Raw genomic sequence first — 48,937 nt, forward strand, 5'->3', positions numbered from 1 at the left:
AGTCTTCACGACGGGGGCGGGAGTCTTGGCTACAGGCGCGGGCGCTGTGGGAGCAGGGGCGGAAGTCTTGGCTTCGGCCTTCGGAGCGGAGGGAGCCTGGGCAGTGTCGGGGGTGGCTGCCTGGCGCTGGGCATCTACGGTGGCTGTCTGGCGCGTCACCGCTGTCTGGGGCTGCGGGGTGGCTGCGGGTGCCGGGGCAGCAGGCTGCTGCTTGCGATACTCGTCGGGTACTATCTGCGGCAACGCCCTCGGGGTGTTGTCGTCAGCCTTATAAGGTACGGTAATCTTGTCTGCAAATCGCATCTTGTACTGCAAGAAGGCGTTGAAGATGCCTTGGGTGTAGAGGTTGAGCGCTGCATCGGAGTTGAGGAAACGCTCTTCGTCGGGGGTGGATATGAAGCCGAGTTCCAGGAGGCAGCTGGGCATTGACGAGAGACGCAGCACGGCCAGATTGTTCTGGTGGGCGCCGGCATTGATACGTCCGGTGGCGCGGCCCACCTCTCGCTGCATGAGTTTGGCAAGCTCCACACTGCGCTCGCGGTTCTTGTCGGCGATAAACTCAAACATGATGTCGCTCTCGGCAGAGTTCTGGTCTATGCCTTTATACACCTGCTTGTAGTCTTTCTCCATCAGGATTACGGAGTTCTCTCGCTTGGCGACATCGAGGTTTTCCATGATGCCCTTGTTGCCGGTGCTGGCTCCACGGCCCAACGTCCAGGTCTGGAAACCACGTGCCGAGCGGCTGCCTTCGACGGCGTTGATATGGAATGACATGAAGAGGTCGGCCTTGTTGCGGTTGGCGATTTCGGCACGGTCTATCAACTTGATAAACACATCACGCTTACGGGTATAGATGACTCGCACATCGGGGCAACGCTCCTCGACCATTCGGCCGAAGGCGAGGGCATAACGCAGGGTAAGCGTCTTCTCATTGGTTACGGCTCCGGGTGCGCCAAAGTCGTGACCGCCGTGGCCGGCGTCAATGACCAGGGTAAATCGGCGCCCGTCGGCCATCATCGGGATGGTAAGGAGCGCCAGCAAGAGAGCCAAGACTGTTCGCTTAATCATATCTACATGAATAACAATGCAAAATTAACAAATATTCATCATAAAACCGCCAGCGGCTGTCAAGTTTTATCATTTATTAAGTGTCTTCGGCGCCGTTACCATAAACCCGACGGAGCCATTAGTTTACAGACATGGCCAAACGCAGCCCGAGATGGCCATATTTTTCCTCTGGGGGCATCCCACCACGAGGGCGATGATATACTTTCAACTCGTCATACTTATCATCATCCCAGACCGAGCCACCTCTCAGGCAACGGTTATCTTTGGATGTACTCCTATCCGGTCCTTGGGGATTGGTAGTGGGACTATGGCGATAATAATCATCGTTATGCTTGTCCTGGCACCATTCATTCACATTTCCAGTCATATCATAAAGACCCAGTTCGTTGGGCTTTTTGGTTCCCACCTCTTTCTTGTCACCCAATGAACTCCAAGAATACCGCTTGGCATTACCTGCATGCCATCCTATTTCATCAAGATTGTAGCTTCCGCTATATCTATAACCACGACTGCGCTTGCCGCCACGTGCAGCATACTCCCATTCGGCCTCTGTAGGCAGACGGAAGTGGCGTCCGGTCAATTCGCTTAGCTTCTCTACGAAGTCCTGACAGTCATACCAGTTCACTTGTTCAACCGGATAGTTGTCTCCCGACGGATACTTTGACGGATTACTGCCCATCACAGCGGTCCAAAGCGCCTCGGTGACCTCATACTTGCAGATATAAAACGAGCTGAGGGTAACTTTATGCGGCACTTCGATGCAGTACTCGTTATCCCAATCTCCATTGGGGTCGCCCATCATATACGTACCGCCCTCTACCAGCACCATATCGGCCATGAGTTTCTTGAGGTGGGAGCGCAGAGGCTCTGCCAGCGAGTTGATGGGGTCTACCTTCTTCGGATGGGCAGGCTTGGGCCTTACGGCACTTCTGCCGCGACTCTGGGGTTTCCTTACTGTTGGCTTGGGTTTGGTTGCAGCCGGTCTGCGGATAATTCCCTGCGCAGAGACTGTCACTGCGACCAGACACGACATGAGTATAATGACAATCGATTTCATAGATAAAAATTTTTAGTTTGACTTATATGAGAGTGGAAATGAAAGATGGCGTAGGCGCACCGTAGTCCATGACCGCCCGAGCCACCCCCGCCACAGAGGCTCTGCTCCCGGCGCTAAGCATGGTCATCACGCATGCAGATACAGATGACTCGCACATCGGGGCAACGCTCCTCGACCATTCGGCCGAAGGCGAGGGCATAACGCAGGGTAAGCGTCTTCTCGTTACCATAAAACCCGACGGAGCCATTAGTTTACAGACATGGCCAAACGCAGTCCGAGATGGCCATATTTTTCCTCTGGGGGCATCCCAGTATTGCGTGTATATACTTTCAACTCGTCATACTTCTCCTCATCACAGAACGAGCCACCTCTAAAGCAACGGTTATCTTTGTATGTACTCCTATCCGGTCCCTGGGGATTAATGGATGGACTATGATGATAATATTCGGTATCTAATTTGTCCTGGCACCATTCACATACATTTCCAGTCATGTCATAAAGGCCCAGTTCATTGGGCTTTTTGGTTCCTACTTCCCTCTTGTAGTAATGTGCATTACCTACATGCCATCCTATTTCATCAAGAGCGTAGCTACCGCTATATCTATAACCACGACTGCGCTTGCCGCCACGTGCAGCATACTCCCATTCGGCCTCTGTAGGCAGACGGAAGTGGCGTCCGGTCAATTCGCTTAGCTTCTCTACGAAGTCCTGACAGTCATACCAGTTCACTTGTTCAACCGGATAGTTGTCTCCCGACGGATACTTTGACGGATTACTGCCCATCACAGCGGTCCAAAGCGCCTCGGTGACCTCATACTTGCAGATATAAAACGAGCTGAGGGTAACTTTATGCGGCACTTCGATGCAGTACTCGTTATCCCAATCTCCATTGGGGTCGCCCATCATATACGTACCGCCCTCTACCAGCACCATATCGGCCATGAGTTTCTTGAGGTGGGAGCGCAGAGGCTCTGCCAGCGAGTTGATGGGGTCTGCCTTCTTCGGATGGGCAGGCTTGGGCCTTACGGCACTACTGCCGCGACTCTGGGGTTTCCTTACTGTTGGCTTGGGTTTAGTTGCTGTTGGCTTGGGTTTAGTTGCCGCCGGTCTGCGGATAATTCCCTGCGCAGAGACTGTCACTGCGACCAGACACGACATGAGCATAATGATAATCGATTTCATAGATAAAAGTATTAGTTTGACTTACATGAGAGTGGAAATAACAGATGGCGTAGGCGCGCCGTGGCCCATGACCGCCCGGGGCATCCCCGCCATAGAGGCTCCGCTCTCGGCGCTAAGCATGGTCATTGTCAAAGTGGAGCTCGACACCGGCACCACCCATATTGGTACCCATAGGCGGGTTGAGCTTGGTGAGTCTGATGTCAATGCTCTTGACAAAGGCGAAGCGACGGAAGATGCGGTCGGCAATGCGGTAAGCCACGCGCTCGAGCAGATTGCTGGGCACCTGCATCTCCTGTTCGAGCACACGGTAGACATCGGCATAGTTGACAGTGTCGAGCACATTGTCGCTGAGCATGGCTTGGTCGACAGGATATTGCAGGCGCACGTCCATAAGATAGTCGTTGCCCACAATACGCTCCTGCGCCTCCACACCGTGATAGGCGTGAAAGCGCAGGTCTTGCAGATAAATATAACTGGAGTTGAGTTTCATCTTAGTGATTGCTATTATTATATATAAGGCATCAACCGCAACGGCTGGCACCACAGTTGGTGCAGATGAGGCAGCCCTCCTGGTAGACAAGGGTTTCCTGACCACAGGCGGGGCACATCTGTCCCTTGGCCTGGGTGCCATCGGCGATATACTTCTTGAGCGCGCGCTCCACGCCGTTCTTCCAAGTGTTGATGCTCTCATCATTGAGCTGGAGCGAACCCACAAGTTTGATGACGTGGTCGATAGGCATACGGTAGCGCAGCACACCCGAGATGAGCTTGGCATAGTTCCAATACTCGGGGTTGAACTTCTGAGACAAGCCCTCGACAGTAGTCTTGTATCCACGCTTGTTTTCAAACTGGAAGTCATAGCGATGGCTGCCGTCCTCGTTGGTCTGCTTGATTATCTTGCCACGGGTGACGGTCTTGGGCAGCACGATACCTTCCTCGTCGTCCTGCAGACCAGTGAAGATTTCATAGGGATAGCCGTCGAGCAGTCCTACAAAAGCCACCCACTTCTCGCGGTTGTTCTGGAAGCGCACCACGTCGCACACGAGTTCCTTGGGGCGGGTCTCGGTGACAGCCGGACGCTGGCAGGGCGAAACCGCAGCCTCGGCCTGATGGTTCTTCTCCTTCTTCTTGTCCTTCTTGCTCACCGACATCATCACACCCGAACGGCTGCCGTCGCGATAGATGGTACAGCCCTTGCATCCGGAGCGCCAGGCTTCGACGTAGAGACGATTGACGAGAGCCTCGTCGACCTCGTTGGGCAGATTGACTGTCACGGAGATAGAGTGGTCTACCCACTTCTGGATGGCGCCCTGCATCTTGACCTTCATGAGCCAGTCCACATCATTGGCAGTAGCCTTGTAGTAAGGCGAGCGAGCCACCAGCTGGTCTATCTCTTCCTGCGAGTAACGCTTGTGGATATCCATGCCGTTGACCTCCATCCAGGTGAGGAACTTGCGGTGGTAGACGATATACTCCTCGAAGCTGTCGCCCACCTCGTCTACATAGTCCACATGCACATCGGCGTCATTGGGGTTGACCTTGCGGCGACGCTTGTAGACGGGCATGAATACGGGCTCGATACCCGATGTGGTCTGCGTCATGAGCGACGTGGTGCCTGTCGGCGCGATGGTGAGACAGGCTATATTGCGACGGCCATACTTGACCATATCGGCATAGAGCTCGGGGTCGGCCTCACGGATGCGGCCGATGAAGGGGTTGGCTTCCTCGCGGTGAGCATCGTAGATGGCAAAGGCGCCACGCTCGCGAGCCATATCGACCGAGGCACGATAGACGCCAAGGGCGAGGGTACGGTGTACCTCGACGCTGAAGTCGGTAGCCTCCTGGGTGCCGTAGCGCAGACCCATGGCAGCGAGCATATCGCCCTCGGCGGTGATGCCCACACCGATGCGACGGCCCTGACCGCTCTTGTGGCGTATCTTTTCCCAGAGATGATACTCGGCCTCCTTGACCTCATCGCTCTGGGGATCATGCTTGATTTTGTCCATTATCTGGTCTATCTTCTCCATCTCCAGGTCTACGATGTCGTCCATGATGCGTTGGGCAGCGCGGGCATGACGACGGAAGAGGTCGAAGTCGAAACGGGCTTCGGGGGTGAAGGGGTTGACCACGTAGCTGTAGAGGTTGACACACAGCAGTCGACAGCTGTCGTAGGGACAGAGAGGTATCTCGCCACAGGGATTGGTACTCACTGTGCGGAAGCCGAGGTCGGCATAGCAGTCGGGGATGCTCTCGCGGAGAATGGTATCCCAAAAGAGCACACCTGGCTCGGCGCTCTGCCATGCGTTGTGTACTATCTTCTCCCACAACTGGCGGGCATTGATGGTCTTTGTCATCATCGGCTGGTCGCTGTCGATGGGGAACTGCTGTACATAGTCGCTCCCGTCGACGGCTGCCTGCATGAAGGCGTCGTCGAGCTTCACGCTCACGTTGGCGCCAGTCACCTTGCCCTCGGTCATCTTGGCGTCGATAAACGCCTCAGAGTCCGGGTGCTTGATACTCACCGAGAGCATCAGCGCTCCACGGCGTCCGTCCTGCGCTACCTCACGTGTAGAGTTGGAGAATCGCTCCATAAAGGGCACCAGTCCGGTAGAGGTGAGGGCAGAGTTGTTGACGGGAGAGCCCTTGGGGCGCAGCTGGCTCAGGTCGTGACCCACGCCGCCGCGGCGCTTCATGAGCTGCACCTGTTCCTCATCGATGCGCATGATGGCGCCATAAGAGTCGGCATCGCCGTCGAGGCCTATCACAAAGCAGTTGCTCAGCGAGGCCACCTGATGGTTGTTGCCGATGCCCGTCATGGGGCTGCCGGCAGGCACTATGTATCTGAAATGGTCTATCACATCGAACACCTCCTGGGCGCTCATCGGATTGTCATAGTTGTTCTCTATTCGCGCGATCTCATTGGCTATTCGCCAGTGCATATCTGTGGGCGTCTGCTCATAGATGTTGCCCGCGCTGTCTTTCATGGCATACTTGTTGACCCATACTCGGGCTGCCAGCTCATCGCCGTCAAAATAGGCGAGCGTGGCACGGTATGCTTCGTCGTAAGAATATGTTTTCAGTTCGCTCATAACAAGTTGGATAATTATTATAATATGTCGGACTACAAAGCTACTACATTTTTTCAACATGAGCGAGCGTTTTCATGGAATTTTTCATAAAAGAAATCGATTATTTGTTTTCCGTTTTGGAAAACTTTAGATAACTTTGTCGCAGAAAAGTTTTCCAAAAAGATGACACAGTTTACTTCCAGGCGTTCCATACGCCGCTATACCCAGCAGCCCATTGACGAGGCGCTGCTCCATCGGCTGCTCAGCGATGCCGAACGTACCCAGACGATGGGCAACCTGCAACTATATTCGGTCGTAGTGACCCGCAGCGACGAGATGAAGGCGCGGCTCGCTCCCGCCCATTTCTCCCAGCCTATGGTGACCCAAGCCCCCGTGGTGCTCACCTTCTGTGCCGACTACAGGCGCACCACCCTGTGGGCAGAGCAGCGACAGGGCCATCCCGGATACGACAACCTGCTGAGTTTCATCAATGCCGCCACCGACGCACTGCTCTACTGCCAGACCTTCTGCAACATGGCAGAGGCCGAGGGGCTGGGGCTCTGCTTCCTGGGTACCACCGTCTACTGCCCCGAGGCCATCATCGACACCCTGCAGCTGCCCCCGCTGGTATTCCCCGTCGCCACCATCACTCTGGGTTGGCCCGACGAGCATCCGGCGCAGACCGACCGTCTGCCGTTGAGCGCCATCGTGCACGAGGAGACCTACGCCGACTATACGCCCGAACGCACCGACGCCGCCTATGCCGAGAAGGAAGCCACCGAGGAGAACCGCCACTTCGTGGAAATCAACAACGTGCAGACCCTCGCCCAGATATTCACCGACATCCGCTACACGCGCAAGGACAACGAGGCCATCTCTGCCACGCTCATCAAGGCGCTACGCCGACAGGGATTTCTCGACGACAGCCAGCCATAACCCAAACCCAGCACCCCACCCCACAAGACACGGGCAAGCCTCTATCCACAGAGACTTGCCCGTGTCTGCTGTTATAGGGAACAGCAGCAGGCGGCAAGGCTGCCAAGGCTGACGGCAATCCATGCATAGTCTTACGCCAAGCCATATCGGTCGCGCCCGAAGCCCATTGACTCGCGCCCGAGAGCTCTTGGCTGGCTCGTATCAGAAGGCACGAGGCCACGTAACGAAAGGCACGGACCCACGTTTCAAACGACACGAGCCCTCGTTTCAATCGATACGAGCCGCCAGAGTTACCCTCCAGCACAGACAAGTTACCCACCAGACCGCCGGAGATAATCTCTCTACTCAAGTGATGACTTTGTGGAAGAAGGAGTATACTAACGGGAATGGCGGAAGCAAATCGGGGCGCGCTGCCGAGGCCCTCCGCGCAACCAGACATACGGGATAAAATGCAGAACGCAAATGCCACGGGGGTGGGCATTTGCGTTCTGACTGTTATAGTAAGTTCTGATTCTACGTATGTCGTGGCCTTAACTGCGGCTGATCTGAAGACCCTTGTCGCTAAGCGACATATCGACGAAGCGGGCATTGGCGTTGAGACGGTTCTCACGGAGAATCTGCTTGATGCGGGCTGCAGCCTCGGGGTCTTTAGCCACCATGTAGAGGTAACCACCTCCACCGGCTCCGGGCAACTTGTAACCGAGGCAGAGGTCATCGATGAGCGAGGTGAGGCGTGCCACCTCGGCAGGGTTGGTACCGCTGTCGAGCAGCTGGTTCTGCTGCCAGGTCTTGCGGACCAACCGGCCCATCTCGTCGAAGTTTTCGCGCTGGATGGCTTCAAACATATCGATGGTATGTTGCTTCATCTCGCGGAGCAACGCCAGTTCGTCGTGCTGATTGAGGAACATGCGGCGCACAATCTCTGCCAGTATCTTCTTGGCGGTGCGGGTAATGCCCGTATAGTAGAGCAGATGACACGCGCGGTACTCGGGCTGGGTGTAGAGAGATGACGGCAACCAGCGCACTACTGGGTTCTGGTCAAAGCCCTTGCCCGTCTGCAGCAGCTTGATGCCCTGGAGCAGACCGCCAAACTGGTCTTGCCATCCGCCGCCGGTGGTAAGGAGCTGTTCGAGCACAAGGGTGCGACGGCCAATCTCGTTCTTGTCCCACATGAGACCACAGAAGTCGTTGATGGCGCCAAGTACGGTCGAAGCCAAGAGGCTGCTCGTGCCCAAGCCCGACCCTGCGGGAATAGCAGAGAGCAGCGTCACCTCGATACCACAGCCGAAGGCGGCAAGTTGCTGCGCCAACGACTGATACTGCTCAGCCGAATACTCGGGCAGGAAGCCCGCCAGCGCCAGTGCTGCTTTGGGTATGGAGAACGGACTGCCCACATGGTGGAAGTCGCGCAGCTCTTCAAAAGTGGTGATGACCTCAGAAGCGCCGAGGTCGATACTGCGTAGGATGATATGATGGTCGCGGCAGGGCTTGACATAAGTCTGCAGAGGCGGCTGACCATTGAGCTCGATGGCGAGGTTGATGACGTTGCCGCCCTCCATAAGGCAGAAGGGAGGGGTGTCAGTCCAGCCACCGGCGATGTCGATGCGCACAGGGCTGCGACCCCATACTATCTGGTCGGAGTAGACCGAGAGACGGGGATGCTGCTTCTGGGCGAGCACGGTCTGGGTGAGGCCTTCGCGCAGCAGACTGAAGGCGCGGCCCTCGCTCTCGGAGCCGTCCTTGCCATTGAGCCGCTGCAACTCGGAGCGGAACATGGCATCGTGGATGCGGGTGAGCAGAGGCTCGTCGGCAGGCAGAGGTGTGGGCTCGGCTATGTGGTTGGCGGCAAACTCATGGGCGGCATCGTCGAGGTCTACCTGATAGAACACGCTGTGGGCGTAGTTGTGGGAGAGGAACGACCAGTTCTGCGCACGGTTTTCCCTGCGCTGCTCGACGAGACGACGCAGATTGGCCTGGGCCGAAATCTCGTCGGCGCTGAGACGCCGGGCCTCGTTCCATACCACGCGGCCACCCTGCTGATAAGGCTCGTTGAGCATCCATCTCAGCACAAGGCCGGCGTCGTTGATATTGTCGACCACGGGGAAGATGCGGGCCGACTGCAGGTCGTCCTTGCCTTCGATGGCGGCGGCATCGATGCCGCGCTCTTCGGCCCAGCGGGTGAAGGGTTCACCCAAGTATTCGGTCACGCCATCGGTGATGTCGCCGCGGAACTTGTCGTTGAAGCCATAGGGGCGTATGGCGTAGCTCTCGTCGCCGATGGGCACGATGTCGACACACTGGCCGGGACGGAGTTCTATCTTCCACTGGTTGCGGGGCACACCAGTGATGATATTCTCATGGGCTATGGTCCACTGGGCGCTCACACAGCTGTTTTCAATCCAGAGGTTCTGGTTGTGTTCGGTGATTTTGATTTCCACTTCAGAGTTCTGGGTGAACATGGAGGGATGGGGCTTGAGCGAGTGGTGCATGATCTCGCGCTGGTCGTTGACGACATTCTGGATGTCAAGCATAGACGAGACTATCTCGTGCGACGTACCGAAGTGATAGAACTCTCCGCCGGGCAGAGGCAGTATGGCCACCTTGAGGTCGTTGACCTCGGGGTCGTCGATGGTGGGGTCGGTGCCGAGACAGCAGCCAAACTCTCCGTACATGTCATAGTTGGTCACCTCGCCGTCGCGCATAGAGCGGCGCATGAGCACCTTGACGGCGCGGTCGGACAACAGCCACACGCCGATGTCGGTCAGATAGAAATGCTCTTTCTGCAGCTGACCCAGTGTCTGCATCGATGGCTTCTGAAGCATACACTTGAGCTGGGTGGGAGTCTGGCGGGAAGAGACAAAGACGCCGTGGTCCTTGGCTATTTCGGGTCCGAGCCACAGGCCATAGCACACCACGTCGGCATCGGGGATGGGCTGGAGCGCCTGGGTAGCGCGGATGTAGACATCGCCGCTGACAATCATCGTGCGCAGACCCTCGGGCGCCTGGTTCATGATGCGCTGATAGAGGGGCACCTGCAGGGAGAGCAGGTCTTGAGACAGGCGCTGGCCGCGCTCCCATCTGAACACGGGAATGGGCGTGAGTATCTTGCCCGAAGGGGCGTATGAAGGCAGTCTTCGGCTCTGTCCGCCGGCATGGAGCAGCAGACGACGGTCGGCAGCGAGCCACTCGTCGAAGCTACGGCCATTGCCATGGGCTTTGTAGCACGCCTGGAGCAACCAGGTGGTGCCGCCACCCGAGCCGAGCTTGCGGCCCACGGGGTCGTTGGTGCAGAACCATTCGGTATCAGACAGACCGGTTATGTCATGGAAACATCCCACCAGATTGGGGGGCAGGGAGAGCAGTTTCTTCATATCTTATAGAGTATTAATGTGTCGTTTGATTATTCTTCTTGCGGCGCCAGGTGTCGTAGAGTCCGCCCACGATGATGAGCAGCAGCACCACATAAGCCACATAGGCTATGGTCTCAGTGGTATCGACGCTCTTGGGGAAGAAGGCGAGCTTGACCTGATGCTTGCCGGCAGGCACGCGGAGCGCGCGCAGGATGTAGTTGACGCGGCCCAGCTCGGCAGGCTGTCCGTCGATGGTGGCGGTCCATCCGGGATAGTAGACCTCGGAGAAGACGAGCACGCCGCCCTTGTCAGAGCTTACCTCGTAGGTCAGCTGGTTGGGCTCATAGGCGAGGAGCTTGGCCACAGAGTTCTTGTCTTGCGCCACAGCCTCGCCCAGCACGTCGGCAAAGCGCTTGTCGGCCACAGCCTCGTGGCGCAGGTCAATCTGGCCTATGCGCTCTATCTCCTGGTTGGCGTTGTCGGCAAAGGTGAGCCGGTCTACAAACCATGCGTTGCCGTAGGCATAAGGATTGAGCAGAGGCACGGTCTGTCCGCCCTGCAGGGGGACGATGATATACTTGGTGTTGAGCATATTGAGCACGGGGAAGAGCGAGTCGCCGTTGACGCGGGTCATGTCGCCGTCGCTGTCGGCCACTGCCTTCATGATACGCGACATCTGGGGATTGATGTAAGCCTCTATCATCTCCTGGTAGCGGCGCAGCTTGGCGGCATGATAGCCTCCGATGCTCTTGTGGTAGTAAGAGGTCTCGTTCTCGTTGAAGGTATTGGTGGCGAGATTGAGCACACGATAGTCCAGACCCTTGTCCTTGAGGATGAGCTGGTCGGTGTGGCTCATGGGCTGGGGTGCCTCGCGCACGCTCTTCTCTACAAACATGCCGTCATTGAGGTAGCGCTTGTTGACCTGCCACATGTCTACCAGGCAGAGCACTCCCACGCCGGCAATCATGTAGGCAGCCTTGAGCTTGTTGATGCGGTAGAGCAGCAGCATCACCACGCCCACGGTAACAATCCAGAACGAGCGCCAGCAGTCGGCGGTCATCACGGCCTGACGCATCTCGGTGAGATTGGCCATAAGGGCGTGACGATACTCGTCGGGTACCTGGCCGAGCGCCACACGCTCGGACGAAGAGATGAAGTCGTTGAAGAAGAAGCCGGGCATGAGGGCGAAGAGCAGAGCCACGCCGGCGGTGAGGCCGAAGCTCACGTAGACCCAGCGCATATTGCGGGTGAGCACCTGCGGGTCTTCCACGATGCGGCGCAGCGCCATCATGGCAAGCAGAGGGATGGTAAACTCGGCTATCACAAGGATAGACGCCACGGTGCGGAACTTGGCGTAGAGGGGCACGTAGTCGAGGAAGAAATCGGTAAAGGGCATGAAGTTGCGACCCCACGAGAGGAGTACACTCAGCACGGTGGCTGCGAGCAGAGCCCACTTCATGGCCCCCTTGACGATGAAGAGGCCGAGGACGAAGAGCATGAGCACAAAGGCACCCACATAGACGGGGCCGCTGGTGCCGGGCTGCTCGCCCCAGTACTGTCCTATCTGCTGGTAGATGGGGTAGAACTCAGGGTTGGCCTTCTCCATGGCGGTCTCATTGGCTGCGAGGGGCACAGAGGCGCCTCCCTTGACATTGGGGATGAGCAGCGTCCATGTCTCGTCGATGCCATAGCTCCACTGGGTGATGTAGTCGCGGTCCAGTCCACTGCTGGTCTGGTTGGCGGCGTTCTTCTTGACCAGCTCGCTCTTTCCGCGCATGCTCTCCTGGCCATACTGCCAGGTGTGGTAAAGGTTGCTCAGATTGATGCAGATGCCCAGCGCGGCGCCCACGAAGCAGACGGCGGTGGCTTTGGCAAAGCGGTCGAGGCGGTGGCTGCGGATGGCCTCAACGAGGAAGGCTATCACCATGAAGAGGATGATGAACAGATAGTAGTAGGTCATCTGCACGTGGTTGGCCTTGACCTCAAAAGCGGTGAAGATGGCTGTGAGCAGCAAGCCGCTCAGGTAGCGACCGCGATAGGCCAGCACCACGCCGGCAATCATGGGCGGAAGATAGGCCAGCGCCATCACCTTCCAGATGTGGCCCGCGGCGATGATGATGAAGAAGTACGACGAGAACGCCCAGATGATGGATCCCAGCACAGCCAGCTCCTTGCGGAAGTCGAAGGCGCGCAGCAGGATGTAGAAGCCCAAGAGGTAGGCAAAGACGTACCACACATTCTCGGGAAGCCACAGATGGTAGGCGTCCATGACCTTCTGCAGACCGTTGGTACTCGAATACGACGGCGCAGTCTGATAGGTGGGCATGCCGCTGAATGTGGCGTTGGTCCAGCGCGACACTTCGCCGGTGCGGGCGTGATATTCCGACTGCTCCTGACCAGCTCCGCGACCCGCCGACGAGTCGTGGCGGTAGAGGATGCGGCCGTCAAGGTCGGCAGGCATGAAATAGACAAACGCTATCAGCGCAAACAAAACTACTGCGGCTGCATCGAGCCAGTATTTCTTCAGTATATTCATTGTTGTTGGTATTGTTTACTCCTCGCCCGTTAAGGGCTGTAAGTATTAATGTATTATAAATCGCTGCAAAGATAATGAAAATATGAGAATAAGCCAACATAATCGGCAATTAACGTGACTTTTGTCCTTCTGCCGGCGGCCTGGCGAGCATCCGCTGCCACCGTCGGCGTGACGGCAGAGGCGACGGGCAGCGACGGCTACCTGTCGGCGAGCAGTTTGTCCATCAGCCGTGGCATGGCGTAGCCCTCGCGCTCGTCGGGGGTGGCCCAGCGATATTCCTTCAGCAGCTGCGCTATCGGCGGGAGGCCATAGGGCAGCGGCTCATGGTCTGTCAGACGGGTAGCGTCGATACGGATGAGCTGGGCATAGATGGTCTGGTGGGTGAGCACATGCTTGACCACGCGCCCGGCATCGTCGAGCGACGCGGCGTCGCCCTCTACGAGCACAGGTTCCCACAGCGATCGCCAGATGTCATCGGTGCCGCGGCGGTGGAAGAGCACCTCGTGCGCGCGCGTAATATAATAATAGGTGAAGTAGCGGTCGCGGTGCTTCACACGGCCCTCCTTGACGGGGAAGGAGGCCGTCTGCCCGAGGCGGCGAGCCTCACACATGTCGGCAAATGGGCAGCTGCCGCAAGCGGGACCTTTGGGTTTGCACTGCAGGGCGCCAAAGTCCATCATGGCCTGGTTCCAGTGGCCTGCCTCGTCGGTCGGGCAGAGCGCGTCGGCCAACTGCTGAAACTCGTGCTTGCCCTGGGTAGAGTCGATGGGGGTAGAGATGGCGAAGATGCGGGCAAGGATGCGATAGACATTGCCGTCGACGGCGGCATGGGGCAGCCCGAAAGCCATCGAGGCGATGGCGGCAGCGGTGTAGTCGCCCACTCCCTTGAGGCGACGTATCTCCTGGTAGGTATCGGGAAAGGCTCCGCGCTCCACTATCTGCCGTGCTGCGGCGTGGAGATTGCGTGCCCGCGAGTAGTAACCCAGTCCTTGCCACAGCTTGAGCACCTCGTCTTCGCTGGCGGCAGCCAGGTCTGCCACAGTAGGATAGGCGTGCATGAACCGCAGCCAGTACTTCGTGCCCTGGCTGATGCGTGTCTGCTGGAGGATAATCTCGGAAAGCCAGATGGCATAGGGGTCGCCGCATCCGCGCCAAGGGAGCTCGCGCCAGTGGCGATGAGCCCACTTGAAGAGAGCGGCCGAAAATGCTTTATTGTCCATAATCGTCACAAAATTACGCATTTTTTTCACCTTACTGGCGGCTTTCTCGCTTTTTCTACCTATCTTCGCAGCAAATAATCAGAAAACCATCAAGCGTATGACCACCACCCTCTTCTCGCGCCCGCTATGGGCCATAACCCTCATGTCGGCTCTCGTGCTGACTGGTTGCAAACCCAAGACTTCGGCTGCCGACGCCACACCGCAGGAGAAACGGGCGGCAGCGGCTCTGGCCCAGCCTGCCACGGAGCAGGAAATCAAGATGCGCTGTATCTCGATAGAGCGCGCCATAGACATAGCCGACCTCGTAGAGACGAGCGGCACAGCGGTGAAGGGACTGCGCGAGGCTGGGAAGGTGGACGAGATGATGGTCGAGATGGGCTATGTGCGCAGCGCCATCAACGAAATCTACCAGGTGGGACGCGCCACCATCTACACCCAGGGCTGCGACGCCGACGAGATGGGGAGCATGGTCAACGTAAGTAGCGACAAGGCCACGCTCGTAGCCATAGCCGGTGCCGGCCAACCCGCCACGGCTCCGCTCGTGAGTATTTCGATGACCGACGAAGAGGTGTGGAACAAGCTGCGCCACGAGATGGGGGCGCTGGGGTTCCAGGGTCCTGAAGGCGAGTTGTCCAACGGCCACGGCTACAAGATTTTCGCCGACCGCTTCTTGAGCGGCAACGGTTTTGTCATCCACTTGAGCAGAGAGCAGTGAGCCGATGACAGAAGCATGAGTAGCCCATCGTGGACGCTACGCACCCCTGGCAACTCTGTAGGAGTTGCGCTTCCCCAGCCCAGGGTTGAGGCGTGCAGCGCCTCTACCCATGACGGCGGTATTATTAGCCCATCGTGGACGCTACGCACCCCCGGCAACTCTGTAGGAATTGCTGCTTCCCCAGCCCAGGGTTGAGGCGTGCAGCGCCTCTACCCATGACGGCGGTATTATTAGCCCATTGTGGACGGTACGCACCCCCAGCAACTCTGTAGGAGTTGCGCTTCCCCAGCCCAGGGTTGAGGCGTGCAGCGCCTCTACCCTGGGTATTGATACAAAAAAGGATAGCAACACTGTAAGTGTTGCGCTTAGCCGAAGGCGTTATTCTCAATCCAATAATCTCCTCCACCAAATAGCAGCCCATTATCCTGCTGCGGGTAACGCCTACGGCTAATCGCAACTCCTTCAGAGTTGCCACATTACTTATGCAGCACCCAGGGTAGCGGACTTCGCCCGCAACCCTGGGCTATGAAATCGCAACTCCTACAGAGTTGCTGCTGCTTGTGGAGGTTCCGAGTAGGAGCCCCTCCCCTGCCCCTGTATGGAAGTCCATTCTTGCTGTGTTTAAGGTGATTGTATGACACTCATTCGCCTTGGGAACGGCTGGGATGGGGCCTCTTATTGGCTTCTTCCCCTTTGGATTTTCTGGAATGGGGCTTGCAGGCGGACGCTACGCATCCAACGACGACTCTGCCGGGCATGCAAACAAATGGAAGGCGAAGCATGAAACGGGAAATGCAAACTCGGAAATAGTGGTATCGGTGCATGAAACCGTAAAATCAAACCATGAAATGAGCGCCGAGGGCATGGGCAGGACTTTCTGCCCTACCCCGAAGATGGCGACAGCCGTGGCGCGGCATCCCGGCATGGCCAATATGGGTAGGGAGGCGGCGGTTAGGGTTATTTAACTATTATTTAGGCCCACATATAGGCTTATTGGCGTAATTTTGCAGAACAAATTAAAGACAGAGATTATGAAGATAGCAATAATCGTGGCTATGGACAAGGAGTTTGCCCAACTGGCAAAACTGCTGGACCACGCCACGACCACAGAGCATCACGGCAGAACCGTGGTGACGGGAGAGATGGGGCGCCACACGCTCATACTGCAACAGAGCGGCATAGGCAAGGTCAACGCTGCCATCTGCACGGTGGAGATGATAAACCGCTACAAGCCCGAGCTGGTAATATCGACCGGCGTGGCTGGCGGCGCCGACCCCACACTCGACGTACAGAACGTGGTGGTGGGCACCGAGTATGCCTATCACGACGTGTACTGCGGCGACGACAACGACTACGGTCAGGTGCAGGGCATGCCGACACGCTATAGTGCCGCTGCATGTGTGGCAGAAGCCATAGACCGCACCATGGCAGAGAGCGAGGTGACGCTGCGCAAGGGCCTCATCGTGAGCGGAGACTGGTTTGTGAACAGCCGCGAGAAGATGCGCGAAATCATGGGCCACTTCCCCGAAGCCCAGGCTGTGGATATGGAGAGCTGCGGCATCGCCCAGACCTGCCACATCTATGGCGTGCCCTTTGTCTCGATGCGCATCATCAGCGATGTGCCGCTGCGCGACGACAAGGCTGCCATGTACGTGGACTTCTGGGACCGTCTGGCCGACAACTCATTCGGCGTGACGCGCCGCTTCCTCGACAACATCAAATAAATCACAACAAGAGAAATATGGAGAAGATACCAAGTTTTACGATAGACCACGAGCAGCTGCTGCGTGGCATCTATGTGAGCCGCAAGGACCAGGTGGGCGGCGAGGTGGTCACCACCTTTGACATACGCATGAAGGAACCCAACCGCGAACCGGCTCTGCACGTGGGCGCCATCCACACGATAGAGCATCTGGCTGCCACCTATCTGCGCAACGATGAAGAGTGGCGCGACCGCGTCATCTACTGGGGCCCTATGGGTTGTCTTACAGGGTGCTATCTGCTGTTGAGAGGAGACCTGAAGAGCAGCGATATCGTGGAGCTGATGAAGCGCACGTTTGAGTTTGTGGCCAACTTTGAAGGCGAGATACCCGGCGCTGCACCGAGAGACTGTGGCAACTATCTGCTGCACGACCTGCCGATGGCCAAATGGGAGTCGCGCAAGTATGTGGATGAGGTGCTGACAGACATCAAGCCCGAAAACATGACTTACCCTAACAAGTAAGCCGACAGAGACCACTCCTGACGACCGCTACGCCAGCCGCGCCTTGGCCGGAGGCTGAGAGAGGGTCGGAAAAGAAATATCCGCAATGCCCAAAAGGGAGGCATTGCGGATATTATCGTATAGGGCGAGGCTGTAGAGACCTCGGGAGCGTCGGGTCAGCCCAAGTCGAGGTCTACCTCTACGGGGCAGTGGTCGCTACCCATAATCTGGGTGTGTATCTTGGCTTCTGACACATGGGGGGCGAGGCTCTCGGAGACGAGGAAGTAGTCGATGCGCCACCCGGTGTTCTTCTCACGGGCGCGGAAGCGGTAAGACCACCAGCTGTAGGTCACCTCGTCGGGGTGCAGACGGCGGAAGGTGTCGACAAAGCCACTGTCGAGCAGACGGGTCATGGCCTCGCGCTCCTCGTCGGTAAATCCGGCGTTGCGGCGGTTGGTCTTGGGATTCTTGAGGTCTATCTCCTCGTGGGCCACATTCATGTCGCCACAGACGACGACGGGCTTGTGGGCGTTGAGGCGGAGCAGATAGTCCTGGAAGTCGCGCTCCCACTGCATGCGGTAGTCCAGACGGCGCAGCTCGTCCTGTGAATTGGGCGTATAGACCGTGACGAGATAGAACTGGGGCATCTCGAGCGTGATGACGCGACCCTCGTGGTCGTGCTCGTCGATGCCTATGCCATAGGCGACGCTCAACGGCTCGTGGCGGGTGTAGATGGCTGTGCCGGAGTAGCCCTTCTTGTCGGCATAGTTCCAGTAGGAGTGGTAGCCGTCAAACTGGAGGTCGAGCTGGCCAGCCTGCATCTTGGTCTCCTGCAAGCAGAAGAAGTCGGCGTCCAACTCGCGGAAGATATCTTCAAAGCCCTTGCCCACACAGGCACGCAGGCCATTGACATTCCATGAGATAAATCGTATCATAACGTAGTGTTTGAGGGTTAGAAACGGCGGCTCTCGCCACGGAGGAGGTTCATAAACTCTTCGCGGGTCTTGGCCTGGTTGAAGGCGCCACTGAAGTCGCTCGTGGTGGTGATGGAGTTCTGCTTCTCGACGCCGCGCATCTGCATACACATGTGCTTGGCCTCGACCACGACCATCACGCCCAGCGGGTGTAGGGTCTCGTCGATGCACTCCTTAATCTGCTGGGTGAGCCGCTCCTGCACCTGCAGTCGGTGGGAGAAGATATCGACCACCCGGGCTATCTTGCTCAGTCCGGTAATGTAGCCATTGGGGATGTAGGCTACATGAGCCTTGCCGTAGAAGGGCAACATGTGGTGCTCGCACATAGAGAAAAAGTCGATATCCTTGACGATTACCATCTGGCTGTACTCCTCCTTGAAGAGGGCATCGGTCAGTACCTTCTTGGGGTCCTGCTGGTAACCTCGGGTGAGCACCTGCATGGCTTTGGCCACACGCATGGGAGTCTTCTGGAGCCCCTCGCGCTGTGGGTCTTCGCCCAGAAGGGCAAGGATATCATGATAATGGGAAGCCAGCTCGTCGAGCCCGGGCCGGTATTCTGGTTCTATTGTCATTGTAGTTGTCTGTTAGCAATCAGTATTGGACGGTGATTTTTCCCTTGACGATGGTGGCCGACTTGTAACCCATCTTCTTGAGTTGTCCGAGCATCCACGCCGCTTCCTCATAGTTGCGGTAGTTGCCCACACGGCAAATCCATCGGGGCGAATAGAAATGAACGTAGACGGGTTGGTTAGGGAATTTCATCTTTATGGCGTTGCGGACACGCTCAGCCGCGATGCGGTCTTGGCGGGTGTTACCTCCGGCGTAGGCCTGTACACGGTAACCGGTAATCTTGTAACCGTTGCGCATGACCTTCTTGCTCATATCCACGGCAGGTGTCTCTTCTTCGTTTTCGTTGTGATTGGCGGATGGGCTGTGGGGTGCATCCTTGTGGGGCTTGTCGCCGTGGGCAGCCACGGGCTTGTCGCCGGGCTTACGGGCGTCGGCAGATGTTGTGGGGTGATTGGTCTTGGTCTGAGTCTTGGCGTCGGCAGCTGGCGTCTGAACCTTGCCATTGACGAGCCTGTCTATCTCCTCACTCTGGGTCACGGTGACAATACCTTTGCCCGCCTCGGTCTTGCGGATATGTTGCATGAAATTCTGCGCGCGGGCAGAAGTCAGCGAGCCGATGATGGCGACGAGAATGATGGCAAGTAATCTACTCATTTATCTAAGGATTAAGTAAAAGGGCATCGGGCTTCCCCCGACCCGTAGGTCATGAAGCCAGATGCCCTGTAATGGTTTAGCGATTATTTCTTCCAAGCGTCGATGATGCCCTTGAAGTCAGCAGCCTTCAGAGAAGCACCACCGATAAGACCACCGTCGATGTCGGGCTTGGCGAAGAGCTCAGGAGCGTTGGAAGCCTTGCAGCTACCGCCGTAGAGGATTGATGTCTCGTCGGCAACTTCCTGACCGTACTTCTCGGCAACGATAGAACGGATGTAAGCCAGCATCTCCTGAGCCTGGTCAGAAGTAGCAGTCTTGCCGGTACCGATAGCCCAGATGGGTTCGTAAGCCAGAATGATGTTCTTCCACTCCTCAGCAGTGAGGTTGAATACAGAACCGTCGAGCTCGGCCTTTACAACCTCGTTCTGACGCTCTGCCTCGCGCTCCTCGAGAGTCTCACCGCAGCAGAAGATAACCTTCAGACCGTTGGCGAGGGCGAGCTGTACCTTCTCCTTCAGCATCTCAGCGGTCTCGCCGTAATACTCGCGACGCTCTGAGTGGCCGAGGATAACATACTGAGCTCCGGTAGACTTAACCATAGCGGCAGAAACCTCACCGGTGTATGCACCCTTCTCCTTGTCGGCACAGTTCTCAGCACCCAGACCCACTACGTTGGCGTCGAGCACCTGGGCTACGCTTGCCAAGTGGATGAAAGGAGTACAGATTACTACATCGCAGTTAGGCTTTTCCTGTACCAAAGCCTCGTTAATCTCCTTTGCGAGAGCTACGCCCTCCTGCAGGTTCAGATTCATCTTCCAGTTACCTGCTACAATTTTCTTTCTCATTTTCTTGTTGTTTTTATTGAAGTTAAAGTATCTCATTTTTGATTCCTTGTTTCTCACCCAGCGGCTCCAGGCCCACAGTCTGTCGGCAATGACGAGCAACACGAGGGGCAGCACAAACCAGGAGAGGATGGAGGCTATCTTGCGCGCCACGCTGACATCGTCCATCTGGCCTATCTCTATCTGGGCGAGCGGGCCGTTGAGTTCTTCCGACTTGGGCAGCCCGTTGTGGCTCCACTTGCGTATCACGGTGCCGTCCTTGATGAGCACCAGCCCCGGGTTGCTGCGTATGACGGTCTTCAGCGTGGTCTCGTCGCTCATGCAGAAGGGGTACTCGGCTCCGGTGATGTCGCGCCAGTGCTGTATGGCATCCTCGCCACTCGCCGTGAGGCAATAGAACGGCACTCCTTGCGCCTGACAGTACTCGTAGAGTTGGTCTATATCGCCGAAATTGGTATCATCGGCACTCTCGAGATGGGGCGAGACGAGCAGGAAGGTATATCCCTTGTCGTCGAGTATCTGCTGGGTGATGTCGTCACCGGTAGCATTGTCGGTAATGGTAAAGTCGTGGATGGGAGGCACATAGCCTTCTTCCACCAGTTCACTCTTGCGTTCTACGAATGTCCATGTGGAGTCGGGATAGTTGTCGAGGGTAAACTCGCGACGCTCCCCGTTTTTCTCCATCACAAAGGTATTCTCGTAGCGGGGCATCTTGGCGCCCTCGGGTATCTCCATACCCTCGCGGATGTTGGCTCCCACATGATAGGGGCGGAAATCGAAGCGCGGCAGCAGGTACAGGCTGTAGATGCTGGTGGCTACGATATAGATGACGGTATAGTTGACGACTATCCACTGGTTGTTCTCCGACACGAAGCGGAACATACGCTCGCGGCAGCGGCACACCACTACGGCACAGGCCGTGAGCACCACGTTCTTGAGCAGTGTCTGCACATTGGTGAGGGTGATGGCGTCGCCGAAGCAGCCACAGTCGCTCACGGGGTTGGCTATCGCTATCCACACCGTGATGAGGGTCATCACCGCCATAAACGCCAGTATCACCCGGGTGGTAAACCGACGGCGTATGGCGAAGAGGATGAAGATGCCCAACGCAAACTCGAGAGATGCCAACGCCACCGACGAACCCAGCGTGAGCCAGTCGGGCACGTAGTCGCCAATCGAAAGCGCCGTGAGATAATCGCGTATCTTGTACTGGGTACCCAGAGGGTCGATGGCCTTGACATATCCCGAGAAGATGAATGTCACTGCCAGCACCGCACGGCAGATATTGGTCGCTATGGTCTTAAGCCTGTTCACTCTCTTTCAACTTGATGGCACCAAATACGGCATAGTTGATTACATCCATATAGTTGGCGTCTATGCCTTCAGACACGAGCACCTGGCCATGCAGGTCCTCGATTTCCTTGATACGTTCTATCTTGGTGAGAATAAGGTCGGTATAGCTGCTCACACGCATAGAACGCCACGCCTCGTCGTAGTCGTGGTTCTTGCGTATCATGAGTTCCAGGACTTCAGCGGCATAGTGGTCGTAGAGACCGAGAGCCTCGGCGGGGGTGATATCCACGCTGTCGGCAAAACCTCGCGCAAGCTGGATAAGACCTATAATGCCATAATTGATAAGGGCGATAAACTCCGGACGGATGCCCTCGCCTACCAGCGACTCTTTCTTGATCTCGAGAGAGCGTATGCGCTTGGCCTTAATGTACAACTGGTCGGTAAGCGATGATGGACGCAATATGCGCCATGATGCTCCGTAGTCGTGGAGTTTCTTTTCAAAAAGCGAGCGACACTCGCTGACCGTATCCTTAAACTGGTCTTCTGTATTTACTGCCATATATATATAATAGGTAGTGCAAAGTTACTGATTTATCAAGAAACAGCAAAACTTTGCCGACACGATTTGCCGTGCCCGTATTATTTTTCCTGTTGGCGGCGGTGTATCACGCGCACCGTACCCACAAGCACATCATAGCGCACCTGCAGCGAGTCGCGGCGTATGCCAATGAAGTTGCGCTCGCGGATGGTCTTGGCAGCCTCCATCTCGGCGATGGTCGACTGGAGAGCCGAGTCGGTGCGGGCGATGTCGGCCTGGGCGATGCGCAACGACGCATCCTGCCAGATGGGGAGCACACGGCGACGGGCCTCAACCTCCTTGGGATAACGCTGGCGCAGCGAGGTGATAGAGTCAAGCACCGTCTGATACTTGCCATCGGCATAGAGCTGCTCTATCTGGGCCACAAGCGCTGCGGCATTGTCACTCTCTGTGGGGCCACACGACAGCAGCGTCACAGCAGCTACTGCCGTCAAAAAGAATACCTTTGCTTTCATACATGCAAACTTACACAATTTTTCTGAGGTGGGGAAACAAATGGCGTAAAAGTTTTCGGGCTGACTGCCAAACCAGACCTGGCTGCGCCCAGACCATTCTGCCGACCCGCACGGCCACACCTGCGCCTGCTTCACCCCACCCGGCACAGTCTGTGACCGCATACAGGACGCCCACAAGCCAGCAGGGGTGAGATTTTCAGCCATCCACTTGCGAGGACGGCTTAAAATGAGTAACTTTGCAGTAACCTATCGGCGACGCCAGGTAACGGCGCGCCTCAGCAGACATAGATTATGAGAAATTATACTGACGCTGAGCTGGCTCAGCTACTTGACAAGGATATATTCAAGACCATCGGCCGCGTAGCCGACCACCTGCACATGGAGTGCTATGTGGTGGGCGGATACGTGCGCGACCTGTTTCTGGAGCGGGCTTCCAATGACATCGACGTGGTGGTCGTGGGAAGCGGCATCCGTGTGGCCGAAGAACTCAAGGGCCAACTGGGACGAAAGGCGCATCTGTCGGTATTCCGCAACTTCGGCACCGCACAGGTGAAGTACCGCGACCTCGAGGTAGAATTTGTGGGTGCGCGCAAGGAAAGCTACAGCCACGACAGCCGCAAGCCTCATGTCGAGGACGGAACGCTGGAAGACGACCAGAACAGACGCGATTTCACCATTAACGCCCTTGCCATCTGCCTCAACCACGACCGCTTCGGCGAACTCGTAGACCCCTTCGACGGCGTGTACGATATGGAGGACGGCATCATACGCACCCCCCTCGACCCCGACATCACCTTCTCTGACGACCCGTTGCGCATGCTGCGCTGCATCAGGTTTGCCACCCAGCTCAACTTCTACATCGAAGACGAGACCTTCGACGCCCTGGGCCGCAATGCCGAGCGCATCAAGATTATCAGTGGCGAGCGTGTCATGGAGGAGCTCAACAAGATTATGGCCACGCCCACCCCGAGCAAGGGATTTGTAGACCTGCACCGCTGCGGCCTGCTCCAGATACTCATGCCCGAACTTACCAATCTCGACATTGTGGAGACACGCAACGGCAAGAAGCACAAGAACAATTTCTACCACACTCTCGAGGTTCTGGACAATGTGGCGCGCCACTCCGACAACATCTGGCTGCGCTGGGCAGCCTTGCTCCACGACATAGGCAAGACCAAGTCGAAGCGCTGGGACCCTCTGCAGGGATGGACATTCCACAACCACAACTTCATAGGCGCCAAGATGGTGCCCCCGCTCTTCCGCAGACTCAAGCTGCCTATGGACGCCAAGATGAAGTATGTCCAGAAGATGGTGGACCTGCACATGCGCCCCATCGTGATAGCCGACGAAGAGGTGACCGACAGTGCCGTGAGACGACTCATCAATGATGCCGGCGACGACATCGACGACCTGATGATACTCTGCGAGGCCGACATCACCAGCAAGAACCATGAGCGCAAGCAGCGCTTCCTCGACAACTTCGCCGCCGTGCGCGTGAAGCTCGCCGACCTCAAGGAGCGCGACTACAAGCGCTTGCTGCAGCCCGTCATCGACGGCAACGAGATTATGGAGATGTTTCATCTGCAGCCCAGCCGCGAGGTGGGAGCCCTCAAGCAGACGCTGAAAGACGCCGTGCTCGACAACCGCGTGCCCAACGAGCGCGAACCGCTCATGGCGCTACTCATGGAGAAGGCCCGCAGCATGGGCATAGTCTGACTGGGCCACAGCCCATATATAATAAGGTATAGGAAAACAACAATGCCTCCGCCTCCGTCGGAGCAGGGCTATAGAAAAGACAAGAGGAAACGGACTGCCGTTTCCTCTTGCTTGTTTATACGGGTGATGACAGATGCCGTCGGCACCTCACGCCCCTCACGCAGCCCAAGTCTGCCCGAGCCTCGCCCGAGACCGCTTAGCGCATATACCACACCCCATTGTAGCACACCATGGGCACCACAATCTCCTCGCGGGTGCTGTCGGCGAAGGTGAGCATCACAAAGGCGTTGCCCTGATGGCGCGCAGTGTCGACCAGAGCGCCTACGGCAGCGACGTCACAGATGCCGCCACGCTCCTTCTGCTGCTGGGCCACATACATACGGGCATTGGCGATGAGCTGTTCGCGATAGCTGTCGGGAATACTGTCGGGGCGGTAAGTGCCGTCGACAAAGTGGTCGTACTGGCCATGGATCAGATGGTCGTAATAGACCTTGGCGGTCTGCGCCACCACGTCGTCAGACTTGGGCTCAGGGCCACAAGCCACGAAGAGCACGGCCACTACAGCCGCGAGTGTGAATATCAGTTTGCGCACGTTGACGGTGATTGCATCTGCCCCCGACACAAGGCCGGGGGCAGACTATGGTTATTATTTCTGGCGTATGAACACGTTGATGGGACAACCGTGCATAGACCAGTTTTCGCGTATCTTGTTCTCGAGGAAGCGACGGTAAGGCTCCTTGATATACTGGGGCAGATTGGCATAGAACACAAACGAAGGGATTTGCGTGTTGGGCAACTGCGTACAGTACTTGATTTTGATATACTTGCCTTTGGTCGATGGGGGTGGCGTAGCCTCGATAATAGGCAGCATCACCTCGTTGAGTTTGGATGTTCCGACGTGGGCCTTGCGGTTCTGGTAGACCTCCTTGGCGGTCTCGAGCACGCGGAAGATGCGCTGCTTGGTGAGCGCCGAAGCGAAGATGATGGGGAAATCGACAAAGGGTGCCATGCGGTTGCGTATGGCGTTGGTGAAGGTATCGATGACCTTCTGGTCCTTGTCGGCCACGAGGTCCCACTTGTTGACCACCACCACGAGCGACTTGTTGTTCTTCTGGATGAGCTGGAAGATGTTCATATCCTGCGCCTCGATGCCTCGGGTGGCGTCAATCATCAGGATGCAGACATCGCTGTGCTCGATGGCACGGATGGAGCGCATCACGGAATAGAACTCCAGGTCCTCAGACACCTTGTTCTTGCGGCGTATACCGGCGGTATCGACGAGATAGAAGTCAAAGCCGAACTTGTCAAACCGTGTGTAGATACTGTCACGGGTGGTGCCGGCAATCTCGGTGACGATGTTGCGGTCTTCGCCGATGAAGGCATTGATGATGCTGCTCTTGCCGGCATTGGGTCGGCCTACGACGGCAAAGCGGGGGATATCGTCTTCCACATCCTCCTTGGCCTCAAGGGGCAGACGGTCGAGGATGGTGTCGAGCAGGTCGCCCGTACCGCCACCGGTGGCGGCGCTGATGCAGAAGGGATCGCCCAGACCGAGGCTGTAGAACTCGGCAGCCTCATAGTATTCGGCACTGTTGTCTACCTTGTTGGCCACAAGGATTACGGGCAGCTTGGCACGGCGCAGGATGAGCGCCACATCCTCATCCCAGTCAGTGAGACCGGTCTCGACATCTACCAGGAAGAGCACCAGGTCGGCCTCTTCGGTGGCGACGAGCACCTGCTTGCGGATAGCGTCCTCGAAGACGTCGTCAGAGTTGACTACCCATCCACCGGTATCGACTACCGAAAATTCTTTTCCATTCCATGAACATTTGCCATACTGGCGGTCACGCGTAGTACCAGCCGTGTCGCTCACTATGGCGTGCCGGCTCTGCGTGAGTCGGTTGAAGAGAGTAGATTTGCCCACATTGGGGCGACCTACGATAGCTACTAAATTTGCCATTTCTGTGTTTGTTTGTTTTGCTGAAGTTTAACATTCTCCGGCCCTCGCCCTTGGTCGGCGAGAGTACCCCCTACGTCTCATCAGGGGGGAGTGATATATTATTCGGGGTTATACCCGAAGTTGTTCAGTTCGCGCTGGGAGTTGCGCCAGTCCTTGTCGACCTTGACAAAGACCTCGAGGAAGATTTTCTTGTCGAAGAACTTCTCCAGGGCCTTGCGCGCCTCGCTGCTTACCTTCTTGAGCGCCACGCCCTGATGCCCGATTACGATGCCTTTCTGTGAGTCGCGCTCCACATAGATGACGGCATTGATATGTATATTGGTGTCGGTCTCCTTGAATCGCTCCACTGCGACCTCTACTGAGTAGGGTATCTCCTTGTCATAATACAGGAGAATCTTCTCGCGGATGATTTCGGAGACAAAGAAGCGGGCGGGCTTGTCGGTGAGCTGGTCTTTGCCGAAATAGGCGGGCGACTCGGGCAGCAGTTCTTTGATGCGCTTCATCAGCGGGGCGGTGCCAAACTTGTTTTTGGCCGACACGGGCAGTATCTCTGCATTGGGCAGCAGCGCGTGCCAGCGCTCCACGATGTCGCCGAGGGTTTTCTGGTCGCTCTGGTCTATCTTGTTGATGAGCAGCAGCACGGGTATGGTCATCTTGGCCACCTTGGCGAGGAAGTCGGCGTTCTTCTCGGGATTTTCCACCACGTCGGTGACATAGAGCAGCACGTCGGCATCGGCAAGGGCCGACTCCGAGAAGGCCAGCATCATCTCCTGCATCTTGTAGTTGGGCTTGAGCACTCCGGGAGTGTCAGAGAAGACTATCTGGCAGTCGTCGTCGTTGACGATGCCCATGATGCGGTGACGGGTGGTCTGGGCCTTGAAGGTGGCGATGCTGATGCGCTCGCCTACGAGCTGGTTCATCAGCGTAGATTTACCCACGTTGGGGTTGCCTACGATATTTACAAATCCTGCTTTGTGCATAGTTACATCCAAAATAGGCTGCAAAATTAACCATAAATCCTGAGATAGAGGCACTGAGAGGCAAAAAAGTAGTCTGCAAGGGGTCAAAAAAGTGCTTGCCGACGCCTTTGCCCCATCCCTCTGCGCGTCGGGCTCACCCATAGGCGGGCAGAGAAATATCGCCGCCCACGACAAAATAGTCGGGGAGATGCTTGGCAGAGAGGGAGAAAAAAGATAACTTTGCTTGCAGACAACAGAGTGATTATGCAACCTAAGATATGTTTTGTCACCACAGGCGACATACGCGTCAACGCCACCGCCAAGCGCGCGCTGGGCATGGCGCGTCCGCTCGATGGACTGGGATGGAAGGTGGCGGTAGTCCTGGAAGACACCGCCGAGAACCGCCACCGCGCGGCATTGGAGTGTGGTGACGCCACAGAACTGGTGTTCTTCCGCCAGCACTCGGCGACAGACGAGATAAGGACCAAGAGCGCCATCGTAGCCCGTCTGCATCCCGACGTGCTCTACATCAGTGCGCCAGTGGTGCGCAACATGGTAGCCGCACCGCGTGGCTGCCGACGGGTGGTGGAGCACTCGGAGCTGGCGTCTCATAATACCGACGTTCACGGACTGATGTGGCTCAAGGTGATGGCGATGGAGCTGTGGTCGATAGTCCAGGCCGACGCGCTGGTCTGCGCCAGCCGCTATCTGATGGACATCTTCGGGCGCCGGGCGCACCGCATGCTGTGCCGCACGCCCATGCTCTACCTGCCCTACGCCTACAACACCACCGTGTGCCACCCCATGGTTATAGACCGCGACACGGTGGCCGACGGGCGCTATGCCGGGCGATGGATATGCTGCTACATGGGCAGCCTCACCGACAACTATGGCGCGCTGACCATGACCGACGCCATAGACCGTCTGCGCAGCAGCCACCCCGAGGTGCTGCTCATCCTCATGGGTCGCGGCGACGCCGAGGACGAGGTGCGCAGGAGAATACGGGAGCGGGGCATGGAGCGCCATATCATGCTCACGGGATACGTGAGCGAAGAGGAGATAGACTTCTACTTCTCGCTCGCCGACGCCTTCATCTCGCCGATGCACGACACGCCTCAAGACTGGGCGCGGTGTCCCAGCAAGCTCTATATGTATCTGCCCTACGACCGCCCCATCGTCACCTGCCGCGTGGGAGAGCCGCTCGCCACGCTGGGCGACAAGGGCGTATACTACCAGCCTGGCGACGCCGACGACATGGCACATCAGATAGGGAAGCTGATAGACTCTGGCGCGACCCGACTGGGCATCGACGCCAGCCGCCACACATGGCAGGCGCGCGCAGAGGTGTTTGACCGATGGATAAGAAAGGAGACAGGATTATGCGAATAGTGTTCTGGCAAAACTGTATAAGCCCCCATCAGATGCCGTTTATCACCAGGCTCGCCGACGACCCTCGCGTAGACGAGGTGGTGGTGGTGGCAGAGGTCGACGTGCCCCCCGAGCGCCGGCAGATGGGGTGGGACTCGCTCTACGACGCCAACAACCGCACGTGCCGCATCTATCTGCATCCCGGCGACGACGACATACGCCGGCTGCTGGACCAGAGGGCGGCGGAGAGCTGGCATATATTCATGGGCATCAGAGCCTTCGGCTACGTGTTCCATTGCCTCCGGCTGAGCATGGACTACCCCGTGAGGCGCGCCATGATGTCTGAGCGCCCCAACACCTACGCCCTAGGACTGGCCAACGGCAAGCCGCTGTGGCTGCACCGCCTGCGCTTCATGCTGCGCGACAGGAGATACGCCGGGCATATAGAGCGCGTGTTTGCGATAGGCGCGATGGCGGCCGACTATTTCGGCTCGGCCAGCAAGCACTGGCAGGTGAGCCGGTTTGCCTACTGCACCGAGTCGCCCGTCATCACCACGCCCCCACCCCATGACCAGCGGCTGCGGCTGCTGTTTGCGGGCTCGCTGGAGTGGTACAAGGCTCCGCTCACCCTGCTCAAGAGTCTGCTGATGACCAGAGATGGCGACGCCGCAGTGGCTTTCCATCTCGACATCATAGGCAACGGCAGTCAGCGGCGCAGCTTGCAGCAGTTTATCGCTACCCACTGTCTCGCCAACCGCATCAACATGGTGGGCACGGTGCCCCACAACCGCATGGCAGAGTGGATGGGCAGAAGCGACGTACTGGTGCTGCCGAGCGTCTACGACGGCTGGGGAGCGGTGGTCAACGAGGCGTTGCTTGCCGGCAGCTATGTCATCGTGAGCGATGCCTGTGGCGCTGCCGACCTGTTGGGCGACAGCAGGTTGGGCAGGGTCTTTCATGCCGGCGACGCCAAAGGACTGGCGCGCATCATCGCCGACTGCCACTGCCGCCTCGACAGCATACGCGCCGACCGTCAATGGCGCCGCCAATGGGCTATAGAGCACATCAGCGGCCCACGCATAGCCCGATACTTCATCGACTGTCTCTGCGGCGATGACATCGAGCCGTTATATTAACTCTTATCACACAAGCAACTGTATATCATGGACATCGAACAACTACGCGACTATTGTCTCTCGCTGCCTCTGGTGACCGAAGACATGCCCTTCGGCGACACCACGCTGGTCTTCCGCGTAAGGGGCAGGATATTTGCGCTCACCGACCTGGAGCGCCCCACGCTGGTGAGCCTCAAGTGCGACCCCGAACTGGCCATCGCCCTGCGCGAACGCCATGAGGGCATAGCCGGCGCCTACCACATGAACAAGAAGCACTGGAACCAGGTGGCGCTCGACGCCCTCCTCCCCGACACAATGATAGAGAGCATGGTGCGCCACAGCTACGGCGAAGTGGTCAAGAAGCTCACGCGCCGCGAGTGCACCGACTACCCCGAACTGACGAGCATAGATACGAGGGTAGTCGATTAGACTAAGCCCAAAACCACGCTGATAGCCCCCGCCTGCGCACCGACCATCACCGCCACCACATTGCTCGCACCCACCATACCACAGAAATTTCTACTCAGCGCACCGACCCTCCCCGCCACCACATTGCTCGCACCCACCATACCACAGAAATTTTTACTCAGCGCACCGACCCTCCCCGCCATAATCCTCAAAAGAGTAAAGTGCATGACTGCCAACGCCGTCACCACGTTGACGGGCTCGTATCGGACGACGCGGAAGCTCGTATCGGACGAAACGGATGCTCGTATCGGACGGTGCGGATGCTCGTGCCTTCCGACACGAGCCGCCAAAGGTGGTCTCGGCGCTCGCCGGGATGGTCATAAATTCTGCAGAGATGGTCACGAGACTGACAAAGGTCATCTGGAGTATCGCAAAGACCATCGGCGTGCTACGCTGCGGCTATCCGCGTACTCAGTACTGGCAGCAGAAGACTGCGCATTGTCATCGGCAGGCAGCGCATTGCCATCAGTAGGCAGCGCATTGCCATCAGCAGGCAGCGCATTGCCATCGGGGTGCAGCGCATTGCCATCGGGGTACTACGCTGCGGCTATCCACTTGGTTGTGAAGAGCTATGGGGAAAACAGGAAGAAGATGAGGGAACGGGTGCCGCAGGCGGCGGCGCTTGGGAACAAAAAAAGCGTGTCGACATTGCCGGTTGGCTTTGTCTACACGCTTTTATGATTGACCACAAAAAGAGTGGTATGCTGTTTACTTCTTTGCTACATCCGAGCCGTTGTAAGCCCACTTGTAGTATGAGGCTCCATGAACGAAGCCGGCACCAAAGGCGGTGAACACAATCTTGTCGCCCTTCTTGAGCAGATGCTCATTGTCCCAAAGGGCCAATGGAATGGTGGCGGCACTGGTGTTGCCATAATGGTCGATATTGATCATCACGCGGTCGAGATTGAGCTCGGCACGCTTGGCTACAGCCTCGATGATACGGAGATTGGCCTCGTGAGGTACAACCCAATCGACATCCTCGCCCTTGAGGTTGTTGCGCTTGAGTATCTCCAGCACGTCGTCGCTCATGTTGGTTACCGCATAGCGGAACACGGTGCGTCCCTCCTGATAGAGGTAGTGCAGACGATGATCGACGGTGAAATGAGATGCAGGACAAACCGAGCCACCTGCCTTCATGTGAAGGAAGGGAAGGCCCTTGCCATCAGTGCGCAGATAGGAGTTCTGCACACCCACACCTTCCTCTGTAGTAGCCTCGACCAGTACTGCGCCGGCACCATCGCCGAAGAGCACACATGTCTGGCGGTCAGTATAATCAATTAGTGAAGACATCTTGTCAGCACCGATGACGATTATCTTCTTGTAGCGACCACTCTGAATCATCGATGCAGCTACATCGAGCGAGTAGAGGAATCCGCAACAAGCAGCCTCAAAGTCGAAGGCGAAAGCGTTCTTCAGCCCCAACTTGCCTACCACAATCGACGCGGTAGAAGGGAACTTGTAGTCAGGAGTGGTGGTGGTAACGATAAGTGCGTCGATGGTATCAGGATCAACGCCTGTCTTGGCGATAAGCTGCTTGGCTGCCTTGCGAGCCAGATAGCTGGTGCCAAGACCTTCCTCGGTGAGGATGCGGCGCTCCTTGATGCCAACGCGAGTCATTATCCATTCATCGCTGGTATCGACCATGCGCGACAACTCCTCATTGGTGAGGATATAGTCGGGTACGTAACCACCAATGCCTGTGATAATTGCGTTTATTTTCTCCATTATTCAGCTGTTTCCTTAACAACAGCTACTTTACCACGATAGTAACCGCAAGTACTGCAAACGGTATGATATACATAGTAAGCGCCACAGTTAGGACATACGGCGAGTGTAGGAGCTACTGCCTTGTCATGAGTTCTTCTCTTAAGTGTACGAGTCTTCGACTGTCTTCTTTTAGGATGTGCCATTGTTGTGTAATTTTTAATTTAATCTTTAATATTCAGTTGCCTAAGGGCCTCCCAACGAGGGTCTACGTTATGCTCTTCATCCTCTTCACCACTTCGGGAGGTGGAAAGTTCATCAAGAACCTTCATCATGGCAGGGTTGCATTTTCCAGGTGCATGCACATGCCTGATAGGGATATTCAGAACGATAAATTCGTAGACAAACCATGCGACATCGAGTATTCCTTCGTCCTCGTTGACAGTCACAAGGTCATCGTCTTCGGAGTATTCGTCCCCAAATTTGACTACGAGCCTCTCGTCACAGGCGACAGGCTGAAGCATGTCGTCGAGACACAGGTCGCAAGGTACTATAACCTGACCTTTTATATCAAACATCAACTCAAAGAAGCTCTCATTCCGGCTGACAGTCAATCGCAAATCAAGCTGACCACGCTTAATATCCGGGGCCTCAATGGCCTCAAAAAAAGCGTCGTCAAGTTTGATGTCGACGGTGGTCAAACCTTCTTGCAAACCTTTCAAGTCGATTTTCAAAGGTGCCAAATTGTACATTTCGGCTGCAAAGTTACTAAAATTCAGATAAACAGCAAAGGAATTGTCAGTTTATTTTACGCTCCCATTCAGCACTTTAGCATATTCGGCGATGGTCGGCAGCCCGCCATACTATACCTTATTATATATAGGGGGCATGGTTCAGGTAAGGTAGCCCACGATGAGACTGCCATTGTAAATCCACAGCCAAAGGGCGAACATGATGGTGACAGCGCGCACCGCCACGCCCATGCGGCCGTGGGCAGAACGGAGCAGGTAGGCCATGGCGAGGGGGATGATGAAGGCCCACTGGGCGGTCATGATATACACCTCGTTGATGCCGAAGCCCAAGACGATATGGACAAACATGTCGAAGGCGAACCAGGAGAATGCCATCCAGAAGAAACGGCTGCGGCGCGACGCCCAGATGCCCGCTGCAAAGAGCAGGGCGACAAGAGCCTCGACGCAGTAGTAGCCCCAGTGATCGTAGGGGACTATCATAGGACGGTTGTCCTTGAGGATATCCTGGAGGAGGACATTGCGGTGGAGCTGGATGGACTCGCCAAAGAGGTTTTCGACAATGCTCGCCCAGCGGTCGGTACTGCGGTCGGTCCAGGCCATAAATCCCTTCTTGGACATGGGGTCGCCAATCTTGGGATTGGCATGGTTGCGGCGGTATTTCTCCTGAGCCAGACGGCGGAGTATCTTGTTGACTCCCTGCTGGATAAGTCGGGGGTCGTGGGTAGTGGCTGTGTCGGCATAAGCCCTATAGAGGCTGTCGCGGAACGCCTTGTCCTGTGCCTTGAGCTTGGCCTTGGCGGCTATCTCTAAAGGCTCTGCCCAAGTGTGGTGTTCCAACTTGGCGACGCCCCATATCAGCGCCGACGGCAGGGCTATGGCGAGCAGCATGTAGCGCCACCGGAAGAGACGGCGGCCGTTGACGAAGAGCGCCGAGAGAAAGACCTTGACGCCATTGTTGAGCGACACGCCCGCCATGAGGAAGAACATCACCACCGTCTGCCATATCTTCATCGCGGCGCCCGTCTGCAACTGTCGGCCAGCCACATAGAGCACCACCATCATCATGCAGAGGGTGAGGTTGAAATGGTCGGGCACCATCACGGTGAGCATGATATACGCCATCGAGTAGAAGAAGGCCATGAGGAGCCACGCATCGGAGCGGGTGAGCCCCACGATTTCGCGCATGATGCGGAAGAAGAACACGGTGCCGTAGAACCCGAAGAACACCTCGACCACTGCCACCACGATGACGGCACAGTTGACGCCCGTGAGCCAGATGAGGGCCTGGTTGATAAGGTATGGCACGTACATGAAGATGGCAAGCAGCGGGTGGCGTATGATATTATACTGCCAACCGCTCCACTCGGACACCACGGAGTAGCTCCACGCGTCGAAACCTGACATGTGGAACGTGTCGCGAGCCATGTCGTGATAGTTGACACCAAGGGCAGACAACTGCGGGAAATACTGGGCGACGACGAGGGCATTGAGCGTCGCTATCACCACGAAAGCCACCACGGCGACGAGCCGCTCGGTGGGTTTTATCTTGAACATTTTCAGCATAGCATGTATTTGACGATGTGATAACCATTATAGGCATAGAGCCAGAGGGTAAGTGCCACGATGACACCACGGCAGAGGGGACGCCAGCGGGTGGGTCGGGCCAGCAGCGCAGCCATCGCCACGGGGATGACGAATATCCAGTGGGCAGTCATGATATATATCTCGTTGAGCCCAAAGCCTATCCCGACATGGAGCAGCATATCGAGGCCGAACCACGACAGACAGAGCCACAGCAGACGATTGCGCCGACCCATCCAGATGCCTGCCAGAAAGAGCGCGGCGATGATGGCCTCGACGACGTAGTTGACCGCCCAGCGATACTCGATAATCATGGGGCGGAAGCGGCTTTGGTCCTGAAGCAAGTAGTCGGGGTGCAGCTGGATAGACTCGCCGAAGAGATTTTCCACGACCGACGCCACGCGCGGCGAGGTCTTGTCGCTCCACCGCATAAACTCGCCCTGCATAAACGGCTTGCCTTTCTTGGGCTGGTGCTTGGGCTTGGGCTTGGCTGCCACTGGTGCCGGCTGTGCAGGAGACGGCTGCTGCGCCTTGAGCTGTGCCTCCCGCTTCTGCTCGGCACGCTTTTGGGCTATAGCCGCATGGCGGGCGTTCTCGCCGGGAGCCACGAGATAGTGATACTCATAGCGTGCGCCGACCCAGATGACCAAGGCGGGAACCACCACAGCAAGCAGCAGGAACTTGGGGCGGAAGAAGCGGCGGCCGTTGACCACGAGGCCAGAGAGGAAGACCTTCAGCCCGTTGTTGAGGGATATGCCGGCAGTGACCACAAACAGCACTATCGCCGCCGGCAATGACATCTGCAGGCGCCGCGTGATAAGCAAGCCCGAATAATAGAGGACAAAAAGCAGCACGCAGAGGGACAGCACGAAGTGGTCGGGCACCATGGCGGTGACCATGACAAAGGCAAAGGAATAGAGGAAGAACGACAGCAGACGGGCGTCGGTGCGCGCGAGTCCCATCACCTCGACCAGCAGACGGTAGAGGAACAGGAAGGCATACCACGCCGCCGCCACCTGGATGGCAGTCATGATGAAGAGGGCGCAGTTGATGCCGGTCATCCACATCAGCGCCTGATTGAGCAGGTAAGGTACCCACATCATAAACGCCAACAACGGATGGCGGTACACATTGTATCGTGCGTCCCAGTTGGAGACGACATAATAGGATATAGGGTCAAAGCCCGAGATGTGGAACTTACCGACAAAGAGGTTCCAGTAATGGTCGGTAATCGGGGTGAAGACTCCGTAATAATGGATGATGGTGAGGGCGTTGAGCGCCACCAGCAGCAGCGCCACAGCCAGCATCATCCACCGCTCGTCGCGGCGCAGCCGAAACAGGTGGCTCAGAGATATGGGTGTAGAGATAGGATTGTGGGTCATAGACAGTAACGTAAATCTGTGGGCATTACCTCTTGAGAAAAAATCTCACCAGGATAAAGTTGACGGGGACGCAGATGGCAAACATGGGGATAGGTGCCCAACTCTCGTCGACACCGAGCCATATCGCCACATTGAGCACGGCTATCTGCAGGAGATAGTTGACGGCATGGGAGAGGGCGAAACCGGCACCATGGCTCACGCAGGCCTTGACACGGAAGGTGTAGCGGGTGGAGGCGGTGAAGTTGAACGCGAAGCTGATGGCATAGGCGATGGTCATGGCCAACGAGGGTGCCAGCCTGGGCAGCAAGAGCCAATAGACACCATACTGTATGGCGGTGGCGATGACTCCCACGATGCCAAAGCGTACAATCTCGCCCACCGTCTGGCGTCGGCGGTTATCTGAAGGGCTTGTAGTATCCTTGGTCTGCATAGTCTAACATTTCTTTGTCGCCCCGGCTGTCGCCGAAGGCTGTCAGGTGATAATTGTCGCGGTCGGGAAAGACCTCTCTGATACGGCGCACCTTCTCGGGACCATAGCAGTTGTGCGTGGCAAAGCGTCCGGTGAGTCTGCCATCGCGGGTCTCGACCTTGGTGCCCAACACGACAGGCCGGCGGTGGGTTCCGGCGACCTCGTCGAAGAACGGCGCCACCCAGTTGTCGATGCTGGCGCTCACGATGGCCACCTCGGCGCCCTCTGTCAGTGCCCTACCCAACTCGCGGAGTCCCTCTTGGCGCAGCAAATGGCGATGGCTGCGGGCGAAATCGCGGCAGGCGGCATCGAAGCGTGCCTGTTCCCACCCGCCGAAGAAGTGGGCAAAGAGCCTCTGCTTGGCTTTGTAGTTGGGATAGAGGTGCATGAGCATCAGCACAATCCATGGCGAGCAGAGCGCAAAGCCCCACAACATCGCCCATCGGCCACAGGCGTGGCGGATAAAGGCTATCAGCGTGTCGCTATGGGTAAGCGTACCGTCGAAATCGAAGACAAAGAGTTGGCGCATGGGTCAGATATAGATGATGAAGAGGAACGCCAGGAACCACGCAGCCACGATGAGCTGGGTCGAACGGTCTTTGAGTATCACCTTGGTAGGGTCGCCGCTCTTCTTGTCTACCACCGCTATCTGTATATACCTCAACAGACCGAGCAAAACGAAGACACTGGTGAGGTAGAGATAGTCGTTATGGAAATGGGCGAGGGTCTCGGGCGACACGGTGTACATGATATAGCATACCAGCATCACCGAGCCGGTGATGGTGATGGCCTGGTTGATGAAGGTGAGGTTGTAGCGAATGGTATTCTTGCGCGGCGCCACTCCAGTGGCCTCCATACGCAGCACATCGTCGCGCCGCTTGGCAAAGCTCAGGAAGAGGGTGAGCAGGAAGGTCATCAGCACAATCCACTTGCTCAGCACGATGTCGGTGGCGAAACCTCCGGCAAGGATGCGCAGCACAAATCCGAACGCCACGATACACACGTCGATGATGGCCTTGTCCTTGAGGCGTATGCAGTAGAGCACGTTGAGCACCAGGTAGAACACCACTATTCCGCCCACTGCCTTCCACTCGGTGAGCAGCGACAGCATGGCCATAGACAGTGCCACCATCACTCCCATCATGAGGTATGCCTCGCCCACCGATATCGCGCCCGAAGCTATGGGGCGATTACACTTGACGGGATGGGCTCGGTCGGCCTCAACGTCGATGATGTCGTTGAGACAGTAGATGGCCGACGCCGCAAAGCAGAACGCCATCCACGTGACGGCACCTGCGCCGAGCTGGTCGACATCGAAGATGGCTCCACCGAAGAAGATGGGGATGAAGACGAAGAAGTTTTTGACCCAATGGCGTACACGTATGACGCGCAGGGCACCAATAATTTTAGCTCTCATAGCCTAAGGAGTTTGATTACTACATTCAACAACTGATGTATCAGCCACGCCAGGGGTATGGTGATGGCCAAACAGAGAAGGGCGGTGGGCCAGTAGCCCAGCGCCAGCGGTTCTATGTACTTCAAGATGAAGTGGCAGTGTAGGAGGTATATCTCCAGACTTATTCCTCCTACGAATGTCAACGCCGCTGCTACCCTCTGGGGCAGGCAGTGCAGGTAATGGCAGAGCCAGAGTGTGGTTGCGAGGGTAAGAGGGATGTATAGCATGCGTTCGAGGAAGATGGGGAAGCGCCCGTGTGCCGTCTGCTCGAGCGCGATGCAGAGTGCCAGCGTGAGCAGGGCGGTGACAGCCACTACGGGCAAGGCGGCGCGGGGCAGGGCATACTGCTCCTTGACCCACTGACCGGCTACGATGCCGATAAAGAAGATGGGCACGCGGCTCCAGAATATCTCGATATGTCCCACAGCTTGATGTACGGGCGGAAGATACTGCACCGCCACACACCAGGCCATCATCAGCACGGGCAGGAGGCTCCACCAGCGGTTGCGCATGACCAGCCTCATGAACCAGGGTGCCCACAGATAGAGCATCAGTGTGGCGGGGATGTACCAGAACGTCAGTTCGTCGTGTATCCAGAAGTCCCAGTTGACGGTAATGTCGCCTATCAGGTCGGGCAATGACGACGAGAACCGCCGCGGTCCGAGATAGTCGGGCAGATAGAACGCCGTCGATGCGAGCAGCCATGCCGGCAGTATGCGCAGCAGGCGGCGACGGTAGAAATGGAGCAATTCGGGACGCTTGGTCCATGCAAACCACAAGCCGATACCGCTCAGGAAAAAGAAGATGTCCACTCCCATGTTGCCCATGCGCTTCAGCCCGAAGAAGGCGCTGCTCCGCGGCAGTGCCACGTGGAAGAGCACAATCATAATGATGGCAATGCCCATCAGCACTCCGCGGTAGCGCGACAGGCTGGCCCACTCTATTCGTCTCGCGTCCATCGTTCAGAGTTTAGGGTTAGGTATCTTGTTCATCAGCAGGCGGAAGAGCCATGCCAGACATATCGAGGCTATCAGGTAGAGCAACAACCCGGTGTAGATGTCGCCGTGGCGACTTATGGGGATAAGCATCTTGCGCACTATGGGGTGACATACGAAGAGTGCTGCTGATATCTGGCCCATCCATTCGAGCCCGTAAAGCACGGGGTGGCCCACTCTCTGCCACCAGCCGGCTATCCACTTGACCATACAGATGGCTCCGACGCAGATGATGGCGGGAGCCACTGCCCACAGGCTGAACAACAGGCTGCAGGCATAGGTGAGCAGACACGACAGGATGAAGCCTGCGCCCCACAATGATGGCGACCAGCGTTCCTGTCGCAGCCCTTCGCCATAGCGGGCATAGAGCAGGCCGAGGCCGAAGGGCAGCATACCGCCCATGAAGTTGTAACGGTAACGGTTGATGGCATCTCCCTCGGGACTCATCATCAACTGCAGTCCCACGCAGACCACCATCAGCGCCACGGTCACGCCCCAGTGACGGCGGCAGAGTACCAGCCGATAGACGATATACAGCTGCAGCATCAGCCCGAAGAACCAGTAGGGTCCGGGCCATATCTGATGGTCGGGGTCGGGCAGCAGGTTGTTGACCATAACCAGCTGGGCCAGCACCTGGGTGACGGTGTAATGCCAGCTGCCGGGGGTGACGGCGTCGACCAGGACAAACGCCACGAAGCCCACAATCATCATCTTCAGCAGTTTCAGGTAATGATAGCGCACAAACTGCCATCTACCGGGCACTCGGGAGCCATCTCCGGGAATGGCGGGAGCCTCATACTTCTTTACCAGACCATAGGCACTGAGGAAGAGGAACACCGGGACGCCGTAGTGACCAAAGAACGACAGCAGATGCACAGGGAGATAGATGTCGGGATGGCTCAGCACCTGGTTGAGCACATCCACATTGTGGCGCACGAAGGTGTATTCGTTCTCCTTGACAATGGGGCTGAGCCAGTGGCAGAAGTTGTGGAGGAAAATGCCAATGATGGCCACACCTCTCAGTACATTGCACTCGGCGCGGGTGAGCAGGGGCTGGGCTGAAGTATTGGATGTCATATTTATCAGTTATTTGAATGGGGTGGAAACAGTGTTGGCTGGTTTCGCAGGCGGCACCAGCTTGTCATAGTCGGTTTTTCCCTTGAGCAGACGGGGGCGCGAGGCGTCGTAGTCATCGCTCAGGATATTGTAGCGGGAGCAGTAATCGGGCGTGGAGATGCCGGCGAGATAGAGCAGCAGATGTGGCAGCGCGTCGGTCATGTATGGACGCTTGCGTGCTTCTACTATCTGCTTGAATATCTGTGGATGACGCACGGCATAACGATGGGTGCAGTAAATCCAGAAGGGTATCTCAAACTCATACTTGGCCAGTCCGTAGTCGATTTCGGCTGAATGGTTGCGGCAGATGATGCCACGGTTTTCCTCGTAGCACTCTTCACCGTGGTCGGGCATATAGATGACGATGGCATCCTGGTTGTCAAAGCGGTGGCAGATAGCGTCGACGATGGAGTCATTATAGAGCACGGCGTTGTCATAGTAGCTCACCATCTTGCGCTGCTTGGCAGAGAGCTCCGGACGCCGTTCCTCATAGTCCGACGCATAGAAGTGGGTGCGCTTGTGGGGATAGCGGTCGCGATAGGCCACATGCTGACCCAAGAGGTGGAAGATATAGAGGTTGCCACGGTTCTTGGCGGTCGAGTCGGCTATCTGGTCATAGTCCGAGAGCAGTCCGTCGTCATACTTGTGCACCTCGGTGTTGCGGGTGTCAAACTGGGCAGCACTCAGCGTGGGATTGTTCAGGAAGAAGCCGCCGCTGAAGTCGTAGACTGCCTCCTTGGCTTTGGGCAGGAATTGGTTGGTGAGGAAGGTGACATGATACCCGGCGCTGCGGAACACCTCGGGGAAAAGGGGATAGTCGCACCACTCGCCCGGCTGCCCCATGACGTGCAGGGAGAAGGTGTTCTTGAACACAAAGCTGGTGAGGTTCCACGGCGACACCACGTCGGTAAACTTCACCAGTCGTCCGCGGCGCTCGCGAGCCGACTGCCGTGGCGTCGTAGGCAGCTCATAGCCATACTGCTGGGAATGGTGCTTGCCGTAGCTTTCACCGATAATCAGCACGATGGTAGGTGAGCGGAAAGAGCAGGTGTCTACCTGTATTTTATCCACGTTCTGCACCAGACGGTTTATCTGCTGTGCGGCGAGCGAGTTGGCATACACGCTGAAGGTGAGCCTCCACAGGGGCGTATAGAGCACGGCGTGCTGCGGGTCGGTGAGCGTATGCTCCACCTCGCCTATCGTACGGGCTGAGAGGAGCTTCGCCAGCGCCGTCTTGTTGTGCCAGCTCGACACCGTGGCCCACACGCCAGCCACCACGACCAGTCCTCCCAACACGGGAGCATACTTCTCGGCTACAGGCAACAGCCGCTGCTTCAGCCAATGGCGCTTCCACACCGCGAGGGCATGAACTCCGATGAGCAGGAACACCCCTCCCACCGGACTGAACACCACCTCGGGCGAGAGGTAGGAGCGCAGAAACTCGCCCGCCTCCCTCGAGTCGGTCTCGTCGACGAGCAGCAGCATCGTGGGGGTTATCGTCGACCGGAATTTCCAGAAGCAATAGATGTCCACGATGGCCACACTGTATACTATTATATATATAAGGCGACGAACCCACATCCTTACCTTGCCTGGAAGGAGCATAAGCAGGGCGCAGACGACATAGATGTCGATGAAGAGTTCGAGATAGAGATTGCCATAGAGGTGTATGCCCTTGATGTTGGGCAGCGTGAGCCACTCGCCCACCACCCCAAGCAGGTACATGGTGACAAAGAATAGGGTGTTGGCCTTGAAGGGGGCAAACAGGAGGGTCAACAGTCTGTCAATGACATGCAATGTCTTCGTTTTTTCTACCATAGATTGCAAACTTACTGAAAAAAAGCCAAACCACGACGGTTATTGCAGAGAAAATTGCTACTTCCGCCGGCTTTATGGCGCTTTCGGGGCATGGCTTAGGCTCCGAAGTCGCCGTGGAGGGTACGGATGATGCGGCGGCGTGCCTTTGCCCAGAACGAGTTGGTGCGGGCATAATAGCGCTCAAACTCTCTACGCGCCTCGAGGTTTTCCTCGATGGGCTCTATCTTCTCCACAGCGAGACGGTGGGGATAGAGCAGCGAGTCGTAGAGCCCTCCGCCACCACAGTTGGTGCCGCTGCCGTCAAAGCCTTCGTTGGCAACGAGCGAGCGACCCACGTTGAGCGACAGGATGTCGGCGAGGAAGAGCGTGGCATTCCAGCGGATGGCCCACGAGTCATTGATACCCTGGGTCTGACGGCGCAGCATACGCGTAAAGCCATACTTGCCGTTGAAGTCAAATCTCCGGGTGAGCCCGCGGGCACGCAGCTCGGCGAGCAGTGCCTTGCCGTCGGGGTTGAAGTGACGCCAGGCGCGCTTCCAAGTAGCCCAACCCCAGCTGCCGGTCCACTTGATGAGAAAGGTATCAGGCAGAGGGGCGTGGGTGAAGTCGCAGGCCTGAATATGGCCCACGCGCTCTTCGTCTTTGTAGGTCTCGAGGGCGTCGTTCATAAACCTCAGGAAGTAGGGAGCCACCACCAGGTCGTCTTCGACCACGATGACGCGTCCGTAGGCGTTGACCACCTGCGTCACACTGTCTATCACGTTGGCGGCGAGACCGTAGTTGCGCTCACGCATCACGAGATGCACCTCTCTGAAGCCATCTACGCTGCGGGCTATCTCCCTCACGCGTTCCACCGGTGCCGGGTCGGTGCCGGGCTTGGCTCCGTCGCAGTAGATGTAGAGGTCCGACTGCGCCGCCTCGGCATTGCGGAGAAGCGAAGCCACCGCCCGCTCCACGTGTTCTGGCCTGTTGTAAGCCAGGAGTATGATAGGGGCTGTTTCCATTATCTGTAATTGTTGATGTCTACGTTGCACGACTCGCTGCGAGTCTTCTCTATCTCGCCCTGCAGGTCTTTGAGCTGGCGCCATATCCTGACAAAACGGCCCAGACGCCACCACTGCAGGGTAATGATGGCCATGAGTTCCTTCTTCCACAGTGCCAGATGGTTTATCCGGTGTATATGCTTGTACTTCTCATTGGGATTGGTCTCCTGCGAGAGGTGATAGACAAACTCGGAATGGATGAAGGCGTCGTGGGTCACCTTGCGCTCTTCGCGGGCATGACTGCCATAGACGCGGGGCAGAAATCCGATGCGGTAGTGATGGTATGCCATGCGGTTGGCCAGGTCTTTGTCTTCGCCGTAGTGCTTGTAGATGGGCGCGAAGAGTCCCACACGCTTCAGGGCAGCCACAGGCATATACCAGATGGCTGCATCGATGAAGGGCACCTGCACCAGCGGAGCCTCGGGTTGGCTGTCCTTGCTCTGCACACCACTGTAGACCGCGAAGCCATGCTCTATCTTGTCGCCGCTGCCGGTGAGGTGGATGGGCGAGAGTATGCCGTAACGGGGATGACGACGGCTCGCCTCAGCCAGTCTGCCTAAGGCGTCGGCGTCTATCCATGCGTCCTGGTTCAGCAGCAGCACGGCGTCGTAGCCATGGTCTATGGCGTAGCACATACCGATATTGTTGGCACGGCCGAAGCCCAGGTTCTCGCTGTTTCTCACGAGCATCACCTGGGGATAGCGTCGCTCTATCTCTGCCACGGTCTCGTCCTTGGAGCAGTTGTCTATCACCATGATGTCGGTGGGAGTCTGCGAGTGGATGAGCGACCCCAGACAGCGATCTACCCACGGCATGAAGTTGTAGGACACGATGATGGTCAGTGTCTTCGTCGCCACGGGCGCAGAGGGCTCCAACTTGTCGGCGGTCGATGCGTCGGTCGCCTCGTAAGGTATCCTGCCGATACATGCCGACGCTGCCGAGAAGGTAGAACGGTGCGAACCGAAGATGCGGCTGGTACGCGAGAGCACATACATCTCGACTACAGCGTTGCGTATGCCGTCGGCGGTAGAGCGGCATGCCTCGGCGTCCATACTGATGATGCGGTCGCCAAACTCGCCACGCATCAGGGTCTTTATCTCTTCCTCGTCGGTGGCGAGATAGAAACGGGTGTCGGCTTGCTGCAGTTCCATACACTCCAGGAAGTCCTCGGTCTTGCTGCCCTGGATAGAGCCGGCATTGTCGGTACGGCGCACGTGCACTCCCACGGTATTGTCGCCGAAGTCGCGGGCTATCCGGTCTATCTCGGCCTGTATCTCTGTCCTGGGGTGGAAGATGTCGTAGGCGTCGACGGGCACGTGGTCCTTGTCGGGGAAGTAGACGCAGCTCGAAATCCACACGTTGTGCGTCTTGCCATCGGCAAAGCAGCGGTCTATCTCGTCCTCGCTCTGCACATTGGCAAACATCCTGACGCCGTGGCTGAGCATGTAGAGGTAGGGGCGGTAGAAGTTCTTGCGGCGGGGACGGTCCCATCGCTTGAGGTCGTCGGCGGTGGCCTCGATGAGTCTCACGCCGTCGGTGTCGATGGGCAGGAAGAGCTGGTCGAAACGGCAGGCCAGTCCGCTGTCCACGACCCAGTAGATGTCGATGTCGCTATGGGTCTGGCGCGCCAGCTTTATGCCGGCACTGATGGCCTTGAGCCGGTTGCCCAGTCCGCCAAAAGGCACCAGGGTGATATGTGAACGGGGTTTCTGTGTCATCGTATTCGTGGTAATGGGATAAACTTGGAGACAAAGGCGCGGCAGGCGGTGAGCAGACGGCGCATGGGGCGTGGGCGCTGGCTCTTGACCATGTTGTGGCGGTACCTGTAGATCTCGGCAGGGCTCCAGTCGGGCTTGTATTGGCTCACCATCTGCAGATAGGTGCCTGCCTCTTCGTGCTTGCCACAGTCGTCCATGCTGTTGGCCATGTCGATGCAGTTGAGGGCGTTGGCGCGACGCAGAATGTCACACACCTCGGGATTGCGGTCGGCGAAGTAGCCGATGAGCAAGTCGCGGTTCTTGCGCGAGATTTCAGCGCGGCGGGCCTTGTCGCCTCCGGTCCAGATGCTGGTGGCCAACTTGCGATAGACAGCCATCACGCGGTGCATGTAGTATACCTTGCCATACTGCAGGGTGAGCAGATGCATCACCAGGTCATAGCTTGTCACGCGGTCCATCCACTCCGGCAGTTCGCCGAAGACGCCGCGACGGTAGCACACCGACACGTTGGTGATGGGGTTGCACAGGGCAATGTCGTTGATGGTCATCTCGTGACGCTGGCCGCCATTGCTCAGACTCTTGGTGCCGTTGGCCTCGTAGTAGTTGACCACCCGGTGGAAGCACATGGCATACTCGGGGTGGCTGTCGAGGAAGTCGGCCTGTATCTGCAGCTTGTGGCGGTCGGTCCAGAAGTCGTCGGCCTCGCAGATGGCGATGTAGCGGCCGGTGGCTTCACGGTAGGTGCGCACGAAGTTGCGCGCCAGACCCACATTGTCGCTATGGTCGAGCAGCCTTATGCGGTCGGGATAGCGCTGCTGCCACTCGCGGCAACGCTCGGCGGTGGCATCGCTGCTGCCATCATCGCCGATGATGAGTTCGTAATCGAAGTCGGTCTCTTGGAGCACCACACTGCGTATGGCCTCATCGACATATTGTTGCTGGTTGTAGGCGAGCATCAGCACGCTCACCTTGACGTCTCTGTTCATAATGTTTCTTTCTTAAGCAGTAAACGGATGGCATCTTTGAGTATCTTGCTGCCGGTGGCATAGGCCAGCAGGGTATATACCGCCGCGCCCACCACTATCTGCAGAGGCAGCAGCAGCCAGGGCTTGTCGACCACCAGACCCACACTCCACACGGCGGCAGCCATTACCATGGCCAGCAGCAGATAGGGAACCGTGTCGCAGAGTTGCGCCCACATGCCATAGCCGGTGTAGCGTTGGGTGTAATATATATTAATAAGGTGTACCACGCCTCTTACCGCCATCAGACCAGCCACCATAGCCAGCACGCTCTCGCGGGCAAGCAGGGCTATTGATACGGCGGTGAGTGCCATCTTGATAATCTCTATGCGCAGTATGCCCGAAGAGCGCCCGCTCACCTTGATGAAGTTGTTGTTGATGGCGGTGAGCACGGTGAAGCAGCCGCCCATGCACAGCAGCTGGAAGAAGGGTATGGCATCCCACCACTCGCTCTTGAAGAGCAGACGGAAGAGCGCCGGCGCCACCATCACGCCGCCGATGAGCAGCGGAAAGGTGAGGAATGAGGTGAAGCGTATCGACTTGCGGTAGGCGTTGATGAGCCTGTCGTGCTGGTTCTGTATGTTGCTGAAGATGGGGTATGTGGCGTTCTGTATGCTGCCGTACACCAGACTCACTATGGGGTCGCATATCTTGTTGCCCTGGGTAAACAGGCCCAGTTCGCGCTTGGGGTAGAGTCGCGGGATGACAAGCGAGTAGACATTGATGAAGACCACGTTGAGCAAGCCCGAGAGCAGCAGACTCGACGCGAAGCCGAAGAGGTCGCGGATAATCGCCATGCTGAAGTAGCACTGGGGGCGCCAGCGGTTGGTGGTCCAGAGCAGCCCACTCTTCACGCCGGCGAGGATTACGGGCTGCCACGCCAGGGTCCACACGCCACAGCCGCAGAGCGCCATCACGATGGCAGCCAGCGACGACACGAGCATCGCCGCCAGATTGACCTTGGCAAGGTGGCGGAACCGTATCTGCTTGTTGAGCAGGGTGGTCTGGATGAGCATGGTGGCGTTGAGGGGCAGACTCAGGAAGACTACCGCCGAGAGTGCCACCAACTGGGGCTCGCCAAAGTATGCCGCTATCCAGGGCGAACAGCCCAAGAGCAGCAGATAGAGGGCGCTGCTCATCGCGAGATTGAACCAGAAGACCGATGAGTAGTGACGGTCGTCGGCATCGTGACGCTGGATGAGGGCGGCGCCAAAGCCGCTCTCGACCACCAGATTGCCCACGGCGGTGAAGATGGCAAGCATGGCCACGAGGGCATAGTCGTCGGGGCAGAGGATGTTGGCTACCACGATGACCATGGCCATCTGCAGGACCTGCTGACCGCCACGGTCGAGCAAGTTCCATATTATGGCTCCTATGGTTTTCTGTTTCAGCGTCTGTGCCATGCTTCAGCGGTGAAGGGAGATTGGCCTCCTGCTATTTCTTGGGGTTGAGTATCTTGGCATAGCGCTCGCCGTCGGCAATGAGCTTCATCGCCTCGTCCATCTGCTTGTCGTGGCGCAGCGAGTTCTGGGTGGCACCGCGCTGGAAGTAGTAGGCAGCCATCAGGTCATTGTTGATGATGTTCTTGATGGCCTGCTTGTTGTATTCGAGGTCCTTGGCGACGTTGTGGCTGAGCTTCTTCTTGAGCGCCTCGAACTCGGGCTTGGCGTCGTCATAGTATCCCTCAAAGCGGGTGAGCTGTTCGAGGTCTTTCAGGAATTTCTCGCTGGTGCGGTCATAGGTGAAGCCCGAGTCGAGCACACGCTTCTTGAACTCGGCATAGTCTTCGTCGGAGAGTTCAAAGTCGGCAGGCTGAGCCACCGTAGGATGCTTGGCGATATAGTCTACTTCGTAGTTGAGCAGCACCTCGTTGGAGTCGCGCGCAGCCGCCAGATAGTAGGCGATGTTGGGCAGCGAGTCGCCCTCGACCACCACGTCGGGCGTGATGCCACCGGCATCGAGCACCTCGCGGCCGTTGAGGGTATAGAACTTGCGCTTGGTAGAGTCGGCTATCACCTCCGACGAGCCGCCGTCATTGTGACGATACTTGCGTGCCTGTATGCAGCGGCCGCTGGGTATGTAGTAACGGCTGGTGGTCACCTTCATCTCGCTGTTGTAAGGCAGGTCGATGGGCATCTGCACCAGACCCTTGCCGTAGGTCTTGGTACCGAGCACCACGGCGCGGTCCATGTCCTGCAGGGCACCGGTGACAATCTCTGCCGACGAGGCAGAGTTGCCGTTGACCATCACCACAATGGGTATCACGGTGTCTATGGGCTCGCTGGTGGTCTTGTAGTCGTGGTTGGCACGCTTCAGCTTGCCACGGTTGGACACTACGGTCACGCCCTTGGGCACAAAGAGGTTTACCAGATTGGCTGCCTCGAGTTCCGAACCGCCGCCATTGTTGCGCAGGTCAAGGATAAGTCCCTTAATCTGCTGGTGGCGCATATCGATGAATGCGTTGCGCACAATCTTGGCGCTGTTCTCTGTAAATTCATTGAGCTTGATATACCCTATTCCACCCTGCTGCACGCCGTAATAGGGCACTGCGGGCATCTGGATGGACCGACGCGTAATCTTGAACCGCATCTCCTTGCCTGTAGAGGGTCGGCGTATCTTGAGTTCGAAGGTGGTACCGGCGTCGCCACGCAGATGGTCGCTCACGTAGGCGTTGTCCTTGCCCTTCATTGACTCGCCGTCGATGCTGAGTATCACGTCGCCCTTGCGCAGACCGGCTTCGGCGGCAGGCATGCCCTCATAGGGCTCCTCGATGACCGAGTTGCTGATTTGCGAGTTCCACCTTATTATACTGCCTATGCCCGCATACTTGCCCGTGAGCATGGTGCGCAACTCGTTGGTCTTGTCTTCCGAGTAGTACACCGTGTAGGGGTCCAGACTGCGCAACATGCCGTTGATGGCATTGCCCACCACCTCCTTGGCGTTGAGGGTATCGACATAAAGCAGGTCGAGATGCTTGTATATGGAGTTGAAAACTTCCAAGTTTTTGGCCACTTCAAGATTGTGGTCTTTGTTCTGGGCGTGGACAGAGATGCCCATCGCCAGAAGTATTACTATAAATACCTTTCTCATAATATGCAAAAGTACGAATAACACGGCACATTAGGGCATGAAATGAGCGAAAAAATATTTTTTTTTGATGTTTTTGAAAAAAATATGGAGAAATGTTTGGAGGTTTGGGAAAAACCCTGTACCTTTGCACTCGCAATTCAGAAATGATGCACACTGCTTCAATAGCTCAGTTGGTTAGAGCACCTGACTGTTAATCAGGGGGTCGTTGGTTCAAGCCCATCTTGAAGCGCTGAAAGTCCTAAGGAGTTCCTTAGGACTTTTTTGTTATTGGCAGTTCCCGTATCTTCCCCACCGTCCCACTTGCCGGCGCCACCACAGCGCCCACCCGATAAACCAAGGCTCACCCGATAAACCATGTGACTTACCCTAAAAAAACTTGACACTTTTGGATGCCTAAAACAAAAGTGTATGAGAACAAAAGTAAAACGTGAAAGAGATCGTGTCCTAAATGAAGCGACAGGTCAGTATGAATGGGTATGGGTAG

General features: G+C 57.0%; 42 protein-coding genes and 1 tRNA gene. 10 read left to right on the top strand and 33 right to left on the bottom strand.

Annotation, left to right across the window (positions count from 1 at the left end; translation table 11 throughout):
* The 5 genes from CIK95_RS11870 to CIK95_RS11890 all read right to left on the bottom strand — a co-directional run.
* A partial coding sequence (locus tag CIK95_RS11870) for an N-acetylmuramoyl-L-alanine amidase (protein WP_144007830.1) occupies positions 1 to 1,068 on the bottom strand: 1,068 nt, incomplete at its 3' end.
* Between the two features lie 118 nt (positions 1,069 to 1,186).
* The gene (locus CIK95_RS11875) at positions 1,187 to 2,125 is read right to left on the bottom strand and encodes an SUMF1/EgtB/PvdO family nonheme iron enzyme (protein ID WP_094467095.1); all 939 of its coding nucleotides are present in this window, start codon (positions 2,123 to 2,125) and stop codon (positions 1,187 to 1,189) included.
* A 246-nt stretch (positions 2,126 to 2,371) separates the two neighbouring features.
* A complete protein-coding gene (locus CIK95_RS11880; protein WP_094467096.1) occupies positions 2,372 to 3,307 on the bottom strand; it encodes an SUMF1/EgtB/PvdO family nonheme iron enzyme in 936 nt (311 codons plus the stop codon).
* A 112-nt stretch (positions 3,308 to 3,419) separates the two neighbouring features.
* Positions 3,420 to 3,797 carry a dihydroneopterin aldolase gene (gene folB / locus CIK95_RS11885; protein ID WP_022309784.1) on the bottom strand — a complete coding sequence of 126 codons (378 nt, stop codon included), beginning with the start codon at positions 3,795 to 3,797 and terminating at the stop codon, positions 3,420 to 3,422.
* A gap of 31 nt (positions 3,798 to 3,828) precedes the next feature.
* Positions 3,829 to 6,396, bottom strand: coding sequence for an adenosylcobalamin-dependent ribonucleoside-diphosphate reductase (locus CIK95_RS11890; protein ID WP_094467097.1), 2,568 nt, complete (start codon positions 6,394 to 6,396; stop codon positions 3,829 to 3,831).
* Between the two features lie 162 nt (positions 6,397 to 6,558).
* Between CIK95_RS11890 and CIK95_RS11895 the strand changes: the two genes are divergently transcribed.
* Positions 6,559 to 7,311: a nitroreductase family protein gene (locus CIK95_RS11895; RefSeq protein WP_094467098.1), complete on the top strand. Its 753-nt coding sequence runs from the start codon at positions 6,559 to 6,561 to the stop codon at positions 7,309 to 7,311.
* Positions 7,312 to 7,841: 530 nt separating this feature from the next.
* On the opposite strand, the gene CIK95_RS11900 is transcribed toward CIK95_RS11895, so the two are convergent.
* The 3 genes from CIK95_RS11900 to mutY all read right to left on the bottom strand — a co-directional run bounded on the left by CIK95_RS11900 (position 7,842) and on the right by mutY (position 14,417).
* On the bottom strand, positions 7,842 to 10,682 hold the full coding sequence (locus tag CIK95_RS11900) for a bifunctional fucokinase/fucose-1-phosphate guanylyltransferase (RefSeq protein ID WP_094467099.1): 2,841 nt from the start codon (positions 10,680 to 10,682) through the stop codon (positions 7,842 to 7,844).
* Between the two features lie 13 nt (positions 10,683 to 10,695).
* Positions 10,696 to 13,197, bottom strand: a complete 2,502-nt coding sequence (locus CIK95_RS11905; RefSeq protein WP_094467100.1) for a YfhO family protein — start codon at positions 13,195 to 13,197, stop codon at positions 10,696 to 10,698.
* Between the two features lie 197 nt (positions 13,198 to 13,394).
* Entirely contained in the window at positions 13,395 to 14,417 is a 1,023-nt protein-coding gene (gene mutY / locus CIK95_RS11910; protein ID WP_094467101.1) for an A/G-specific adenine glycosylase, read from the bottom strand.
* 97 nt (positions 14,418 to 14,514) lie between these two features.
* On the opposite strand from mutY, the gene CIK95_RS11915 reads away from it, so the two are divergent.
* The 4 genes from CIK95_RS11915 to CIK95_RS11935 all read left to right on the top strand — a co-directional run bounded on the left by CIK95_RS11915 (position 14,515) and on the right by CIK95_RS11935 (position 17,356).
* Positions 14,515 to 15,132 carry a hypothetical protein gene (locus CIK95_RS11915; protein WP_094467102.1) on the top strand — a complete coding sequence of 206 codons (618 nt, stop codon included), beginning with the start codon at positions 14,515 to 14,517 and terminating at the stop codon, positions 15,130 to 15,132.
* Between the two features lie 665 nt (positions 15,133 to 15,797).
* Positions 15,798 to 16,097, top strand: a complete 300-nt coding sequence (locus CIK95_RS11925) for a hypothetical protein (RefSeq protein ID WP_094467104.1) — start codon at positions 15,798 to 15,800, stop codon at positions 16,095 to 16,097.
* Between the two features lie 66 nt (positions 16,098 to 16,163).
* Positions 16,164 to 16,856: a 5'-methylthioadenosine/adenosylhomocysteine nucleosidase gene (locus CIK95_RS11930; RefSeq protein WP_094388598.1), complete on the top strand. Its 693-nt coding sequence runs from the start codon at positions 16,164 to 16,166 to the stop codon at positions 16,854 to 16,856.
* Between the two features lie 17 nt (positions 16,857 to 16,873).
* Entirely contained in the window at positions 16,874 to 17,356 is a 483-nt protein-coding gene (locus CIK95_RS11935; RefSeq protein ID WP_022309793.1) for an S-ribosylhomocysteine lyase, read from the top strand.
* A 155-nt stretch (positions 17,357 to 17,511) separates the two neighbouring features.
* On the opposite strand, the gene CIK95_RS11940 is transcribed toward CIK95_RS11935, so the two are convergent.
* From CIK95_RS11940 to CIK95_RS11965, 6 genes are all read right to left on the bottom strand, one after another.
* Complete coding sequence (locus CIK95_RS11940) at positions 17,512 to 18,267, bottom strand: exodeoxyribonuclease III (RefSeq protein WP_094467119.1); 756 nt, start codon at positions 18,265 to 18,267, stop codon at positions 17,512 to 17,514.
* Between the two features lie 20 nt (positions 18,268 to 18,287).
* On the bottom strand, positions 18,288 to 18,881 hold the full coding sequence (folE, locus tag CIK95_RS11945) for a GTP cyclohydrolase I FolE (RefSeq protein WP_022309795.1): 594 nt from the start codon (positions 18,879 to 18,881) through the stop codon (positions 18,288 to 18,290).
* A 19-nt stretch (positions 18,882 to 18,900) separates the two neighbouring features.
* Positions 18,901 to 19,533 carry an SPOR domain-containing protein gene (locus CIK95_RS11950; RefSeq protein WP_094467105.1) on the bottom strand — a complete coding sequence of 211 codons (633 nt, stop codon included), beginning with the start codon at positions 19,531 to 19,533 and terminating at the stop codon, positions 18,901 to 18,903.
* A gap of 83 nt (positions 19,534 to 19,616) precedes the next feature.
* Positions 19,617 to 21,689, bottom strand: coding sequence for a BT_3928 family protein (locus tag CIK95_RS11955; protein ID WP_094467106.1), 2,073 nt, complete (start codon positions 21,687 to 21,689; stop codon positions 19,617 to 19,619).
* Positions 21,676 to 22,227, bottom strand: coding sequence for a DUF1599 domain-containing protein (locus tag CIK95_RS11960; protein ID WP_094384487.1), 552 nt, complete (start codon positions 22,225 to 22,227; stop codon positions 21,676 to 21,678). Before CIK95_RS11960 ends, CIK95_RS11955 begins: the two co-directional genes overlap by 14 nt.
* A gap of 80 nt (positions 22,228 to 22,307) precedes the next feature.
* Positions 22,308 to 22,721 carry a hypothetical protein gene (locus CIK95_RS11965; RefSeq protein WP_094467107.1) on the bottom strand — a complete coding sequence of 138 codons (414 nt, stop codon included), beginning with the start codon at positions 22,719 to 22,721 and terminating at the stop codon, positions 22,308 to 22,310.
* A gap of 291 nt (positions 22,722 to 23,012) precedes the next feature.
* On the opposite strand from CIK95_RS11965, the gene CIK95_RS11970 reads away from it, so the two are divergent.
* Entirely contained in the window at positions 23,013 to 24,437 is a 1,425-nt protein-coding gene (locus tag CIK95_RS11970) for a CCA tRNA nucleotidyltransferase (protein ID WP_094467108.1), read from the top strand.
* A 196-nt stretch (positions 24,438 to 24,633) separates the two neighbouring features.
* Here CIK95_RS11970 and CIK95_RS11975 read toward each other — a convergent pair whose 3' ends face one another.
* From CIK95_RS11975 to era, 3 genes are all read right to left on the bottom strand, one after another.
* Complete coding sequence (locus CIK95_RS11975) at positions 24,634 to 25,029, bottom strand: hypothetical protein (protein ID WP_094467120.1); 396 nt, start codon at positions 25,027 to 25,029, stop codon at positions 24,634 to 24,636.
* Between the two features lie 54 nt (positions 25,030 to 25,083).
* Positions 25,084 to 26,397, bottom strand: a complete 1,314-nt coding sequence (gene der, locus CIK95_RS11980) for a ribosome biogenesis GTPase Der (RefSeq protein ID WP_022309802.1) — start codon at positions 26,395 to 26,397, stop codon at positions 25,084 to 25,086.
* Positions 26,398 to 26,495: 98 nt separating this feature from the next.
* Positions 26,496 to 27,377: a GTPase Era gene (era, locus tag CIK95_RS11985; RefSeq protein WP_022309803.1), complete on the bottom strand. Its 882-nt coding sequence runs from the start codon at positions 27,375 to 27,377 to the stop codon at positions 26,496 to 26,498.
* Positions 27,378 to 27,620: 243 nt separating this feature from the next.
* On the opposite strand from era, the gene CIK95_RS11990 reads away from it, so the two are divergent.
* From CIK95_RS11990 to CIK95_RS12000, 3 genes are read left to right on the top strand one after another with little or no spacing between them, the layout of a single operon-like run.
* Positions 27,621 to 28,745 carry a glycosyltransferase family 4 protein gene (locus CIK95_RS11990; protein ID WP_144007832.1) on the top strand — a complete coding sequence of 375 codons (1,125 nt, stop codon included), beginning with the start codon at positions 27,621 to 27,623 and terminating at the stop codon, positions 28,743 to 28,745.
* Positions 28,736 to 29,860 carry a glycosyltransferase family 4 protein gene (locus CIK95_RS11995; protein ID WP_158215138.1) on the top strand — a complete coding sequence of 375 codons (1,125 nt, stop codon included), beginning with the start codon at positions 28,736 to 28,738 and terminating at the stop codon, positions 29,858 to 29,860. Before CIK95_RS11990 ends, CIK95_RS11995 begins: the two co-directional genes overlap by 10 nt.
* Positions 29,861 to 29,887: 27 nt before the next feature.
* Positions 29,888 to 30,268 (top strand): MmcQ/YjbR family DNA-binding protein, encoded by a 381-nt coding sequence (locus tag CIK95_RS12000; RefSeq protein WP_094467111.1) that lies wholly within the window; start codon positions 29,888 to 29,890, stop codon positions 30,266 to 30,268.
* Positions 30,269 to 31,015: 747 nt separating this feature from the next.
* Here CIK95_RS12000 and CIK95_RS12010 read toward each other — a convergent pair.
* The 16 genes from CIK95_RS12010 to CIK95_RS12085 form a co-directional block, all read right to left on the bottom strand.
* Positions 31,016 to 32,032, bottom strand: coding sequence for a beta-ketoacyl-ACP synthase III (locus tag CIK95_RS12010; RefSeq protein WP_094384498.1), 1,017 nt, complete (start codon positions 32,030 to 32,032; stop codon positions 31,016 to 31,018).
* The gene (gene rpmF, locus CIK95_RS12015; protein ID WP_022309808.1) at positions 32,032 to 32,217 is read right to left on the bottom strand and encodes a 50S ribosomal protein L32; all 186 of its coding nucleotides are present in this window, start codon (positions 32,215 to 32,217) and stop codon (positions 32,032 to 32,034) included. The genes CIK95_RS12010 and rpmF overlap by 1 nt, the downstream gene beginning before the upstream one ends.
* Positions 32,218 to 32,235: 18 nt before the next feature.
* A complete protein-coding gene (locus CIK95_RS12020; RefSeq protein ID WP_094384500.1) occupies positions 32,236 to 32,763 on the bottom strand; it encodes a DUF177 domain-containing protein in 528 nt (175 codons plus the stop codon).
* Positions 32,764 to 32,904: 141 nt separating this feature from the next.
* Positions 32,905 to 34,317: a DUF6080 domain-containing protein gene (locus CIK95_RS12025; RefSeq protein ID WP_094422928.1), complete on the bottom strand. Its 1,413-nt coding sequence runs from the start codon at positions 34,315 to 34,317 to the stop codon at positions 32,905 to 32,907.
* A gap of 2 nt (positions 34,318 to 34,319) precedes the next feature.
* Entirely contained in the window at positions 34,320 to 35,726 is a 1,407-nt protein-coding gene (locus CIK95_RS12030; protein WP_094467113.1) for a DUF6080 domain-containing protein, read from the bottom strand.
* Between the two features lie 25 nt (positions 35,727 to 35,751).
* On the bottom strand, positions 35,752 to 36,156 hold the full coding sequence (locus CIK95_RS12035; protein ID WP_094467114.1) for a GtrA family protein: 405 nt from the start codon (positions 36,154 to 36,156) through the stop codon (positions 35,752 to 35,754).
* Positions 36,122 to 36,724 carry an HAD family hydrolase gene (locus tag CIK95_RS12040; protein ID WP_094467115.1) on the bottom strand — a complete coding sequence of 201 codons (603 nt, stop codon included), beginning with the start codon at positions 36,722 to 36,724 and terminating at the stop codon, positions 36,122 to 36,124. Before CIK95_RS12040 ends, CIK95_RS12035 begins: the two co-directional genes overlap by 35 nt.
* Before the next feature lie 3 nt (positions 36,725 to 36,727).
* Positions 36,728 to 37,612, bottom strand: a complete 885-nt coding sequence (locus CIK95_RS12045; RefSeq protein ID WP_094384510.1) for a decaprenyl-phosphate phosphoribosyltransferase — start codon at positions 37,610 to 37,612, stop codon at positions 36,728 to 36,730.
* Positions 37,609 to 38,610 carry an acyltransferase gene (locus CIK95_RS12050; protein WP_094467116.1) on the bottom strand — a complete coding sequence of 334 codons (1,002 nt, stop codon included), beginning with the start codon at positions 38,608 to 38,610 and terminating at the stop codon, positions 37,609 to 37,611. Before CIK95_RS12050 ends, CIK95_RS12045 begins: the two co-directional genes overlap by 4 nt.
* 3 nt (positions 38,611 to 38,613) lie before the next feature.
* Complete coding sequence (locus CIK95_RS12055; RefSeq protein ID WP_094388581.1) at positions 38,614 to 39,723, bottom strand: acyltransferase; 1,110 nt, start codon at positions 39,721 to 39,723, stop codon at positions 38,614 to 38,616.
* Between the two features lie 9 nt (positions 39,724 to 39,732).
* Complete coding sequence (locus CIK95_RS12060; RefSeq protein ID WP_094422920.1) at positions 39,733 to 41,580, bottom strand: phosphoethanolamine transferase; 1,848 nt, start codon at positions 41,578 to 41,580, stop codon at positions 39,733 to 39,735.
* A 95-nt stretch (positions 41,581 to 41,675) separates the two neighbouring features.
* Complete coding sequence (locus CIK95_RS12065; protein WP_094422918.1) at positions 41,676 to 42,584, bottom strand: glycosyltransferase; 909 nt, start codon at positions 42,582 to 42,584, stop codon at positions 41,676 to 41,678.
* Entirely contained in the window at positions 42,584 to 44,341 is a 1,758-nt protein-coding gene (locus CIK95_RS13510) for a glycosyltransferase (RefSeq protein WP_254046194.1), read from the bottom strand. The genes CIK95_RS12065 and CIK95_RS13510 overlap by 1 nt, the downstream gene beginning before the upstream one ends.
* Positions 44,338 to 45,327, bottom strand: coding sequence for a glycosyltransferase (locus CIK95_RS12075; protein WP_094422916.1), 990 nt, complete (start codon positions 45,325 to 45,327; stop codon positions 44,338 to 44,340). Before CIK95_RS12075 ends, CIK95_RS13510 begins: the two co-directional genes overlap by 4 nt.
* On the bottom strand, positions 45,324 to 46,766 hold the full coding sequence (locus CIK95_RS12080) for a lipopolysaccharide biosynthesis protein (protein WP_094467117.1): 1,443 nt from the start codon (positions 46,764 to 46,766) through the stop codon (positions 45,324 to 45,326). Before CIK95_RS12080 ends, CIK95_RS12075 begins: the two co-directional genes overlap by 4 nt.
* Positions 46,767 to 46,797: 31 nt before the next feature.
* Positions 46,798 to 48,453: a S41 family peptidase gene (locus CIK95_RS12085; protein WP_094467118.1), complete on the bottom strand. Its 1,656-nt coding sequence runs from the start codon at positions 48,451 to 48,453 to the stop codon at positions 46,798 to 46,800.
* A 155-nt stretch (positions 48,454 to 48,608) separates the two neighbouring features.
* On the opposite strand from CIK95_RS12085, the gene CIK95_RS12090 reads away from it, so the two are divergent.
* Positions 48,609 to 48,682, top strand: a tRNA-Asn gene (locus tag CIK95_RS12090).
* The last annotated feature ends 255 nt before the right edge of the window (positions 48,683 to 48,937 follow it).

Origin of the sequence: Prevotella sp. P5-108, from assembly GCF_002251385.1 — a bacterium.
Taxonomy (GTDB): Bacteria; Bacteroidota; Bacteroidia; order Bacteroidales; family Bacteroidaceae; genus Prevotella.

Coding starts and splice junctions, on each gene's coding strand:
- CIK95_RS11875 (WP_094467095.1), bottom strand. CDS start 2,125: ATGAAATCGATTGTCATTATACTCATGTCGTGTCTGGTCGCAGTGACA.
- CIK95_RS11880 (WP_094467096.1), bottom strand. CDS start 3,307: ATGAAATCGATTATCATTATGCTCATGTCGTGTCTGGTCGCAGTGACA.
- folB (WP_022309784.1), bottom strand. CDS start 3,797: ATGAAACTCAACTCCAGTTATATTTATCTGCAAGACCTGCGCTTTCAC.
- CIK95_RS11890 (WP_094467097.1), bottom strand. CDS start 6,396: ATGAGCGAACTGAAAACATATTCTTACGACGAAGCATACCGTGCCACG.
- CIK95_RS11895 (WP_094467098.1), top strand. CDS start 6,559: ATGACACAGTTTACTTCCAGGCGTTCCATACGCCGCTATACCCAGCAG.
- CIK95_RS11900 (WP_094467099.1), bottom strand. CDS start 10,682: ATGAAGAAACTGCTCTCCCTGCCCCCCAATCTGGTGGGATGTTTCCAT.
- CIK95_RS11905 (WP_094467100.1), bottom strand. CDS start 13,197: ATGAATATACTGAAGAAATACTGGCTCGATGCAGCCGCAGTAGTTTTG.
- mutY (WP_094467101.1), bottom strand. CDS start 14,417: ATGGACAATAAAGCATTTTCGGCCGCTCTCTTCAAGTGGGCTCATCGC.
- CIK95_RS11915 (WP_094467102.1), top strand. CDS start 14,515: ATGACCACCACCCTCTTCTCGCGCCCGCTATGGGCCATAACCCTCATG.
- CIK95_RS11925 (WP_094467104.1), top strand. CDS start 15,798: ATGGGGCCTCTTATTGGCTTCTTCCCCTTTGGATTTTCTGGAATGGGG.
- CIK95_RS11930 (WP_094388598.1), top strand. CDS start 16,164: ATGAAGATAGCAATAATCGTGGCTATGGACAAGGAGTTTGCCCAACTG.
- CIK95_RS11935 (WP_022309793.1), top strand. CDS start 16,874: ATGGAGAAGATACCAAGTTTTACGATAGACCACGAGCAGCTGCTGCGT.
- folE (WP_022309795.1), bottom strand. CDS start 18,881: ATGACAATAGAACCAGAATACCGGCCCGGGCTCGACGAGCTGGCTTCC.
- CIK95_RS11950 (WP_094467105.1), bottom strand. CDS start 19,533: ATGAGTAGATTACTTGCCATCATTCTCGTCGCCATCATCGGCTCGCTG.
- CIK95_RS11960 (WP_094384487.1), bottom strand. CDS start 22,227: ATGGCAGTAAATACAGAAGACCAGTTTAAGGATACGGTCAGCGAGTGT.
- CIK95_RS11965 (WP_094467107.1), bottom strand. CDS start 22,721: ATGAAAGCAAAGGTATTCTTTTTGACGGCAGTAGCTGCTGTGACGCTG.
- CIK95_RS11970 (WP_094467108.1), top strand. CDS start 23,013: ATGAGAAATTATACTGACGCTGAGCTGGCTCAGCTACTTGACAAGGAT.
- der (WP_022309802.1), bottom strand. CDS start 26,397: ATGGCAAATTTAGTAGCTATCGTAGGTCGCCCCAATGTGGGCAAATCT.
- era (WP_022309803.1), bottom strand. CDS start 27,377: ATGCACAAAGCAGGATTTGTAAATATCGTAGGCAACCCCAACGTGGGT.
- CIK95_RS11990 (WP_144007832.1), top strand. CDS start 27,621: ATGCAACCTAAGATATGTTTTGTCACCACAGGCGACATACGCGTCAAC.
- CIK95_RS11995 (WP_158215138.1), top strand. CDS start 28,736: ATGCGAATAGTGTTCTGGCAAAACTGTATAAGCCCCCATCAGATGCCG.
- CIK95_RS12000 (WP_094467111.1), top strand. CDS start 29,888: ATGGACATCGAACAACTACGCGACTATTGTCTCTCGCTGCCTCTGGTG.
- CIK95_RS12010 (WP_094384498.1), bottom strand. CDS start 32,032: ATGGAGAAAATAAACGCAATTATCACAGGCATTGGTGGTTACGTACCC.
- rpmF (WP_022309808.1), bottom strand. CDS start 32,217: ATGGCACATCCTAAAAGAAGACAGTCGAAGACTCGTACACTTAAGAGA.
- CIK95_RS12020 (WP_094384500.1), bottom strand. CDS start 32,763: ATGTACAATTTGGCACCTTTGAAAATCGACTTGAAAGGTTTGCAAGAA.
- CIK95_RS12025 (WP_094422928.1), bottom strand. CDS start 34,317: ATGTTCAAGATAAAACCCACCGAGCGGCTCGTCGCCGTGGTGGCTTTC.
- CIK95_RS12030 (WP_094467113.1), bottom strand. CDS start 35,726: ATGACCCACAATCCTATCTCTACACCCATATCTCTGAGCCACCTGTTT.
- CIK95_RS12035 (WP_094467114.1), bottom strand. CDS start 36,156: ATGCAGACCAAGGATACTACAAGCCCTTCAGATAACCGCCGACGCCAG.
- CIK95_RS12040 (WP_094467115.1), bottom strand. CDS start 36,724: ATGCGCCAACTCTTTGTCTTCGATTTCGACGGTACGCTTACCCATAGC.
- CIK95_RS12045 (WP_094384510.1), bottom strand. CDS start 37,612: ATGAGAGCTAAAATTATTGGTGCCCTGCGCGTCATACGTGTACGCCAT.
- CIK95_RS12050 (WP_094467116.1), bottom strand. CDS start 38,610: ATGGACGCGAGACGAATAGAGTGGGCCAGCCTGTCGCGCTACCGCGGA.
- CIK95_RS12055 (WP_094388581.1), bottom strand. CDS start 39,723: ATGACATCCAATACTTCAGCCCAGCCCCTGCTCACCCGCGCCGAGTGC.
- CIK95_RS12060 (WP_094422920.1), bottom strand. CDS start 41,580: ATGGTAGAAAAAACGAAGACATTGCATGTCATTGACAGACTGTTGACC.
- CIK95_RS12065 (WP_094422918.1), bottom strand. CDS start 42,584: ATGGAAACAGCCCCTATCATACTCCTGGCTTACAACAGGCCAGAACAC.
- CIK95_RS13510 (WP_254046194.1), bottom strand. CDS start 44,341: ATGACACAGAAACCCCGTTCACATATCACCCTGGTGCCTTTTGGCGGA.
- CIK95_RS12075 (WP_094422916.1), bottom strand. CDS start 45,327: ATGAACAGAGACGTCAAGGTGAGCGTGCTGATGCTCGCCTACAACCAG.
- CIK95_RS12080 (WP_094467117.1), bottom strand. CDS start 46,766: ATGGCACAGACGCTGAAACAGAAAACCATAGGAGCCATAATATGGAAC.
- CIK95_RS12085 (WP_094467118.1), bottom strand. CDS start 48,453: ATGAGAAAGGTATTTATAGTAATACTTCTGGCGATGGGCATCTCTGTC.